The organism is Vibrio sp. SCSIO 43133 (assembly GCF_023716845.1).
GTDB classification, from domain to species: Bacteria; Pseudomonadota; Gammaproteobacteria; order Enterobacterales; family Vibrionaceae; genus Vibrio; species Vibrio mediterranei.
Genome location: NZ_CP068025.1, coordinates 1 through 57,671, shown reverse-complemented (window position 1 = coordinate 57,671; position 57,671 = coordinate 1). Strand labels below are relative to the sequence as shown.

53 protein-coding genes (1 of these 53 running past the window's edge) are annotated in these 57,671 nt (G+C 43.5%); 26 read left to right on the top strand and 27 right to left on the bottom strand.

Translation table 11 applies throughout. The features are described 5' to 3' along the window. The 3 genes from JKJ11_RS17080 to JKJ11_RS17070 form a co-directional block, all read left to right on the top strand. Positions 1–890, top strand: the 3' portion of a protein-coding gene (locus JKJ11_RS17080) for a cytochrome-c peroxidase (RefSeq protein WP_240206421.1). The gene continues 148 nt to the left of window position 1, outside the view; the window shows 890 of its 1,038 coding nt (coding positions 149–1,038); its start codon lies beyond the left edge, outside the window; the stop codon is at positions 888–890. After that, positions 887–3,691 carry an ATP-binding protein gene (locus JKJ11_RS17075; protein ID WP_252039607.1) on the top strand — a complete coding sequence of 935 codons (2,805 nt, stop codon included), beginning with the start codon at positions 887–889 and terminating at the stop codon, positions 3,689–3,691. The genes JKJ11_RS17080 and JKJ11_RS17075 overlap by 4 nt, the downstream gene beginning before the upstream one ends. A 70-nt stretch (positions 3,692–3,761) precedes the next feature. Continuing rightward, positions 3,762–4,346 (top strand): HAD family hydrolase, encoded by a 585-nt coding sequence (locus JKJ11_RS17070; RefSeq protein WP_252039606.1) that lies wholly within the window; start codon positions 3,762–3,764, stop codon positions 4,344–4,346. 12 nt (positions 4,347–4,358) lie between these two features. Here JKJ11_RS17070 and JKJ11_RS17065 read toward each other — a convergent pair whose 3' ends face one another. The 8 genes from JKJ11_RS17065 to JKJ11_RS17030 all read right to left on the bottom strand — a co-directional run bounded on the left by JKJ11_RS17065 (position 4,359) and on the right by JKJ11_RS17030 (position 14,339). Continuing rightward, a complete protein-coding gene (locus JKJ11_RS17065) occupies positions 4,359–5,312 on the bottom strand; it encodes a sensor domain-containing diguanylate cyclase (RefSeq protein ID WP_252039605.1) in 954 nt (317 codons plus the stop codon). A gap of 398 nt (positions 5,313–5,710) precedes the next feature. Beyond that, complete coding sequence (locus tag JKJ11_RS17060; protein ID WP_006069078.1) at positions 5,711–6,133, bottom strand: YMGG-like glycine zipper-containing protein; 423 nt, start codon at positions 6,131–6,133, stop codon at positions 5,711–5,713. Between the two features lie 177 nt (positions 6,134–6,310). Next, positions 6,311–8,761 (bottom strand): family 20 glycosylhydrolase, encoded by a 2,451-nt coding sequence (locus JKJ11_RS17055; RefSeq protein ID WP_252039604.1) that lies wholly within the window; start codon positions 8,759–8,761, stop codon positions 6,311–6,313. A 340-nt stretch (positions 8,762–9,101) separates the two neighbouring features. Continuing rightward, complete coding sequence (locus JKJ11_RS17050) at positions 9,102–9,725, bottom strand: bifunctional 4-hydroxy-2-oxoglutarate aldolase/2-dehydro-3-deoxy-phosphogluconate aldolase (protein WP_006069080.1); 624 nt, start codon at positions 9,723–9,725, stop codon at positions 9,102–9,104. 10 nt (positions 9,726–9,735) lie between these two features. Continuing rightward, positions 9,736–10,656, bottom strand: a complete 921-nt coding sequence (locus JKJ11_RS17045; RefSeq protein WP_252039603.1) for a sugar kinase — start codon at positions 10,654–10,656, stop codon at positions 9,736–9,738. A gap of 66 nt (positions 10,657–10,722) precedes the next feature. Further along, positions 10,723–12,219: a sodium:solute symporter family protein gene (locus JKJ11_RS17040; protein ID WP_006069082.1), complete on the bottom strand. Its 1,497-nt coding sequence runs from the start codon at positions 12,217–12,219 to the stop codon at positions 10,723–10,725. A gap of 184 nt (positions 12,220–12,403) precedes the next feature. Beyond that, positions 12,404–12,796 (bottom strand): RidA family protein, encoded by a 393-nt coding sequence (locus tag JKJ11_RS17035; RefSeq protein ID WP_006069083.1) that lies wholly within the window; start codon positions 12,794–12,796, stop codon positions 12,404–12,406. 70 nt (positions 12,797–12,866) lie between these two features. Then, positions 12,867–14,339: an N-acyl-D-amino-acid deacylase family protein gene (locus JKJ11_RS17030; RefSeq protein ID WP_261359898.1), complete on the bottom strand. Its 1,473-nt coding sequence runs from the start codon at positions 14,337–14,339 to the stop codon at positions 12,867–12,869. Between the two features lie 149 nt (positions 14,340–14,488). On the opposite strand from JKJ11_RS17030, the gene JKJ11_RS17025 reads away from it, so the two are divergent. The 5 genes from JKJ11_RS17025 to JKJ11_RS17005 all read left to right on the top strand — a co-directional run bounded on the left by JKJ11_RS17025 (position 14,489) and on the right by JKJ11_RS17005 (position 20,250). Next, complete coding sequence (locus JKJ11_RS17025) at positions 14,489–15,757, top strand: amino acid deaminase (RefSeq protein ID WP_124941857.1); 1,269 nt, start codon at positions 14,489–14,491, stop codon at positions 15,755–15,757. Positions 15,758–15,767: 10 nt separating this feature from the next. After that, positions 15,768–16,631 carry a MurR/RpiR family transcriptional regulator gene (locus JKJ11_RS17020; RefSeq protein ID WP_124941856.1) on the top strand — a complete coding sequence of 288 codons (864 nt, stop codon included), beginning with the start codon at positions 15,768–15,770 and terminating at the stop codon, positions 16,629–16,631. Between the two features lie 138 nt (positions 16,632–16,769). Further along, complete coding sequence (locus JKJ11_RS17015) at positions 16,770–16,979, top strand: hypothetical protein (protein ID WP_124941855.1); 210 nt, start codon at positions 16,770–16,772, stop codon at positions 16,977–16,979. Continuing rightward, positions 16,957–18,180, top strand: coding sequence for an alpha/beta hydrolase (locus JKJ11_RS17010; RefSeq protein ID WP_252039602.1), 1,224 nt, complete (start codon positions 16,957–16,959; stop codon positions 18,178–18,180). Before JKJ11_RS17015 ends, JKJ11_RS17010 begins: the two co-directional genes overlap by 23 nt. A gap of 144 nt (positions 18,181–18,324) precedes the next feature. Beyond that, entirely contained in the window at positions 18,325–20,250 is a 1,926-nt protein-coding gene (locus JKJ11_RS17005; RefSeq protein WP_124941854.1) for a tetratricopeptide repeat-containing diguanylate cyclase, read from the top strand. A 31-nt stretch (positions 20,251–20,281) separates the two neighbouring features. Here JKJ11_RS17005 and JKJ11_RS17000 read toward each other — a convergent pair whose 3' ends face one another. Then, entirely contained in the window at positions 20,282–21,292 is a 1,011-nt protein-coding gene (locus JKJ11_RS17000) for an AraC family transcriptional regulator (RefSeq protein WP_038221595.1), read from the bottom strand. A gap of 125 nt (positions 21,293–21,417) precedes the next feature. Between JKJ11_RS17000 and JKJ11_RS16995 the strand changes: the two genes are divergently transcribed. The 4 genes from JKJ11_RS16995 to JKJ11_RS16980 all read left to right on the top strand — a co-directional run bounded on the left by JKJ11_RS16995 (position 21,418) and on the right by JKJ11_RS16980 (position 25,797). After that, on the top strand, positions 21,418–21,738 hold the full coding sequence (locus tag JKJ11_RS16995; RefSeq protein ID WP_031493189.1) for a hypothetical protein: 321 nt from the start codon (positions 21,418–21,420) through the stop codon (positions 21,736–21,738). Beyond that, complete coding sequence (locus tag JKJ11_RS16990; protein ID WP_006069092.1) at positions 21,732–22,955, top strand: HlyD family secretion protein; 1,224 nt, start codon at positions 21,732–21,734, stop codon at positions 22,953–22,955. Before JKJ11_RS16995 ends, JKJ11_RS16990 begins: the two co-directional genes overlap by 7 nt. 170 nt (positions 22,956–23,125) lie before the next feature. After that, on the top strand, positions 23,126–23,776 hold the full coding sequence (gene elbB / locus JKJ11_RS16985) for an isoprenoid biosynthesis glyoxalase ElbB (RefSeq protein ID WP_006069093.1): 651 nt from the start codon (positions 23,126–23,128) through the stop codon (positions 23,774–23,776). 179 nt (positions 23,777–23,955) lie between these two features. Beyond that, positions 23,956–25,797, top strand: a complete 1,842-nt coding sequence (locus tag JKJ11_RS16980; protein WP_252039601.1) for a DUF3413 domain-containing protein — start codon at positions 23,956–23,958, stop codon at positions 25,795–25,797. A gap of 39 nt (positions 25,798–25,836) precedes the next feature. Here JKJ11_RS16980 and JKJ11_RS16975 read toward each other — a convergent pair whose 3' ends face one another. From JKJ11_RS16975 to ppiC, 4 genes are all read right to left on the bottom strand, one after another. After that, entirely contained in the window at positions 25,837–27,195 is a 1,359-nt protein-coding gene (locus tag JKJ11_RS16975; protein ID WP_252039600.1) for an alpha-amylase family protein, read from the bottom strand. A gap of 337 nt (positions 27,196–27,532) precedes the next feature. Further along, on the bottom strand, positions 27,533–29,464 hold the full coding sequence (locus JKJ11_RS16970) for an alpha-amylase family protein (protein WP_252039599.1): 1,932 nt from the start codon (positions 29,462–29,464) through the stop codon (positions 27,533–27,535). Between the two features lie 176 nt (positions 29,465–29,640). Beyond that, the gene (locus tag JKJ11_RS16965; RefSeq protein ID WP_006069097.1) at positions 29,641–29,997 is read right to left on the bottom strand and encodes a YibL family ribosome-associated protein; all 357 of its coding nucleotides are present in this window, start codon (positions 29,995–29,997) and stop codon (positions 29,641–29,643) included. 47 nt (positions 29,998–30,044) lie between these two features. Next, positions 30,045–30,323 (bottom strand): peptidylprolyl isomerase PpiC, encoded by a 279-nt coding sequence (gene ppiC, locus JKJ11_RS16960; RefSeq protein ID WP_004737764.1) that lies wholly within the window; start codon positions 30,321–30,323, stop codon positions 30,045–30,047. A gap of 178 nt (positions 30,324–30,501) precedes the next feature. Here ppiC and JKJ11_RS16955 point away from each other — a divergent pair, with 178 nt between their 5' ends. Continuing rightward, on the top strand, positions 30,502–31,407 hold the full coding sequence (locus tag JKJ11_RS16955; RefSeq protein WP_252039598.1) for a chemotaxis protein: 906 nt from the start codon (positions 30,502–30,504) through the stop codon (positions 31,405–31,407). Between the two features lie 43 nt (positions 31,408–31,450). Here the strand turns inward: JKJ11_RS16955 and JKJ11_RS16950 are convergent, their stop codons facing one another. Next, positions 31,451–32,113: a lipid-binding SYLF domain-containing protein gene (locus JKJ11_RS16950; protein WP_252039597.1), complete on the bottom strand. Its 663-nt coding sequence runs from the start codon at positions 32,111–32,113 to the stop codon at positions 31,451–31,453. 162 nt (positions 32,114–32,275) lie between these two features. Here JKJ11_RS16950 and mtgA point away from each other — a divergent pair, with 162 nt between their 5' ends. After that, a complete protein-coding gene (gene mtgA / locus JKJ11_RS16945) occupies positions 32,276–32,956 on the top strand; it encodes a monofunctional biosynthetic peptidoglycan transglycosylase (protein WP_006069100.1) in 681 nt (226 codons plus the stop codon). On the opposite strand, the gene JKJ11_RS16940 is transcribed toward mtgA, so the two are convergent. Continuing rightward, complete coding sequence (locus tag JKJ11_RS16940; protein ID WP_252039596.1) at positions 32,943–34,163, bottom strand: multidrug effflux MFS transporter; 1,221 nt, start codon at positions 34,161–34,163, stop codon at positions 32,943–32,945. The genes mtgA and JKJ11_RS16940 overlap by 14 nt on opposite strands. An 89-nt stretch (positions 34,164–34,252) precedes the next feature. Here JKJ11_RS16940 and JKJ11_RS16935 point away from each other — a divergent pair, with 89 nt between their 5' ends. Next, the gene (locus tag JKJ11_RS16935) at positions 34,253–35,143 is read left to right on the top strand and encodes a LysR family transcriptional regulator (RefSeq protein ID WP_006069102.1); all 891 of its coding nucleotides are present in this window, start codon (positions 34,253–34,255) and stop codon (positions 35,141–35,143) included. A 68-nt stretch (positions 35,144–35,211) separates the two neighbouring features. Here the strand turns inward: JKJ11_RS16935 and JKJ11_RS16930 are convergent, their stop codons facing one another. Beyond that, positions 35,212–35,448, bottom strand: a complete 237-nt coding sequence (locus tag JKJ11_RS16930; RefSeq protein WP_006069103.1) for an HD domain-containing protein — start codon at positions 35,446–35,448, stop codon at positions 35,212–35,214. Positions 35,449–35,652: 204 nt separating this feature from the next. Between JKJ11_RS16930 and JKJ11_RS16925 the strand changes: the two genes are divergently transcribed. Together JKJ11_RS16925 and JKJ11_RS16920 are read left to right on the top strand one after the other, a co-directional pair. Beyond that, a complete protein-coding gene (locus tag JKJ11_RS16925; RefSeq protein WP_252039595.1) occupies positions 35,653–36,234 on the top strand; it encodes an FMN-dependent NADH-azoreductase in 582 nt (193 codons plus the stop codon). Positions 36,235–36,396: 162 nt separating this feature from the next. After that, positions 36,397–36,747, top strand: coding sequence for a hypothetical protein (locus JKJ11_RS16920; protein WP_038221539.1), 351 nt, complete (start codon positions 36,397–36,399; stop codon positions 36,745–36,747). A 373-nt stretch (positions 36,748–37,120) separates the two neighbouring features. Here JKJ11_RS16920 and JKJ11_RS16915 read toward each other — a convergent pair whose 3' ends face one another. The 3 genes from JKJ11_RS16915 to JKJ11_RS16905 all read right to left on the bottom strand — a co-directional run bounded on the left by JKJ11_RS16915 (position 37,121) and on the right by JKJ11_RS16905 (position 40,794). Beyond that, entirely contained in the window at positions 37,121–38,140 is a 1,020-nt protein-coding gene (locus JKJ11_RS16915) for an FAD-binding oxidoreductase (protein WP_252039594.1), read from the bottom strand. A 55-nt stretch (positions 38,141–38,195) separates the two neighbouring features. Next, entirely contained in the window at positions 38,196–39,857 is a 1,662-nt protein-coding gene (gene hcp / locus JKJ11_RS16910; RefSeq protein ID WP_006069107.1) for a hydroxylamine reductase, read from the bottom strand. Between the two features lie 196 nt (positions 39,858–40,053). Next, positions 40,054–40,794: a FadR/GntR family transcriptional regulator gene (locus JKJ11_RS16905; RefSeq protein ID WP_006069108.1), complete on the bottom strand. Its 741-nt coding sequence runs from the start codon at positions 40,792–40,794 to the stop codon at positions 40,054–40,056. Between the two features lie 220 nt (positions 40,795–41,014). On the opposite strand from JKJ11_RS16905, the gene JKJ11_RS16900 reads away from it, so the two are divergent. The 8 genes from JKJ11_RS16900 to JKJ11_RS16865 all read left to right on the top strand — a co-directional run bounded on the left by JKJ11_RS16900 (position 41,015) and on the right by JKJ11_RS16865 (position 49,345). After that, positions 41,015–42,250: a M20 family metallo-hydrolase gene (locus JKJ11_RS16900; RefSeq protein ID WP_096442255.1), complete on the top strand. Its 1,236-nt coding sequence runs from the start codon at positions 41,015–41,017 to the stop codon at positions 42,248–42,250. A gap of 46 nt (positions 42,251–42,296) precedes the next feature. Next, entirely contained in the window at positions 42,297–43,688 is a 1,392-nt protein-coding gene (locus JKJ11_RS16895) for a YfcC family protein (protein ID WP_006069110.1), read from the top strand. Between the two features lie 46 nt (positions 43,689–43,734). Further along, on the top strand, positions 43,735–44,448 hold the full coding sequence (locus JKJ11_RS16890) for a DUF1028 domain-containing protein (protein WP_252039593.1): 714 nt from the start codon (positions 43,735–43,737) through the stop codon (positions 44,446–44,448). 127 nt (positions 44,449–44,575) lie between these two features. Then, complete coding sequence (locus JKJ11_RS16885) at positions 44,576–45,298, top strand: amino acid ABC transporter ATP-binding protein (protein ID WP_124941843.1); 723 nt, start codon at positions 44,576–44,578, stop codon at positions 45,296–45,298. Further along, complete coding sequence (locus tag JKJ11_RS16880) at positions 45,298–46,092, top strand: amino acid ABC transporter permease (RefSeq protein ID WP_006069113.1); 795 nt, start codon at positions 45,298–45,300, stop codon at positions 46,090–46,092. Before JKJ11_RS16885 ends, JKJ11_RS16880 begins: the two co-directional genes overlap by 1 nt. A gap of 81 nt (positions 46,093–46,173) precedes the next feature. Next, the gene (locus tag JKJ11_RS16875) at positions 46,174–46,944 is read left to right on the top strand and encodes a transporter substrate-binding domain-containing protein (protein ID WP_503061272.1); all 771 of its coding nucleotides are present in this window, start codon (positions 46,174–46,176) and stop codon (positions 46,942–46,944) included. 8 nt (positions 46,945–46,952) lie between these two features. Then, entirely contained in the window at positions 46,953–47,855 is a 903-nt protein-coding gene (locus JKJ11_RS16870) for an amino acid ABC transporter permease (RefSeq protein ID WP_252040005.1), read from the top strand. Positions 47,856–48,322: 467 nt separating this feature from the next. Next, complete coding sequence (locus tag JKJ11_RS16865; protein WP_252039591.1) at positions 48,323–49,345, top strand: porin; 1,023 nt, start codon at positions 48,323–48,325, stop codon at positions 49,343–49,345. Positions 49,346–49,472: 127 nt separating this feature from the next. On the opposite strand, the gene cyoE is transcribed toward JKJ11_RS16865, so the two are convergent. From cyoE to JKJ11_RS16845, 4 genes are read right to left on the bottom strand one after another with little or no spacing between them, the layout of a single operon-like run. Beyond that, positions 49,473–50,375 carry a heme o synthase gene (gene cyoE / locus JKJ11_RS16860; protein ID WP_038221602.1) on the bottom strand — a complete coding sequence of 301 codons (903 nt, stop codon included), beginning with the start codon at positions 50,373–50,375 and terminating at the stop codon, positions 49,473–49,475. An 11-nt stretch (positions 50,376–50,386) separates the two neighbouring features. Beyond that, positions 50,387–51,553 carry a COX15/CtaA family protein gene (locus JKJ11_RS16855; protein WP_252039590.1) on the bottom strand — a complete coding sequence of 389 codons (1,167 nt, stop codon included), beginning with the start codon at positions 51,551–51,553 and terminating at the stop codon, positions 50,387–50,389. Between the two features lie 46 nt (positions 51,554–51,599). After that, positions 51,600–52,172: a redox-active disulfide-containing membrane protein gene (locus JKJ11_RS16850; RefSeq protein WP_252039589.1), complete on the bottom strand. Its 573-nt coding sequence runs from the start codon at positions 52,170–52,172 to the stop codon at positions 51,600–51,602. Positions 52,173–52,180: 8 nt separating this feature from the next. After that, positions 52,181–52,942 (bottom strand): SURF1 family protein, encoded by a 762-nt coding sequence (locus JKJ11_RS16845; RefSeq protein WP_252039588.1) that lies wholly within the window; start codon positions 52,940–52,942, stop codon positions 52,181–52,183. A 13-nt stretch (positions 52,943–52,955) separates the two neighbouring features. Between JKJ11_RS16845 and JKJ11_RS16840 the strand changes: the two genes are divergently transcribed. Then, on the top strand, positions 52,956–53,180 hold the full coding sequence (locus JKJ11_RS16840) for a DUF2909 family protein (protein WP_081411502.1): 225 nt from the start codon (positions 52,956–52,958) through the stop codon (positions 53,178–53,180). A gap of 21 nt (positions 53,181–53,201) precedes the next feature. Here JKJ11_RS16840 and JKJ11_RS16835 read toward each other — a convergent pair whose 3' ends face one another. From JKJ11_RS16835 to coxB, 4 genes are read right to left on the bottom strand one after another with little or no spacing between them, the layout of a single operon-like run. Next, the gene (locus JKJ11_RS16835) at positions 53,202–54,083 is read right to left on the bottom strand and encodes a cytochrome c oxidase subunit 3 (protein WP_252039587.1); all 882 of its coding nucleotides are present in this window, start codon (positions 54,081–54,083) and stop codon (positions 53,202–53,204) included. After that, complete coding sequence (locus JKJ11_RS16830) at positions 54,076–54,684, bottom strand: cytochrome c oxidase assembly protein (RefSeq protein WP_006069123.1); 609 nt, start codon at positions 54,682–54,684, stop codon at positions 54,076–54,078. Before JKJ11_RS16830 ends, JKJ11_RS16835 begins: the two co-directional genes overlap by 8 nt. Before the next feature lie 11 nt (positions 54,685–54,695). Then, on the bottom strand, positions 54,696–56,324 hold the full coding sequence (gene ctaD, locus JKJ11_RS16825) for a cytochrome c oxidase subunit I (RefSeq protein WP_373455203.1): 1,629 nt from the start codon (positions 56,322–56,324) through the stop codon (positions 54,696–54,698). Between the two features lie 14 nt (positions 56,325–56,338). Then, entirely contained in the window at positions 56,339–57,511 is a 1,173-nt protein-coding gene (coxB, locus tag JKJ11_RS16820) for a cytochrome c oxidase subunit II (RefSeq protein ID WP_198558716.1), read from the bottom strand. Positions 57,512–57,671 lie beyond the last annotated feature (160 nt).

Here is a 57,671-nt window from a genome sequence, read left to right as displayed (position 1 = left end):
GTGTTGTTCACCTTGTTGCTCCAATTGAACACACCAACCTAGAGGGCAACGACAAAAATAAGGCACAGTTAGGACTACAACTTTTTCTTGACCCTAGGCTGTCATCCAATCAGCAAGTGAGCTGTGAATCTTGCCATCATATTTTCGACAATGGTGCGGAAAATGTCCGTGTCTCAAGAGGCGTAAATGGATCAGGTGTTAGGAATTCTCCTACAGTATTCAACATAGCCTATAACACTCGTTTCTTCTGGGATGGGCGTGCTTCAAGCCTAGAGAAACAAATGGACGGTCCCGTCCACAACCCTCTCGAAATGAATACTAATTGGAGAAACATTGTTGAATACGTGCAATCGGTGCAAGACTACCGCGTGCAATTCAACGAGTACTTTGGCGGAGTCATCACAGAAGAAACGGTCAAAAATGCCTTAGTCATGTTTATGACCGCCCTTAACACACCAGATTCGCCTTTCGACTTATTTCTTAAAGGGCAAACCGATGCAATGGAGCCAATTGCACAAATGGGGTGGGAGAAGTTCCAATCTTTGGGTTGCGTAGTATGTCATCAAGGAACCAACATTGGGGGCAACCTTTTTCAGAGATTTGGCAATGTTAGTACTACGACTAGTCAAGAAAGAGACCTAGGTCGTTACAACGTCACTGGAATTAATTCTGATAAAGGAGTGTTTCGTGTCCCTAGCCTAAGAAATGTCGCAAAGACTGCACCTTATTTTCATGATGGTCGTGCTGCGACATTGGAAGAGGCGATTGTCACCATGGCTAAAGTACAGCTAGGAAGGGAGTTAGATGCCACTACAACTCTTGAAATTACCGCTTTTCTTAATGCACTGTCAGCACCGCCTCCCCCGCTCTTGACGGAGTTAACGCGATGAAAAAGAGATTGTTTAACCGTTCACGGATAGAGTTGTTCTACATGCTTGGTACTTTAATAGCCGCATGTTGGCTTGTGATAAGCGCCGTCAATAGCTATGTTAGTGAAGCTTATCAGAAAGCGTACCTATCGCTGTCTCAGAATGTCACTCACAACCTCGAAGAGATCTACGTTTTTGAATATAGTGACAACAGCACTTATGACCAGTTTTCAAATGAATTGGTATCTATAGAACTGTTATCTGACAAACTGTATGAGAATATTCGACAAAATCATAATGCCTACTTTCCAATTCTAAACCCTGTACCTGAGACAGCAGTAGCCTCCGCAAAAACCGTTCGAGACGCAATGTTGTCGTTTACGCAAAGATTAGAACGTCTGCTCAGCGCAAAAGTGTCTCTAGAGTATTCCAATAAAACTATCCAAGCGTTAAAAGACAAGCTCTGGAGTGATTATTCTCTGGATGAAACTGACAAGCTTTCCATTTATCGCTATCTTGACGCTAAAAACAACTTAAGCGATTTATCAAACACACTTCGCGACAATACTAGTGTCGTCACCCTAGACAACTACGTTCGGCTAAACAAACGTGTAAATCAAGACATTAGTAATGAAAAGAAAGCCCTAATAGACAGTGAAGTTCATAGTTTACTAAATCAAACCAACGATTTCTGGTTGCAACGTTCTTCCGATACCAAACTCCAAATCGCTTTGTCATCGGTAACGCTTTTCTTGTGTTTGGGCGCCTATCTATACTGGCGTCAATGGCTACAGCAACATGTAGAAGCCAAATTGAACAAGGAGTTGCTCGACAACGAAAAAGAGCGTTCTCAGCTAGCAATGGTAGTTGAACACGCTAGCGACGCCATTGTGATTACAAATAGAGATGGCCTAACTACATGGGTTAACAGTGCATTCGAAAAGCTCTCTGGATACCAACTCACAGAGACCATTGGCAAGAAGCCAGGTGATCTTCTACAAGGAATTGACACTTCTAAGGAGGAAATAAAACGAATTTCAGATGAACTCAGCCAAGGGCATACTGTTCAATCAGAGCTTTTGAACTATCACAAAGATGGACGCCCATATTGGATCGACATTGTTATTACACCGATTAGGAATATTCATAATCAAATCGAACAGTTTATCGCAGTAGAACGAGACAGCAGTGATAGAAAGCAGTTGGAGCAGAATCTCCAACAAGCGGTCCAAGTAGCAGATGCCTCCAACCGAGCTAAATCAACATTTCTTGCTACCATGAGCCATGAACTGAGGACGCCACTAAATGGCATTTTGGGCATGGCTCAAATTCTCGAGTCCTCAGTAACACAGGCGCAACATAAAGAGCAACTCAGTGTTTTGCTTGAGTCTGGAAACCACTTGTTGTCTTTGTTAAACGACATCCTCGATATATCAAAAATAGAAGAAGGAAAACTCGAACTTGAAGATATCGACTTTGCGATAGACGAACTTTGTTCTCCAATAATCAGTACGTATTCAGCCATTTGCAATGAAAAAGGTATTCAGTTCAAACTGAACAATCAATTACCATCCGGAAAATCGTTCCGAGGGGATAAATCGCGAATCAGACAATTAATCTTTAATTTGCTCGGAAATGCCGTCAAATTTACAGAGCGTGGATCTGTTGAGCTAGTTTTTTCGAATTCTCAGAGTTCAATGTCGAAAAGTAAAGAGCAATTGAATATTGATGTCATTGATACTGGTGTTGGCATCCCAAGTGACAGACTAGCTACAATCTTCGATCCTTTTACTCAAGCAGAAGCATCTACAACAAGACAATTTGGGGGAACTGGGCTTGGACTGGCAATTGTAAAAAAATTGTCCAACCTCATGGGAGGTGACGCTTATGTGTCCAGCGAACTAGGCAAAGGAAGTAAATTCACTGTCACCGCCAACCTAACACCAATTGAGAACAAAGAAATTCAGCTTAAAGACAAGGTCTCACTCGATGAACAGGCAATTGCTCAGTCTCTTGCTATCCTTCTCGTCGAAGATAACAAAGTTAATGCTCTCGTCGCGAAGACATTTTGTATGAAACAAGGTCACAATGTAGAAGTAGCGGAAAATGGGAAAATAGCGGTAGAGAAAGTCGGTAAAAAACAGTACGACCTTATCATTATGGACAATCATATGCCCGTAATGGATGGCATAGAAGCAACTCGTATTATTAGACAAGAGCTAGGATCAAAAACCGTCATATTTGGCTGTACCGCCGATGTTTTTAAAGAAGCTCATGATAATTTTGTTGACGCTGGTGCAAACCATATTCTGACTAAGCCCCTGCAAAAAGAGAGTTTTATCGATGCTCTCCAAAGGTACCAACACCTATTGGTGAACCCAACGCCACCTGAAAACAGTAATGTTATCCAGTTAGTGCGCCACGACATCATGCAACTCGACTGCACCAATACTGAAGCGGAACTCACGCTGTTGGATTCAACTAGCGAATCGAAACAAGTGCGGTTAGACAATATAGAGCAATTTAAATCCATCGGCGAAGAGACGCTCAATACACTCGTCAAAGTCTATTCTTCACAAGACGTTATCGGGCTCAAAAACGTCATTATAACGCTAAGGAAGGTAGCACAAGAGTCCGAGTTGAATAGACTTATCAACAAAATAGACGTGTTACTAAGTGAGTTAGATAACGATACAGTCCCGAATATTGAAGCGATGCAATCACTGGTTAACCTAGTCGAAGTCAATATCCATGAAGCGATTCGCATACTTGATCATCAGCAAGGGATGCGGCCGCCAATATCAACAATTTCACCAAATTAACTATCGATACTAACACAAGTTCAGGATACATTATCATTACCGGATGTTGTGAAAAAAGAGATGGAATTCAATGCTCAAAGCGGTAGTGTTTGATTTGGATAATACGTTGGTATCTTGCAACCTCGACTTTAAGCTTCTTCGTAAAGAACTAGCCTGTCCTGATGACAAAGATCTGCTAGAACATGTTGCTAGCTCGAGCGAGGACGCTAAACGCAGGGCACTAAACGACATTATTCTTCGCCATGAAATCGAAGATGCTCGATCAAGTACGCTTATGAAGGGAGCACATGAGTTGCTAAAGTGGATGGAAGAAAAGCACCTCTATTCAGGCGTCATTACTCGCAATTGTCGTCAGGCTGCAGAGACGAAGCTAAAATCCAATAACATTGAGGTTCATGAGCTCATTACTCGAGAAGATTTTCCTGCCAAACCCAACCCTGCTTCATTACTCTTTTTAATAGAAAAATGGCAACTAACATCGGAACAAGTTATTTATGTTGGTGACCACGAATACGACATAAAGACCGGAGAAAATGCAGGCTGCTTAAGCTGCTTTATTTCTAATGGTAACGTGACGTCACCTAACATGACTGAAGCGACGTATATTTTTACTTCCCTCGGAGAATTACATCAGTATTTAGTGGAAACCTTATAAATAGAATATCCGTTAGTTAGCCTGTTTACTTGCGTACATCGCTAGATCGGCTTTAGACAACAAATCATTGTGTGTGAGATCTTCTAAAGGTGAGAAGCAAACCACGCCAACGCTGTAAGACAACTCAAATTCGCAGTCACTCGAACCGTTGAACACCGCTATTTGATCTTTGAAACGCATCAATGGAAATTTAGCATCCACTCTTGTGGTTCCAGACATGAGTACAACGAACTCATCACCCCCAATTCTCGCTATCACATCGGAATCTCTAAAGTTCTCAACAAGCAATCGAGCAAAGGTCGCTAACGCTGCATCTCCCTGACCATGCCCGTAAGTATCGTTGATCAGTTTAAAGTGATTGAGATCGAACGATGCCAGTGTGTATGGCTCCATAGCGAAACGACATCGATTGATAACCTTGTCAGCCAATTTATTGAAGCCTCGACGGTTTGAAATTTGAGTCAATTCATCAATCGTACTGTCCAGGCACGCTATTAACTCATCTTCTGCGAGTTTTGCCAAATCAATAAGATCTTGGACTTCTTGGTCACTAAAATGTCGAGGCTTGCTATCAATGATACAAAGCGTTCCCACTTTAACATTGTCAGCTAACTTAATTGGAACACCGGCATAAAATCGGATATTGGGTTTAGATACAACAAGTGGGTTGTCACTAAAACGTTCGTCAGACAGAGCATCCGAGATAATGAACGGCTCATCACCAAGAATGGCATGCCCACAGAATGAGATATCTCTCGCCGTTTCAGTAGTATCGAGGCCTACACAAGATTTGAACCATTGCCGATCTTGCTCAACGATGCTTACAATAGAAATGTCCACGCTAAACATACGTTTAGCTAGGCGAGTCACTCGATCGAACCTCTCTTCAGGTGTGGCCAATAGCCTCAGAGTTTGGAGAACACTAAGTCGGTAGTCATCATTTATAGGTATCGGTGCTGGTTGCATATGTCTCTGAACCGTTCTCAATCGATAGCTATAAAATTAGACAAAATACGCGAGTTCTGCCATATCTATGTAACTAAAGCAGCACAAAATGATATGAACTCAGAGGAATTAGTGACAAAGCAGTTAATTGCATATTGCAAAATCAACGCATATTGCAATTGCATAATGGAAAAAACGACATTGACTATGCATTAATATTGCCTTAAACCTTAGCATTAACCAAAAGAAATATTGGCACGCGAAATGCATTATGGAAAGTGACTTCAAAATTTGAGGTCACCTAGCCAACTGACGTTGTTAGTGAACCGATTTGTTCACACTGTTTTCGGCCGATTGAGTTCTCAATCGGCCTTTTCTTTATCTGATGCTTTAAAACTGGAGTAATACTCGGCTTTTAACTAGCTCGCATCGATTACTTGATCGTCTTGCTGAGCTTCCATCTCTGCCAATTTCTGCTCTAGCTCTTTAATGCGAATTTGAGCTTCAAGCTCATCAGCACGCATCTCCGCTTCACTACGATTATCTTGTTTTATCCCATCAGCTAAAATTTCGGTACGGTTGGTTTCGCGTGAATCCTCAAGATCTTTCATTGAACCAGCGACTCCACCAGCAACACCACCAGCGACTGCTCCTTTAACCGCGAGTTCAGGCTCACCGGTTAAAACCCCCATTGTAGCGCCTAACAACGCACCTCCAGCAGCTCCGCGGTTTCTCGCAGAGTTTTCGTTTTCTGCATCAAACGCGGGCGAAGAGCATCCTGCTAGCAGAGCGAGGGTAGAAATGGCGAAAAGTGATTTAAGTTGAGATTTTGAAAATGTCATAGGGTGCTCTCGACGTTATGTGTTTGCGTATGGTTAGACTAACGCCTTGAGTGCTATTACTGAATTCACTTGTTGTTATCAAGCTGATAAGCAGTGGTTATCAGCCCATGTAACATAAAACGCCCCAAGTTAAGTAGGGGCGTTTATTCTAATGCGGCACCTAGTAGGCCGATGGAATTACTTTGATAGTGACCAAAGTAACATTTCCGTCGGCTTCACTGTAGCGACAATACTTTCATCAATGATCTTCGCTGAGTCATTAATCATAGACTGATATTCTCTTGCATCGGCTGAAGACACTTTCTCGCCAGCTTCGGCTTTTGTTACCAGTGTCAAACCTAACTGAGCTATCTTCTGTGATGCCTTAGCTAACGGTACCGTATCTACTGACGCTACGTTGTTAGCAAAGACTGTAGCTGCCTCAGAAGAAGCATTGAGTAATTGCTCGTAGTGATTTTTAAGCGACGTTAAAGCAGACTTGTCTCCCTTAACGTATTGTGTCACCAAATAACGCATTTCGTACACAGTGTAACTCTCCACTGGGAGCGCATCAGCAAAACGATTCAGGCGTTCGTGTTGATTATATAAATCTCCTGGGTTCTCTGTCTGAATCCATTTTTCCCAGTTACGCGCATAGTATTGTGCAGGTTCAGTGTACTTCGCCAACACCAATAAAGGTGTTATATCGCTGCCATTCGCCAACCTTTGCATCATGACTCTTGCGTCAGCATGGTGGCGCATACCCAAAGAAATTTCAGACCAATTATCAACTGCACGCATACGCTTATACATGCTTGCTTCATCAGTCAGCTCTTCACTTGACCAGAATCGCTCTGCAATCGCATAACTGCGCGGCCAAATTCTGTTTTCCATCGTCATCGAATTGATATTTTCACCCCAAACGGTGATTTCTCCACCCAATATCAGCTTTTGTTCTTGTTCGTTCAGTTCAGCAGGATAGCCACCAGTTGGCTCAGGAATTGACGCTCCCTCTTGTGCTGAAGAAGCAACCAGTTTCCCCGTCGTTGGCCACCTTACATTACCAATAAGCTGATAGCTCCCTTCGGCAAACTGCTCTCCCGCTAGCTTAAGATTGAACTCTGTGTATGACATGAAGTTATCAAAGTGGCCGCGGAATATCTTGCCAGGTTCATATTCTAAGATCTCAACTTCAGCTCGAGATTTACCGTTATAATCCGTAAATGCACGAACTTTACCGTCTTTTGCTTGAATAATAGTGAGTAAGCCTTTGCGTGGGCCACCTTTAGTACGCGGTTTTTCCCACTGGTAACTAACAAAGCGCTCCCCTTCGTGAAGCTTATCGTCAACGGTGATGCCACTCGGCATCGGATCATTTCTATAGTGATAACTTGTAGGCTGTGGTTGGTCTAAGTAATAGCCTGTTGATAGCAACCCTTGGTAACCCTCTTGTGCCGCACGGCCAATACTGTCATGGCCTCGCCAGCTCTGAATCACGATCGATTTAGGAAGATCTTTGTGCCAGATTTCGTCCCAGCCGCTCATCTTCTTACCACGCTCCTCAAGCATTTTTTCCACTTTCGCGTTGAGGTACGACTGAAGACCTCGTTCACCATCAAGCTCTTTATCTTTGATAAAAGTTTGAATTTCTGGATTTTCTTGCCATTGTTTGTAGTTAGGCTCATCACCTCCGATATGGAAGTATTCATCCGGGAACAATTCAACCACTTCGTCGAATACACTTTCCAACATGACATACAATTCGGGGTTCGTCGGGTCCATCAGAGGCTCAAATACCCCCCACTCTCTCTGCTGCGGATAACTTTGTTCCCCTAACCCAGACATCAATTCTGGATAAGCATGAGCAACGGCTGACGCATGGCCCGGTAACGAAATTTCAGGAACCACACGAATACCTAGTTTACGTGCATACTCTACGACATAACGAATTTGGTCTTTGGTGTAATAATTACCGTCCGTGGTTTTCTCCCACAGTTTAGTGTAGTTATCTAATTGAATTCGGATTCCTTGGTCATCCCAAATATGCCAATGGAACACGTTCATTTTCGCCGATGCCATCGCATCAAGTTGACGCAAAATCACTTCCATCTCAATGAAGTGACGAGATGTATCATAAGAAACACCACGCCATCTAAAACGCGGCTCATCGACAATACTGATTGCCGGAACAGAATAACCATTAGCATCGGTCTGGACCAGTTGGAGAATGGTTTCAATACCACGAATAGCGCCATATGGCCGGCTCGACTCTAAAACAATTTTGCCATCATTGCTCGTTAGCTTGTACGACTCATCGGCATCAATATCTTGCACCTCACTCTTAGCTGGGGATTGAATATCGATAATAAACGTCGCTTCATCCTCTGAATCAGCTCGCCAGTTAAGCGTCGGTAGACCTGTTTGACGCTCTAAGCGTTCTACAAAGCGCTTTGCCGTATATTCGACTCGGTCAGAATTAAATCCTTTAATATAAATACTAAAATCTTTGTCTAACGTTACGCTTCCTTGACCTAATTCCACCGATTGTGGATAAGGCATTAAATTTAAATCAGTATTTGGTGCCATAGCCCATGCTGCCGTTGTTGTTAGTGAACCGGCTACCAGTAAAGTTAAGATACTCTTTTTCATTATTATTTCCTTAGAATACAAAGTTCAGACCAATACGATAGCGTCACTCAGTTTCGCCTTTATTTGGTCCTGGGATATAAATGTTTTTGTCCGCATCGACAATTTCTGCGTATGGCCTCATATAATCTGAGTACTTGTCGAGAAATTTAACGGTATGCTCACGCGCGGTAAATTCAGCATTAAACCAGCGCTAAAACACTTATTGATATGATTTTTTTCATTAATAATTATCTATTTTAGGGTTGTCAAAGGGCTACCCAAATCAATGGGCATTAAAACAAAATAACTGGACTAGAAAGCGGCCAGCTTAATTACTGGCCAAATAACAACATAAGACTAGTTATCGTGTCGTGGCTACCGCTGCTCGCACAAGCTCACCAATGTGGTCCCACTGCTCGTTTTCAATCAACGATGTTGCGACCATCCAAGTACCACCGCAGCAGTGAACTCTGTCGAGAGATAGGTAGTCATTGACATTCACTTTGCTGATGCCTCCCGTCGGCATAAATGCAACATCACCGTAAGGCGCCAATAGCGACTTAACCATGTTTACACCGCCAGATGCTTCTGCAGGAAAAAACTTAAGGAAAGACAATCCTAACTCTAGGGCTTGCTCAACTTGGCTTGGGTTATTCACTCCAGGGATAATGGTTATATTGTTTTCTTGACAGTATTTAACCGTGTTGGGATTAAGGCCAGGAGCAACAATAAACTCAGCCCCTGCTTCAATAGCAAGATCTACTTGTTGTGAGTTCAAAATTGTACCCGCACCAATACACAACTCAGGGTAGGCATCTCTCATAGCCTTGATAGAAGCAGCTGCCGCCTCTGTTCTGAATGTGACTTCAGCGACTGGAAGACCGTTTTCGACTAATGCCTTAGCTAAAGGAATCGCATGGTCTACATTATTAATTTGAATAACAGGAATAACTTTAAATTGTTTTAATTTATTAATTAACGACATGTTGATCTCTTCACAGTAAATGATCCATAGCACCGAGTGGGACAATAGCGCCAGGGTGTTGAATAACGATAGCAGCAACAGAATGAGCAAACTCGGCAGATAACTCGCATGACTGACCACTCAATCTCGCAGACAAATATCCCGCAGCAAAAGAGTCACCGGCAGCGCAGGTATCAATCACATTCGCAACTTTCGATGCTGCGACAATGTGGGTATTAATCTGATTGTTTTCTCGTGTTATCACCTTACATGGTTCACAACCGCGTTTAATCACCACTTCTGCAATTTCAAATCGCTCACAACGTGACTCAATAGACTCTTCAGTCCCCCATATTTCTCTATCATCATCTTCTGTGAGTAACGCTATATCCACATAAGGCAACAGCTTTTCATACCACTGTCGAGCGTCGGAGCTACTCCAAAGCTGAGGACGGAAGTTATTATCAAATATGACTTTTTTACTACTTTCATGATGGTGTTTAGCCATAGTTAGCATTCGTTTCCTAGCACTATTGTTCAATATGGCTAAGCTGATTCCGCTGAGATAAAGCGCATCATGTTGGTTAGCGGCTAAAGCAACTTCTAGTTTACTTACCACATTGTCAAAGTAGTATTTTGCGGCACTGTCATTACGCCAGTACAGAAAGGTTCGCTCTCCATTTACATCAGTTTCGACTAAATACAAACCAGGCTGTTTGTCTGACACGGTTTCAATCAAACTCGTGTCGATATATTCATCGTTCCAAGCTCGTTTCATCTCAACCGACAATTTATCTTCACCCAGCCCCGTCGCGTAGGAAACATCAATACCTCGATTACGTCCAAGCCTTGCTAGATAAAGCGCAGTGTTAAGAGTATCGCCTCCGAATGTTCTTCGAAGTGGCTCCCCACTCAGTTCCACCATACATTCACCGAAGAAAGCTACTTTCATCAGAGCCTCTTAAAATATTAGGATTAGAAGAAGGAGTGCCGCATGCACTCCTAGATAAGACCAAAATTACTCAGTAACTGGTGTCGGTTTTGCTGAAGTTTCTTGAGGAGCTGAACCCAACTCCATTTGAGCGCGTTCAGCATCAAGAATCGCTTGAGCTTGCTCAGGAGAGACCTTATTTTCAGGCGTCACTAGGCTAACCACAACACCAGCAATTGTTGCTACCGTCACTGATGGGATAACTGGATTGCCCCAGAAAGCCGTTAGGTCTGTGCTGAACATTACCGCGAAGGACGCTGCCGATGCACCAACAAGTGTCGCAATCGCTCCCTGCCAAGTGTAACGTTTCCAAAAACGACCCAACATACCGCATACAAACATGCCTGACATGACCGTTGAGATCATCTTCGTGATATAGCCAATGATGTCATTCGAAGTGAGTGCGAACAGCAGTGCAAAGCCGATAACAACAACCAATGCTAGACGGGAGTAGTTCAGCATTGACTCTTTATTTGGCACTCGGCCAGTGAACATTACATATACATCGCGAAGAAGGATTGAAACGCCCGCTATAGCATCTGAGCTTGCGCTAGACATTGTTGCCGACAAACCCGCAATCAGAACGATCATACCAACCCCTACCGGTAGCACAGTTGCTGCAATATAAGGGAATGCAAAGTTGGCATTGTCCAGACCTGGTTCAATCGCGTGAGCAGCCATACCGATGATTGCTGGGATAATCGAGAAGAACAGATACAAAACACCAGACAATACAAATGAACGGCGAATAGTTGAAACATTCTTACCGGAGTATATTCTTTGACGGAAAGATGGCGTTGCTAACACACCAACACCAATGACCACGGCTAGAGAGACAGCAGGAATAAGTCCAAGCTTTTCAATTGCAAGGAAACTTGTTGCCGCCGGGTCCATCGCTTCGTAAAGATTGTCCATGCCACCGATGTGTTGAACAGATAGAACCGCCATTAAAATAAAGCCAACAAATAGGATAATTGCTTGGATAGTGTCGGTCCAAACAACCGCTGTATATCCGCCAATGACAACATAAATTGTGAATGCTGCTGCGATGATGACTTTTGCTACGTTGAGATCAATATCGGCAATCCACGCCAAATACATACCGCCACCAAGAATATGAGCACCAAGCCAACCAATAGAGGCAATAAAGATAAGCACGCCAACAACATTTTTAACGACACGGTTGGCACCGACGTAATACGCAAGCTCTTCACTCATCGTCATGAAATTAAGCTTTCGAACTGGTGCAAACCAAAGGGCTAATAGTAGGATGCCTAGCGCACCGCCGATACCATAAAGCGCTCCAGCCCAACCATTAGCGTAACCAAAGCCAACCGCTCCCATACTTGATCCAGTACCAACCATGGTTGCGACTGTTGTACCTAGCACAAGAAACAGAGGTAAACCACGTCCACCTAACAAAAAGTCTTCACCAGACTTTTGGTTTCGTGACACAAACCATCCTAGCCAAATAAGAAAACACACATATATTCCGAAGCCGGATAAAAATAGTGTACTGTTCATTGAACACCTCCAGAGATATAAGTGACTCATTTAAGCCACTTACCGTTTTACGTTATTTTAAACTCAGAAGTAAGAGGTACTTCTGAATTAAGTCCATTTAGATTGTAAATATTTATATTTTTGTGAAGAGCATTCAGTAGAATGCCCTTAATATTAATTTAAGTAATATATAACAAGTATTTAATTAACGACGGTCTTCGCGGTAACACGTGACATCAACTTCAACTTTTACGTCGACAACAAGATCGCATACCATGCAGATACGAGCAGGTGGGTTTGCGCCAAAAAACTCTTTAAACACTTTATTAAATGATTGGAAGTAACGTGAGTCCGTCAGTACAACTTTGACATGTACCACATCTTCAAGGCCGTAACCTGCTTCTTCCATAATGTCTACGCAGTTCTGGATTGCTAGACGAGATTGATCAACAATCCCTCCTTCAACGACTTCGCCGTCAGTCATTGGCGTTTGACCTGAAACGTAAAGAAAGCCTCCCGCTTCAGTTGCGCGAGCGAACGGTAAATGTTGACCACCTGTACCTACACCACCTTCTACACCATAGCGCTTAATCGTCATTTTAATTCTCCAATTATCTATTTTTTAACTAAATTTATATTTCCAAGAGCAAATAATGCTCATTTAAATATTACTTCTCTTGACGATATATAAATCGCCCAAATCTATTTTCAGCAACGGTTTTATTTGAGTAACTAATATTTCCGTTAACCAATACACACTCAATCCCATCAGCGACTGAAATGGGGTTTTCAAATGTTGCGGTATCTTTTATTTTCTGTTTGTCGAATATCACGATATCAGCGAACGCACCTTCGCGAATGACACCTCGATTCGATAAGTTGTATCGTGTCGCAGACATACCCGTCATCTTGTGTACCGCTTCTTCCAAAGGAAATAATTCGCGACCTTGACAGTAATGGCTCAACACTTTGGGGAATGTTCCCCATAGACGTGGATGAGGATGAGGATCATTGGGTAAACCATCTGAACCCACCATCGTCAAACGGTATTTCAAGACTCTTTCAACGTCTGCTTCATCCATGCAGTGATAAACAGCGCCAGCAGGTTGCAAGGCTTTTGCCGCTTCAATAAGAGGCAATTCCATTTGCTTTGCGATGTCAGCGAGCATTTGTCCTGCGCATTCTGGCTTTGTTTCAGACCACGTAATGAAAATATCAAAATCTTCAGTGACTTGTTTTAAATCTAATGTTGACGAGCTAGCAGAATATGGGTAGCAGTCGCAAGAGACATCTTGATGAGCTGATGTCTTCTCCATCAAATCAAGAACTTCAACTGTACGCCCCCAATTACCAGCACCTGCACATTTTAGATGTGAGATGACAACAGGCACTTTTGCATGCTTTCCAGTCTCAAAAGCCTCTTCCATCGCATGCAAGATTTCTTCAAACTCAGTACGCATGTGTGTGGTATAAATACCATCATGCTCAGCAAGAACCTCAGCTAACCGCATAACTTCACTGGCTGTCGCCTGTTTGGCACTGGCATAGGCCAAGCCGGAACTTAAACCAAGTGCTCCTTGTTGCATTGCTAAATCAAGCGTTGTCCTCATCGAAGCTAACTCTTGCTCGCTGGCTTCTCTGAATAGGTCATTCATCACGTTATTACGTAACGTGGTGTGGCCGACTAGAGCGGCGACGTTCACGGCTGGTTCTGCTGAAGACACCGCCTCGGCATATTGAGCAAACGTCGGATACTTAAAATCTTCCTGTTTGCCTAACAAGTTCATTGGATCCGGCGGTGCGCACTCCAATACGGCAGGCGATGCACTGATACCACAGTTACCGACGATCACCGTAGTAACACCCTGACTGATTTTTGGTAAGCAATCGGGATAGCGAATAACATTAGTGTCGTCATGAGTATGTACATCAATAAAACCAGGGCTGACTATCAAACCTTCAGCATCAATAACAGACGTCGCTTTCTCGTTTGTTAATTCACCAATTTTGACTATTCGATCTTCTACTAACCCCACATCCGCTTTGTACGCTGGAGTATTGGTACCATCGACGATTTCTGCATTTCTAATAATTATGTCGAACAACATGACCTTCTCTCTCAGTTCGTGCATTTCACACAAACAATCATAGATAGTTACCCACACAAACACAGTGACTAATTACACAATTTAACTCATTAAGTTTGATAGTTTCTAACATATTAATTATCATTGTTACCATCAAACATTAAATATCAACAAGTTAAATCATGTTAGAAAGAGAATTACCAATGATAGATTTAAAAGAAAATGATAGAAACAAACAGAAAAATACAACGGTACCATTTGGCAGAGGAATGAAAGGAGTGCCAGTGACGGCTGAGCTTAAGACAAAATACAGCCTGATTAATGAAGAAATTAGCCTACCCGTAGCAGTTATTAACAAACAAGCATTGCTGAATAACATGGACTGGATGCAAGCTTTTGCTAACTATCATGGCGTTTTGCTTTGTCCACATGGAAAAACCACCATGACACCAGACTTTTTCGCCATGCAAAAGCAAAAAGGTGCATGGGGGATAACAGTAGCAACGGCACCACAAGCAGAAACAGCGGCTAGCGCTGGGTTAAAAAATATCATGATCGCTAACCAACTGGTTGGTAGAGCAAATATGGCAATGGTGGCTCGTATTAAGAAAGAGACTCAAGCTAGAGTCATCGTGTGCGTAGACTCAGCCGTTAACGCTGATCAATTGGAACAATTCTATTCAAGTATAGATGCGAACATTGAAGTGTTAATTGAATACGGTGTTGCTGGAGGTCGCTGCGGTTGCAGAACGAAACAAGAGGTAGTCGAACTTGCTAAACATATTAGTACTTTGCCTCATGTCTCATTGGTCGGAATCGAGGTCTACGAGGGAGTCATTCATGGTGGAGATGAAGAGTCTCTCGTTAGGGCTTTCTTAACAGAGACTATTGAAATTGGACGTGACCTCATCAGTCAGGAGTTGCTGCCTAACAAGCCTATTCTCACCGGAGCTGGATCCGCATGGTATGACGTCGTGGCAGAAACTTTTGCTCATTTGAATGACTTTCAGGCTGTTATTCGACCAGGTTGCTATGTTATTCATGACACAGGGATCTATCTTGACGCCCAAGAAAAAGTCATGGCCAGAGCAGTTAAAAATGGTGGTTATGCGTGTGAGTTGGGTGGTGACCTATCCTCTTCGCTCGAAGTGTGGGCGTATGTAATTTCTAGACCAGAGCCGACCAAAGCGATCGTAGGACTCGGTAAGAGGGATGTAGCCTTCGATGCGGGACTGCCGATCCCAGAACGTATCTATCGAGCAGGTGCTGAAATCAAAGAAAACAAGATCATCGCTACTGATGTTATGGACCAACACACATTTTTGGCCATTCCAGCAGAGTCGTCACTTCAGGTTGGTGATATGATTGCGTTCTCAACGTCACACCCATGCCTTACGTTTGATAAATGGCGTCTTCTCGCGATCAGCGACAATGAGCATAATGTTGAGCAATGGGTAGAAACGGCTTTTTAGAGGGAAAGTTTTGACCGTAGAAGTAGACATCATATCTCAGATCACGGAGCGCTACAGCGCGCTTCGTGATGCTGAAAAGAAAGTAGCAGACTTAATTACCGACGATATACATTCTGCCGCCAATGCGAGTATTACCGAACTAGCACAGCAAGCAAGCGTTAGTGAAGCGACTATTACTCGATTTGCTAAGGCTGTAGGTTGTCTTAATGTTAGAGATCTTAAGATCAAACTGGCGCAATCACTCGCCGTTGGGCAGCGCTTCATCATTGAGCCGCCTGACCAAACAAGCCACCAAGGCATTTACGAATCGATCAAACAGGCGTTGGATATCAACCGTGCCCTTATCAATGAAGCCGATATTAGCCAAGCCGTTACCATGCTTCACTCTGCTAGACAAATAATCGCAGTGGGTGTGGGCGGCGGTTCAACTATTACCTCGCAAGAGCTTCAACATCGTTTGTTTAGGCTAGGTTACCCTGTGGTCTCATACAACGATGGTCTTCTTACTAGAATGGTCGCTGCTACTGCAGACGCCAACGATGTCATGGTGGTCATTTCCGCGACGGGACATACCCCTGTTATCGTCGAAACCGCAGAAATTGCTCAGCAATACGGGATTAGAGTGATAGCCATAACTCCTGCCGACTCACCTTTAGCAAAGCTCAGTGATATTGTTCTTCCCATTATTCACAAAGAAACCGACTTCATCTACAAACCGTCGGCATCTCGTTACGCTATGCTAGCTCTGGTTGATGTATTGTCGATGGAGCTTGCCGTCAATCACAAGCGTCGCTCTCGTGACCGCTTACGTCGCCTCAAACTCGCTCTAGATAGTCACCGCACAGGCAGCGATCGCCAACCTTTAGGTGATTAAAAGTATTCAAACATGAACGCAATTGTGAACTAGCGTTCATGTTTGGTTCATATTGATTGCTCTATTATCTAACCATCAAGGAGCGATGCACATAAAGACTCATCCATTTTCCGACGCTGTTTATCAAGAGAGGTCATTATGAAAAAAGCACTCCTAACCGTTAGCGCCCTATTTATCGGCTTTGTTGCGATGATGTTCAGTTTAATCATGGCAATTCCACTTACCATTGCTGCATATGTCACGGGTAATCGTATTAAGAAAGAGCTCGACAAAGAGTTAGCTCAACAGCGCCAAAATATGCAAGGCAATACAATAGAAGGTGAATATGAAGAAGTCTCGTCCAAGTAGGTCTGCTATTCGCGAAATACGTTCGCGACATAAAAGAAAACTGGTCGCGCTCGTCTTCTATATTTCTGTATTCATCACTGCAGGTATATTTGGTTGTTCTGCCAAGAACAACGACCCTGCCTACCAAAAAGCAAAGGCACTCCCTGCCTATCAGCAAGCTTCATTTGAGCGATACATCCAAGATACTCAACGATGGCTTGCTGAAAACCGTGCATTCAAATCTGACGATCATCAACAAGAAATTGCGCTCAATAGTCCCTTTGAGCTAGTGCCTGACTCCCCTAATGGTCAATCCATATTGTTAGTGCACGGACTTGGTGACTCACCCTACTCGTTTCACGACATTGCGGAACATTTGGTTAAGCAAGGCTATTTAGTTAGAGCAATTTTACTTCCTGGGCATGGCAGTAAGGCCGGTGATTTGCTGCTGCCTAGCTACTCTGACTGGGAAAATATCGTTTCACACCATACTCAGCTACTGCTTGAAGATTATCCTAATGTTTGGCTAGGCGGATACTCTACCGGCGCTAATCTTGTGACTGCCTATGCACTGAATGATGACCGTATTTCTGGGCTGTTGCTTTTCTCTCCAGCATTCCAACCCAAATCGGAAGCAGTCAAATACGCGCGCTTTGCAAGTTACTTCATGGACTGGGCTGACCAAGACCCAGAGAACAATGTACTACGTTACAATTCGCTGCCTATGAATGGCGCAGCCGTATACTACCAAACGGCAAAAGTCGTACAAGACAACCTCGCTACTCATCTTTTCGTCAAACCAACATTAATGGTGTTGAGTGAAACCGATAGCGTTGTCGATACCACCGCAGCCTCTCAAGCGTTCCAAAACCAGTTTATCCATGCTGAAAGCAGACTTATTTGGCAAGGAGAGCACCCCCCTGAAGGTCAGAGAATCATCAGTCAGACGATGGTTTTACCTGAATATCGTGTTTCCAACGGCTCTCATATGGGTATGCTATTCAGCCCTAACAACCCGTATTATGGGCAGACTGGCATGATCACCATTTGTGATAACGGTCAACGTGACATTGACTATGCAAACTGCCAATCGGGCCATCAGGTTTGGTATTCCGCTTACGGTTATCAAGAACCAAACAAAATCCATGCACGGTTAACCTTCAACCCGTATTTTCAAGAGCTTATGCAATCTATTGATTTAGTAATGAAACCTAACTCTTAGCGACAAGTCAATTGGCTCTTTTATAACCATACAACTCTCTAGAATAGACATTTTTGTTGATATCAGTTCCAAAAATGATAATTTGACGATGACAATTTAAACATTTACAATACGACGTACTAATTATTTCTTATTAACCTATCAGTGCTAATAGCTATCCGACTGTGTTTCTTGTTCACCATCATTCTGTTTGCGTTAAGCTCTAGGGTCGTTTATGCCCAATTTTCCCCCCTCACGCTCATAGAAGACAAACCCTACAAAGAAACGGTACTTGCCTTGAATGCAGTACGTTACTCAAGTTTTAATCATGGAATCGAGTTATTAACGCAACTTCAACGAAGTGCGAAGATTGGACACGATCCAGTTGCAAGCTACTACTATTATCTTGGAAAATTCAAACATCATCGAGCACACAAACGTCCTTTGGAAGCACGTAAAGCATTAGATGCCATGCAACAAATCGGCATCCAAAAAAGCGTGCCTTGGATAGTAGCAGAGAGTGATATGTGGTTAGCGACCTTTGATATTACCGATGGTCACTATGATGTCGCCTTACAACGAGCAAACCGCGCACTGCTGGCTGCCAAAAAGCTGCGTTACTTGCACCTTGAAGCAAGGACACACAACCTCATCGCTGTCATCCACTCCAGTCAAAATAGACAGTTACAAGCAAAAAAAAGCTATACAGCAGCATTGGAGATTTTCCGTAGTATTGGTGACGCCGCGTATGTGGTCAAAGTTATTTCCAATATCTCTTTAATCTATGCCGACTTAGAAGAATGGGATAAAGCGCTTGAATACAACCAAGAGGGCTATTTTTGGCTCCAGAAGAGTCATCAACCGCAATTAGAACAAGAGGCGATACTCGCCCTCAATCGATCTATCATCGCTGGTAATATTGGTAGCCTGAGTGAACAGTCAGAGTATCTTGACTTAGCAGAACTAAAGGCAGATCAGCTCGGTGATGTTAGCCTTATCGCCAATGTTAAAAGCAATAAGGCATATAACTCACTTGAAAAAGGACACTACCGACAAGCTGAATGGCTCGCTCAAGAGTGCCTATCTTTAGCAGAAAAATATCAGATTAAAACCCAGGTCCCTCATTGCATTACACACCTTGGACGAGCATTGAGTTTTCTTGGTAACAGCAGTACAGCAGAGTCGTTATTGATTAGTGCCAAAGATCAATTCATTGCTCTAAAAGATCCTCTTAATACGGCAAAAGCATACAACCACCTTGCTAATTTTTATGCCGGACAGCAGCACTTTGATACTGCATATAGGTATGCTCGGCTTTATCAAAAAGAAAACGAGATCCTACTTTTCGATAGACGCCAAAAAGCCCTATTTGAACTAGAGCAAGTACATGCTGATACCGAACAGCAGCATAAAATCACCCAACTTCATACGGAGAACAAACTCAAGCAAACTCGCATCGATTACCAAGAGTCTAAGGAAAAAATGTGGGCGGCCATTTTTGTGGCAGGTATGTTTGGCTTTTTGCTGCTGTTTAAAAGCAAGAATACGCTCCAACAGCAAAACATTTCCTTGTTGTCGACTAATCATTCGTTGCGTGAGCAGAGCATGCTGGACTCACTCACGCGCATACCAAATCGTCGGTTTGCAGAACATTATCTTAGTGGTGATAGAGCTCTACCGGGCAAAGGGCATATTGCTATCGGTTTAATTGATATTGACCACTTTAAAGATATAAACGACAAATTGGGTCACGCGGCTGGGGATATTGTCCTACAAGAAGTTGCTCAAACGCTCAACAGCGTCTTGTTAAATGACGACCTACTAGCACGTTGGGGTGGTGAAGAGTTTCTTATCATTGTCCGTGCAGACACGCTTGCTCAATTGCAAGATCGTCTAACTAGGCTTCGAACCACCGTTGAAACGACCAGCCTATATTTTGACGAAGGTCGATTAACGGTGACTGCATCTATTGGCGCAACCTTATTAAGTCCTGCAAACTACCAAAGGCATTGGCGTAACAAGCTCGATATTGCTGATAAGCACCTTTATCAAGCCAAATCTGAAGGGCGCAATAAAGTCGTTTTCGCCTAACAATCAACCAGATGTAGCTTAAAAACTCAGATTAGTAAGCGGAAAGGTAGTTGTTTAGGTACTGCTTTGGAGTAATACCTCGGTATTTCTTAAACATACGGCTAAAGCTGGTCATATTGGTATAACCTAGGCTCTCGGCAATTTGTTCCATAGGTGTGCCTAGCACAATTTGCTTCACCGCTTCCCCGGATAGAACGAATCCTACCACTGAGGTAAAGTTTAACCCAGACGCTTGTAACCGTCTTTGTAATTGCTGCTCCGACAGGCCCAACAATTCCGACACCTTTGCTAATGTTGGAATCCCAAAATGTCGCGAATAATTCACCACTTCATACAACACTTTCATATGATCTTGAGAGTCTGGCATGTTCAAATAGTTATCGAGATCTGCAAAACTCATAGAAAGCTTTTCTGCGGCTAATGACGGTATCTTGTTGCCTTGTAATCGCAGCTTGTTGGGTAACCAAACCTCTGTTTGATTGTGCCCCCATTCAATTGGACAGCCAAAATAGGCCTCGTATTTACTTCTATTTGACTTGGTACCTGATATACAAACACGATCAGGAACAAACTCTTCCCCCAGATAGCGCTTCAATACATTACACATGAAGTTTGCAACTCTGACACCATCATCGGCTTTTGCGGCTGCAGAAATTGAGCTGTTGTAATACGTCCACTTAACAATTGGACCCACTACTTCGCCACTGAGAAAAGCCCCAGATTGAATACAAGTAATACCAAAATTAATTCGACGAATGGTCGAGGCAAGATCATGACCTGAGAAAAACCAGCGACTCATAGAACCTAGTCTATCAATCGACATTTGGCTGACAAGATTAAGTACGGCATCCTGATCTCCTGTTATCAACTCAATGTTCTCGTAGAACTGATTGAGAACTGAAACTGGGATCAGTGTCATTGGAAACTCGAGGGCTTTAGCTGGGATCCCCAACTCTTCTGGTCTTACACCATAGGTTTTGTGCAGGTTTCCGACCAGCCCCGCAATACCCATAGCTCTTACAAAGTGTACATTCTCAAACATATCGTCACCAGATGATACTAATTGCCTCAAAACATGTTGATTCTTGATGAAATCTATCATTTTGTAAATGATTATTTCTATGTCGAATAGACTCTTGATTCTTCTAAATCTTATAAGGTAAATCAATGAGCCTACTGAGTGTCCCATTTGTCGGAACGAGCGCAGACACCGCATTACACGTCGTATCAGGAATCGTATTAGTCGCAAGTGTCGTTGCCGCGGTATATGGGTTTTGGCGTATTCACGAGCTTCCTATTAATAAAGCACACAGCAAAGATCACCATCAGCTAGGACTAATCACCGCTCTCACATGGATAGGCTTTATCTGGCATTGGGTTTGGGTATTGGCCGTCATCATTGCATTTGTAGACATGGAAAAAGCGATTGTTCGACTTAGAGATATTTGGCACGGAAAAGAAGATAATACGGAGAACACAACATGTTAGAGGGTTTAGCAGTTTGGGCTCTGTTTATATACCTACTGCGGTTAATAGGTATGCCATGGAACAAGTTTTCTAAAGGCTTCGCGTATATTGGTGGCGTTGGCTGGCTAATGTTCGTTTGGGTGGGGTTGATTAACTATACCCCGATGGATCTCTCCGGTGGCTCTCTAGTTCAGGCTCCGCATATTCAGCTTCGTCCAGATTCCTCTAATGTAACGGGGAAAGTCGTTAAGTTGCACATCAAGCCCAACCAACAGATTGAGAAAGGTCAACTCATCTATGAGATTGACCCAAAACCTTATCAAATCGCACTAGATCAAGCGGTAATACAACACGACGCAGCACAAGTAGCGTTAGATAGCGCGATCCAAGATGTCGAAATATCAAAATCTAGCTATCTTTCTGCACAAAAGAGTGTTGAAACATCGGCAAGTCAGCTTCGCTCTGCGCAGGTCGATTACACCTTACAACGAAAAATGCTGAAACGCTTCCAAGAGCAGAACGCCGTGGTTAGTAACACAATCACCGAAAGTGATATAGACAAGCAAATTAGCATTGTTGAAGTGGCAAAACACAAAGTAAAGACTACCGAAGCACAACTTGATAAACGCCGTGTAGATGCAAATAAAGCACTACTTTCTATCAGTAAATATGAATTTGCTGTAGACAGCAGAAGGAATGATTTGCGAAACGCTACGGAATCTGTCGAACGCGCACAGTGGGACCTCGACAGCACCAAAGTTTATGCACCGACTGATGGCTTTGTTACCAACTTCATTCTTCGTGAAGGGCAACTGTTATCGCGAGTACCACGATTGCAAATGTACACCAACGAAAAGTATGTACTGATGCGTGTTAATCACCAAGCTATTCGAAACATTAAAGCTGGACAACCCGCTGAATTCTCTACATCCGTTTATCCGGGACATGTTTTTGCCGCAGAAGTGGAAGGTATTGTTGAAGCGACGGGTGAATCGCAAGGCACATTGCTTGCTATTGACCAGTCAGTACGCACCACTACTGGTAAGAACCTGAATAACAAGCATCACTTTGTGCGCTTGAAAATACAAGAGACTGAAGGTTATGACATCCCGGTCGGTGCCGTTGGACTAGCATGGGTAAGTGGAGAAAAACCGATAGGTTTTCTTGCTTTCTTAGACGTCATTCGAGGCATCATCTTGAGAATGAAGTCGCAACTCTACTTCTTCTACTCAATTTAAACAGGTCCACTTACGATAGCAAATTTTAGTTATCGGTTCCCTTTGCCACCCTTAACGGGTGGCTTTTTTGTAGTTTGAAGCAACTAGCATTCTGTGGCATAGCAAGCAGACAAAGTGCCCTATTTTGTCCTAAAGTCTTAATGCCCTAATAACAAGGAGAAATGATCAGTATGAAAAAAATAGCCGTCATTCTTAGTGGGTCAGGCGTATTCGATGGCGCTGAAATTCATGAGTCTGTGCTTTCCCTGCACGCTATAGAGAAAGCTAATGCAACGTGGTACTGTTTCGCTCCTAACGTTGAACAATTGCACGTCATTAACCATCTAACAGGGGAAGTAACGGAAGAAAGTCGTAATGTACTCGTTGAATCTGCCCGTATTGCGCGAGGGAATATTGAAGACGTCGAAAAGCTGGATGTGAATGATTTTGATGCACTACTGCTTCCAGGTGGATTTGGCGCAGCCAAGAACCTTACTGACTTTGCCATTAAAGGTGCAGAATGCTCCATTAACACACACGTAGCGAGTGCGTGCCGTGCCTTTGCTGAAGCTGGGAAACCTGCAGGTTATTTATGTATTGCCCCGACTATCATTCCATTGATTTATCCAAATGACGTCAGAGGAACAATAGGTAACGACTCAGACACTGCAGCCGGATTTGCAGCGTTAGGAGGTCAACACGTTATATGCGCTGTGGATGATATTGTTTACGACGAGCAACACAACGTGGTGTCTACACCAGCCTATATGCTGGCAACAACCATTTCAGAAGCCAACAACGGCATAGAAAAATTGGTTAATAAGCTGATTTCTCTCGCTTAAACGACCTCAAATAAGGCCCCATTCATCGAAATACATGGGGCTTTGTAACAATGTGCAAGCCTTGTATCGTTTTTATTTCAAATTTGTTTTCACTCGCATACAATACGCGCTTCTTTGACAACGCACGATATAGCGTTATCACGATTTTAAATGCCATCTATCATATTGGTTTATTGAACATGTTTACTTACTTAAAAACTAAGCTAAGTCCTTACTATGAGTTTTGGATTCTTAATGCGCTGTTGGCAACCCTTATAGGCGCTCGCTACTTCCTGTACTTTCCTGAGGTCCCTTTTGATGGGGTTCAATTCTCATTTGCTGTAACAAGCTTGTTCAGTCACATGAGCCTACTCGCTCTTGTGTTTTGGCTGGTTGGTCTCGTTTTATGCTTCCTGCCATTGAAAGCTAAACGCCCGTTGTTAGCGCTTATTGCTACCATTGCCTTAGTATTTTTGTTTGTAGACACCATGGTATTTGGATTTTATCGATTCCATTTGAACTACCCAGTACTGTCATTGGTCATGTCGGGGCAGATAGTGGAATTCCCACTATCTGCATGGGCAATGCTTGTTGTCGGAATTGCCGCTTTGTTTTGCTTCCAATGGTGGGCGTTAGGCAAAATGGAAGTTGGCCAATTCAGCATCACAAAGAAACTTCGTAAGCTGTTTCTTCCTCTATTTTTTGTAACCACATTAGCAAGCCATGGCATTCATATTTGGGCAGCTGCTACTGCATACCAACCTGTTTCTTTTGTTAACCAATACTTACCACTCTTCTATCCAACCATCGCTAACTCGTTCTTGATGAAGCACGGTTACATTGATAGAGAAGAGCTCGAAAAGAAACAAGCGAAAGCCCCTAAGATGCAAGGGGGACTAAATTATCCTCTTCATTCAATCACTGGTGATAGACCTGAAAAACCAAAGAACATCATGCTAATTCTGATTGATTCTTGGCGTCCAGATACTGTTACTCCGAAATATATGCCTACTGTCTATGGTATGTCTCAAGAGGGACTTTCATTCGACAAGCACTACTCTTCTGGTAATGCGACGCGTATGGGTACGTTTGGACTGTTTTACGGTTTGCCTGGTCCTTATTGGCATCCGATGCTTGCCAACCAACGACCAACGGTGCTGATGGACCGACTGCAAGAGCTCAACTATGAGATCGGGGTGTTTACTTCGGCACACATTGAATCGCCAGAATTCAACAGAACCATATTTGCTCATATTCCAAATTTGCGAATTAGGGGCAAGAGTAAAGGCACGGCGGCAGATCGTGACATCGAGCTGGTCGACGATTGGATGAAGTGGTATGACGTTAACAGTAATAAACCAACTTTCTCATTCCTGTTCTTTGATGCGCCGCATGGTTTCATTTTCCCTGACGATTATGAGCCAAAATTTGAGCCAATGTCGGGACCAAACAATCCGTTTGTTCGCAGTAACGACTCCGACCCAGAGCCAATCTTTAACCGTTACCGAACTAGCACACACTTTGTAGATAGTAAAATCAAAGACGTGGTTGAGAAACTTAAGCAGGCTGGTACTTATGACGACACACTAATTATCGTTACAGGTGATCACGGTGAAGAGCTAAACGACAATGGCCAGAACTTCTGGGGACACAACGGTAACTTCACTGAAGCTCAGGTTAAAGTACCGTTCATCATGTTAGGTTCCGGAGTAGACAAAGCGGCAAATCAGTGGCCAAAGGGCAAACTGACTACGCATTTCGACCTTGTTCCAACGCTAATGAAGAACTACCTAGGTGTCACCAATGATCTTGAAGATTACACTGTGGGCGAAGATCTTTATGGTCAGTTTGTTGATCGACCATACACAATTATCGCAGACTATGGTGATTATGCCGTGGTCTCCGAAGATAAGATCTTCTCACTAAAAGGTAATGGTCTTTACGAAGTGAAAGATGGCAGAAATAGATTGCTGCCGAAACAAGAAATTGATCAAGAGAGAATGCAATACGCCATCGAATTGCTGACTCGATACACCAAATAAAACAGCCACATCAAAGCCCTCTGCACAGAGGGCTTTGTTTTATTCACCGCATATCAATAACTCCGCCGATCCAGCCGCTACGTGGATATTTCCTGTTATTCCATCAACCGATTGTCGGGTTAGAACTGAGTTATACAGTCCATTAAGGTCGACGTTGATTGATTTCGGGCGCGTCGATTTATTGATTAGTACAATCCCCTTCCTACCTCGCTTAAATGCTAAAAGATCGTCATTCGCTTCCAGCAACTCAAACGGTTCACCATGAACTGCGTGGCAAAAGCGTATCACATGAGACAACTTCTGGTCCCTCCAACCTTCGACCCATCTCGGCTCCTCGTTGGTATTTTTGATACCACTAGGGTCGAGATCAGAATAGATAAGAGGTACCCCTCCATCACGAGTTAAGATGTATACCGTCGCAAGCCATTCGTTGGTTTCACTCATTACAAGGTTGCTAAATACTTCATTGTTAGGAATGTCGTGTGTCACGGCAAAGGTTATTGAGCGCTCGTTAGTAAGCGCTTGCCCGAAACAGTATGGGTCAATTAATGCCGTCAAACTTCCGCTTTTAGATTCTAGAGCCTCGTACACCGTTTTGAACAAAGGGAAATCATAAGCTGCTAAGCGAGTTTCTTTCAAATAAGGTTGCAAGAAAAGTTCATACTCTTCTTCCGTCGCTCCGCCATCGGTAATTATCTCACCAAAGACGTGCATGTCTTGAGTTATCTCCTTAGTAAATACCTGCTTTATATGCTCGATGGTCAAGTGTTTAGCAGCATCTATACGAAAACCACGAACTCCGAGATTTTTCATCGCTAAGAGATAAGCTTGTTGCTGCTTGATAACATGAGAACTGGTTCGCAGAGTAGGTAAACCAGGATCTTGCGGGCCGCCTGTTAGTCGACCATTTTGCACTTCCCAACGGTCTTTCCAATTTTCTATCCCAAACGCCTCAACAAAATCATGCTCATCAAACAGTGCTTCATCCAAATCGCCAAATAGCTTTTGCTGTTCGAAATAGGCACGATGCTCGGTATAACTTTGCATGTCACTATTGCTTGGATACTGCAAGTCCAGTCTAGCCGCCGATTCGTTGGCCATATGGTTGAAAACCACATCGATATAGACCCATACGCCCATGTCATTCAATGCCAACATCATTGCTTTGAAGTCTTCCGTATTTCCTAGCTTGTTATCAATAACTCGATAATCCTGAGGTTGATATAGTTGCCACCACTTCACTTCTTTACTACTGCGAAATGACTTCATTGGAGGTGAAACTAATACGGTCTGATACCCAAGCTCCTTTATTTCTTTTGCTCGCTGAGCCACCAGCGCATAAGGCCAATCAAACGCATGTAAAATCACATTGCTTTGGTTATTCGTTGTCTTTGTCATTGGTCCAACCCCTAACCGGGTTCACTACTAATGAACAAAATTATAAGGTTCATACCAGTTAGCAACTCATCCTCAAGGCACTTTCTATTGGTTGAGAGGTTGGGCGTAGCTAAAATAGGCAACGGAATCTTGGGGAAAGCCGACACACTCCCTCAACAGAAATTACATATAACTTACTGAAAAGTATAATATAAAAATCGGATTAGTTCTCTTGTCCGTATTATTAGAAGCTGGAGTCGGTATTTGTAACGAAATGATAGCGTGTGTATAAGCCACCTATGAAGCTGTGAGCTTGCTCACAGCTTGTAGTCATTTTGATTAATGAGCATAGTACGAGTTAGTTTTCTACTACTTTCAACCACTTAATATCATACGCATCAAAAATGATGTTTTGGTGATAGGGCTTTCGCTCTTGGTTAAGCACGTCTTGCACCTCTCTTGAACCCAAAATATCACATATGGATGTTGGAATGGTTTGCCGATGTTCACTGAAGTTACATATAGCCAATAGTCGGTCACCATTAGCTGCCTTTCTGACATAAGCAAAAAGATGAGGCCGATACGTCTCTAGAATTTCCGTTTCCGCCACACCTAACACTGGCAGAGATTGACGAAGCTGAATCATATCTATTAGCTGTTGATGAATGCGACCTCGCGGATCACATTGGTCTTGAGCAATCGCAATGTCTTTTTCCGAAATAGCTGGACGATTAACCCAACGAGTATCATCAACTTTGTGTGGATCGTTAACGTATTGATAGTCATTGAACATCCCGAGTTCATCACCTTGATAAATCAACGGTACACCGCCAATGCTCAAATTGACACTATTTAGCAATCTGACTCGTTTCACAGCAAACTCAATATCTTGCTGATGTCCAGATTGCATCGCTGCTTCCAAACCACATAGCGATGCTAAAGATCCACACACTCGACAATCCCCAGTCTCTGGATTTTCTTGGAATGGGATACCATTGGCAAACGCCCCTTCAAACTTACCTGTATAGAACTGATTGAGAAACTGACGATGGTCATGCCCCTTGATACCCAGCTGATCTGCTACAGCATCATCGAAAGTCCAGCCAATGTCGTCATGACAACGTATATAGTTCACCCAACTGCAATCCGGCGAGATAGCAAAACTTTTCTTTAAAGACGCTGTGAGTAACTTGGTTTCTCTGGTTGCCAAGCTTTCCCACATCAAAGCCATCATCAATGGGTTATAGGATAATTGGCATTCATCTTTATCTATGTATTGAGCGACCTCATCCGGATGAACGATGGCTTCACTCTTAAATAAAACTGATGGAGCTGTGATCTGTAAGCAGAGGTTGAATGCTTGAATCAAAGTATGCGCTTTTGGCAAACTTTCACATTGAGTCCCCTTCTCCTTCCAGATAAACGCTAATGCATCGAGACGTAAGCCATCACAACCTAAGTTGGCCAAAAATAGCATTTCATCAGTGATTGCGTTAAATACTGCTGGGTTACTGTAGTTTAAATCCCATTGAAAGCTATTAAAGGTCGTCCATACCCATTTTTCTACGTCTTCCAACCACGTAAAACTGCCGCGCCTAACTGAAGGGAATATCTCTCGACACGTAGCGTTGTATTCATCAACGTCCCGTTTGTCGTCAAAAAAATAGTAAAACTCTTGATATTGCTCGTCACCAGAACGAGCACGCTTTGCCCATACATGTTCATCTGAGGTGTGGTTAAAGACAAAGTCTAAAACTAGGGCAATTCCAGCTTCGTTAAAGGCATTGGCTAAGGACTTCAGATCCTTCTCTGTACCTAGCTTGGGGTCCACTTTACGGTAATCCGACACAGCATAACCACCGTCGCTATTCCCTTCTGGAGCTAAATACAAAGGCATTAAGTGAACATAATTAATGCCAAGTTGCTCAAAATACGGGATCTTCTCTTTCAGCTTTCTAAAATCACCCGCAAACAAATCAACATAAACTGCCATGCCTAGAACGTTTTCATCTCGAAACCAATTAGGTGTTTTAAGTCGAATCGCATCTTTGTTTTTTAGCTTACGAGAACGCGATGCGAATCCTGCGCAGAGCATTTCTACCAGTTTCTGTAGATAAAGGAAGAAATCATAACGACTGCCATACAAAGCGTAATAGTGCTCAAATAAGGCCGGAAAGTGCTGCTCTAATCTTCCATAAAGATCTTTCTCATCTTTTTTAGTCAATTTAGGTAAGGTGATGGAGTCCATTACCTGCTTGAGTGCCCTCTGGCTTGTCGTGATTCCTTGCATTACCTCACCTTAATCGATTAAGCCTGTACTTAACCAATTATAGAATAAGTTAATTTTCGATATTCGAGTTTTTGTGTGACCAACTTCTTAATCGATTAAGTTCATTGAATAGAAACCAAAAAAAGCGCATCAAAAGATGCGCTTTCCATTAGTGTTAGTTAATTCTAGATCGAGACTTAGAATTTTTTTGGAGCAAAACCTGTCATCACTTTCAGTTTTAGCTCTTTACCAATCTTCGTCATTGGATGCACTACGACCAAGCCTTTTACCGACTTTTTCAGTTTACCCATATCCGCCTGTTCTGCTTTGGTGATCTCACGAGAAAACGGCATATCAAGCAAGCTTTTGCGCTCTTTGTTCATATCGTAGCTCTGCTTGTGCTTAAGCTGAGCAATCTTCTTTGTCAGTTTGTCGATTTCATCGGTAAAGCGAGAGATCAGCTCGTTGTCGCCACGCGATTTGGCACCAGCCAATTTATGATTACACTTATCGAGGCGGTTATTCAGTTTTTGTAGTTCTTGTTTCATGCTCATGGCCGGAACGTTTCCTGTTAATTATTAGCGAATAGCGGTGTTGCGAACTAAGTGCGGTACAAGACCTTGACGACATGCCAACCAAACTTAGTCTTCACTAAATGGGGAACAAGCGTTTCACCACTAAAACAAACTTTGTCAAATTGAGGCACCATCTGTCCCTTACGAAATTCACCTAAGTCGCCGCCTTTTTTACCAGAAGGGCAAGTGGAGTACTTTTTAGCAAGAGTCTGAAACTTAGCGCCTTTTTTCAGCTGTTTGATGATATCTTCAGCTTGTTCTTTATGTTTCACTAAAATGTGAAGTGCTGCCGCAGTTCTTGCCATTAGTTGTCTACCCTTTTTAGCGTCTATGGGATGATGGAATGCGCAGAGTGTAATAGAAAATGAGATACAAATCACGTTTACTTTTCAAGCGACTAAACTTTTTTCTTTCCCGGCCGCATTAACTTTTGATAATAAAGTTTATAAAATCAATCTATTGGCTTATAGAGTAAGAACTCAAATGAATACTAGCATCAGTAAAGCGAACCAATCACAGGGCATGTTACTGTTTACCCTCAACTTGCAAAAGCAACGTTTTGCCATTGGCACGCTAAAAGTGCGAGAAATCGTTCCTTTCTTACCCACTACGCAAATTCCCTATTCTCATCAACATGTCGTTGGCACTGTCAGCATTCGAGGCCTTACCGTCCCCGTTATTGATATGGCAGCTGCAATTGGTTTTAGACCTATCGCACCAGAGGAACACGCCAACACCTACTTAGTGGTTACCGATTGCCTGAGAACCGTTGTAGCGTTTATGGTTCGAGATATTGATAAAATAATCGAGTGCGACTGGAAGTCCATTGAGCCAGCCCCCGATAGTGCAGGTAGAAATGTATTTGTTACTGGGGTCACTCGATTTGAAGATCATATAGTTCAACTACTAGACGTAGAACTATTACTATCCAAAATCTATCCACAGTACGCCGATACCAAGATCCCAATGTTGACAGACGTCCAGCGCGAAAGAATCAAGTCGCTGAACATTCTGCTGGTTGACGACTCTTCCATCGCGCGCAAACAGTTAGGTGATGCGCTTAACAACATCAATATCCCTTTCGATATCTGCCGAGATGGCAATAGCGCCCTTGAGTTTATGCGCGTTAAAGCAAAGCAAAATGATGCTATCGATATATTAGTCAGTGACATTGAAATGCCCGGTCTTGATGGTTACGAACTGGCTTTCGAAGTTCAAAATGACCAAACACTCAGTCACGCCTACCGCATTTTACACACCTCGCTTTCAAGCGAAATGTGCACGGAGCGTGCTCATCAAGTTGGTGCCCACGAAGCGCTAGTTAAGTTCAATGCAGGTGAATTGATTGAAGCTATGTTGAGAGGGGCGGAGAACCTAACTGCGAATTGAAGTTCCCCTTCAACCAGTAGTTAAGCTGAAAGGGATAATGGACTTATTTACCGTCGTAGTTATTGTTTGGCGCAAATGAAAACCCTTGACCACCGATAGAAGCTTCATACATTAAGCCGCCCTTAGTCATGGTAAATACTGCCATGCCATTAATGTAATTCGCTTTAGTCTGCTTGTCTCCAGCCTGTGCCCCTACACCTGTTGAACCAGCTTGCGCACTAGCGCCCACCGTTAAAGCAACAGCAGATGCCTGAGCACCAAATTCAAAACTGCCGCTTGTAAATGAGTAGTAGTCTGCTTTGCTTTCGAAGAAAACGATTTCGCTATAAGCCTGTGCGCCTAATTGAAGTCCAATGCTAAGCTGCGCTAACGTTGAATCACCAACGTGAACGCCTTGGCGATACACTTGCCCTTCACCGTAGGACCCACCAATTCCAAAACCACCCTTACCAACGGTTGGAAATATTGCATAACCATACGCATCTTTGAAAAATGGGTGCGTTGCATCTGCTTGCTTGAATTTATTTAACGTAGCTTCATATTTACTACTATTATCGCTAGCAGAAACTGCTTGGTCTTTTTCTTTAACCACTTCAGTTCCTTCTGTGACACTTTGACCATCTTTCTGAGGTGCTTCTGAAGCATAGGCTTGGGGGATGATGGTAATAAACGCAGCCAGTAGATAAGGCCTAATTCTAACTAACATACTCTTTCCTTTCTCGAGTAAGATTTTGTATTTTGACGACAATTTTCATCATTAGTTCACCCTATAACGCACTCATCAATAGATCAATTCCTTCACAGCATGTTTTGCACCTAAAGCAAATAGAATCTACACTGTTGCCATATCGAGTCGAGTAATAACTTAATGAATCCTATGATAAAGAAGCTGCTCATCAATCTAATTTTGATATTAGTCGGCGTTCCGATTCTGTTAGTCGTATTCCTTAAGTTTCTTAATCCGCCAATTTGGGGATGGAAAGTAGCTCGTACCCTATTTCCACCGGAAGGTTATCCAACACAAACCCACCACACATGGGTCCCTCTATCTCAGATAAACCCTAACATGCCGCTCGCAGTAATTGCGTCAGAAGATCAGAATTTCCCTAATCATATTGGTGTGGATTTTGGAGCCCTTATAAGTGTTTTGGCAGAGAGTGGTAGCCCGTCTCGCGGCGCGAGTACCATTACTCAACAAACCGCAAAAAACGTGTTGTTATTTCCAAGCCAAACTTACATTCGAAAAGCTTATGAACTCTATATTGCATTACTGCTCGAGCTCATTTGGGGTAAAGAGCGCATTATGGAAGTGTATTTGAACGTTATCGAATTTGGCCCGGGTATTTATGGTGTAGAAGCAGCCAGTCAATATTACTTTGGTATCAGTGCCAACAGATTAAGTAAAGTCCAAGCAGCTCAACTCGCAGTAGTGCTGCCCAACCCTTATCGAATTAAGCCGACACCTATGTCAGATTACGTTAACAAGCGGACACTCTGGGTAGTAAGTCAGATGAATAACCTAGGATATAATTCAATTAACTATCAATAGTGTCCATTTGTTTCGTTCCACTAGCGTAGCGTCTGATTTGGCTCATTAGAAGAACGGCTGCCATCAGCAACGCAGATGCAATATAGAAACTTCCCAGAGTCATTTGGCTAGTTACCCAGCGTTCAACCAAATACCCACCAAATACACCAGCTATCACCATTTGAATTGAGCCGGATAACGCCGACACTGCACCCGCGTTTTCTTTATGAGGACCAAGTAACAAAGCAATGGAAATCGGAAACGACAACCCTTGAGCAACAGTGAGCCAAGTAAAAGCGAACACAAGGTTAAATACCGTCATCTCAGTCATTAACAACCACAAACCCGATAACGACATAATGGTAATGGCGAGGAACAAAATCCAGTTGTTAGAAAAATACCGATTGAGGATATTGAGCGATACGCTTCCCATCATAAGACCTGCTGATGGGATAATCATTACCGTTCCATATTCTGCCGCAGTTAAACCAAGCTGATGCTGCATTAAGAATGGGAATAAACTTAAAGAGACAACTGCACCTAGGTAACTGATCCAGTTGTAACTTGCGCTGCCAATCACTTGAGGGTTAACAATTAACTTTGAATAGCCATGGATCACTTCTGTCACTTTGAATTTACGAGGCTTATAAGGCAAGGTTTCCGGCAAGATGAACCAGCCAAGCGTGAAGATAGCGACCAAATATACCAAGACGAAAACAAACACTGCTTCCCAGCTTAAGTGAAATGCAATCCAGCCACCAAAGACAGGGGCCATAATAGGCATAACCGAAGCCGTCACCGAAATATAAGACAGCGCCTTGGTAAGTTGTTTTCCGTCATAGCTATCACGAAGTACACTTCGTCCCAACACGGAAGCACTACCGGCTCCGAGTCCTTGAAGCAATCGACCTACTTCTAACGCGGTAAAGTGTTCATTTAAAGCAATACACAGCAGTGTTCCGACTAGGTAAACTCCTTGACCAAGGATAAACACGGGACGTCGGCCAATAGCATCGGACAAAGGACCATAAAAGAGTTGAGAAAGTCCAAAACCAACCAAAAACAGTGTCACGAGCATCTGAACATCCGCATGTCCAATCGATAGGGCTTCGCTAATAAGTGGAAGTGAAGGTAAGTAAATGCTCACGCCTACTTGACCCGTTGCGATGATCATCATCGCGAGCAACATAGGTGTTTTATTAAAAGATTTATTGTGTTTTCTATTCATACACACATTCTATATTGCGTATGAATCATTGATAATACACTATAAAGGAAACAGAATACGTCCTAACAGGAAACAATCTCGGAGCGCATATGGATTGGATATCGTGTATTAATACTTACATTCGTGTCGTCGAAGAAGGCAGTTTCAATGGTGCAGCCAGAAGACTTAATACTACTAGTTCAGCCATCAGCAAACGCGTCCACTGGCTTGAAGAACGTATCGGTGTCCAACTTCTAAAAAGAACCACTCGCTCTGTCACCCAAACAGAAGCAGGTGCGCTTTTCTATCAACGCTCAAAAGATTCTCTTGATAGGTTTCAGTCCATCATTGACGAGACTCGCTCGGTCAATGAAACACCGGCAGGATTGTTAAAAATAGGCGCAACCATCGCCGTCGGCTCCAAATTTCTGGTTCAGTATTTAAACGACTTTCTGACGCAATATCCTGACATTCGAATTCAGCTGACCACTACAATTCCCGGTCAGCTTCCAGATACCAACCTAGATGTATTTATTAGTCGCGAGCTCGAAACACTCAATAGTCTTAGTATGAGACAAACTTCATTATTTGAGCAGCGAATCGGCTTTTATGCTGCGCCTTCCTACATCAGAGAGTTTGGCGCTCCTCAATCTATTGACGAGCTCAAGCAACATAACATCCTTATTTGGGGTGAGCGTCCACAACGAGAATACAAGATATCCAAAACACAACGTGTCATGCTGTCAGGAAACTTTGCGACCACTAACCCAGAAGCATTGTTTTATGCCGCTAAAAATGGGATGGGGGTATTAATCAGTAACGACGTTATGATCAAAGAAGACGTCAAGTCTGGCGCTTTAGTTAGAGTTCTGCCCGAGATCCAAGCTTTGGATTCTACCGTCTACGCCTATTACCCTAAACTGGATTATGAGCATACGAGAACCAAACTATTTTTGGACTATATCAAAATGCGTTTGGCTCAGTCGAACGAGGAAGGGTAAAGCAATGGAAAAATCGTAAGCACTACCCTGCTCTATATCAATAAAAAGAAAGCAAGCTCCATTTTGGTTCAAGATGCGCGAGTAAAGTGCATCTTTGTTTTTTTCAGAGTCCTATCTAGTACGCCGATGGCCAAAGACAAACAGAAGAAGAACCAAACGAGTTGACCAGCAATAACTAACCAACTGTTTTTCCATTCAGATGCTGTGTAAACAATGAGTTGCATCCCGAAAAAATAAGCCATGATGCTCAAGAAAACCAAGGCAATAAACCCGAACACCATCAACAATGTTATCCATTTAGGCATAATTAAACTCCAATAAGTAATGAAAAATCCAAATATTCCTTATTGTCCTGCATAAATAGATCCACTTTAATTGTGGTTAATTTCTTGTTCAGTTATTTCGAACTTCTCTCTCAAATTTAGTGACTTTTCAGACACGCTTCGTCTGATTAAACTGGACGCATTGTTTAGGAAGCGAAGGTGACTTCCCCATAAAAGGATAACGATATGTCGAAAACTCTTGTTCTAAAGTCCAGCATTCTAGGTGATTACTCTCAATCAAATCAGATCATTGATCAAGTTATTGAAGGTAAATCCGAAGTGATCATTCGTGACCTAGCCACTAATCCAGTACCAGTATTGAACATGGAAGTGGCAACAGCTCTTCGCAGCAATGGCGAAGACTTAACGCCAGAACTTCAGGAGGTTGTCAAACTTTCAGACCACCTCATTGAGGAACTCAAGAGCGCAGACAAAGTGATTATTGCGGCACCGATGTACAACTTCATGATTCCAACCCAGCTTAAGAACTATTTTGATCTTATCGCCCGTGCTGGCGTAACGTTCACCTACACTGACACCGGACCTGTTGGTCTTATCCAAGGGAAAGAAGTGGTGGTATTGACTACTCGTGGTGGCATTCACAAAGATACACCTCGCAACAGTATGAATGATTATCTTGCTACGATTTTAGGCTTCCTTGGTATGACGGATGTGGAATTCATTTATGCCGAAGCGCTAAACATGGGTGATGAACCTGCCGCAGAAAGCCATGCATCTGCACTAGAATCTCTGAGCGCATTAGTCTAACCGTTCTTGGTGAGTCAATAGAGCAAATACAACGCGAATTGTACTCACCGCTTTTGTTTCTCGCACTCCTTCCCCTTGCTTCCATACAAACCTATGACACTTCTCCACAGATATAACTATACGCCTGTGCAATAATTTATTTATCAATGAATTGGAGGAGCCGTGTTGGTCGTTTTTTTCTGCTTTTGTCTAAGCGCGTACTACTTAGTCGCCTTTCCGGGGGGTGTTCACGCCTACCGCAAAGGGGCGTTGAGTTGGGGAGATGCGTTTTTGCCTCTAATGGTCTTCGCTGCTTGGTCTGTACTGGCAGTGTTTGGCGTAGGTGCACAGAGCTTGGGAAACTTGATAGAGGTTATCTTGCTGCTCATTGCAGCCGTTTGTATTTTCTATATTCGACTGATTTACGTTCACAGATATCCGAGTAACCGCCTGCATTCGCTCTATATGATGTATCTGATTATCACTGTGGTAGTTATTCTAACCCGTATTTTCTTTCCGCATATGATGGAATAGCACTGAGGATAGTATTAATCATTATTAATACTCTTAGAAACGACGTTCTAACAGCCATTCGTTATGGTAACTCATCACTTATTTCATATTGATTTACCATGAAACGTCTTTTCGCTCTTGCTATCGCCATACTCGCTGCCTATGCCTTATTGAGTCCCAGTCATTATGTGACCAACCCTTGTCCTCAATCTCACTTTGAGCCCACTTCAAAGTCATTTGATGATGTTCACTTCCAGCAGTTGATCAAGCAAGCACAATCTTGTTCGTCTTGCTCAAAAAGTCACACCTAGAATTGATATAAAACCCCGTAAAAAAAGGGCGCTCGAACTAGTCGATACGCCCTCCCAAAACAGTGCAAATTATCAACAATCCGTCAGTTCAAGCTCACTTCTACATCCGATTTAATGGTACTGGAACAAGCCAGCACAAATCCATTAGCTTTCTCTTCTTCAGTCAACGTTTCATAGCTGGTAGAGTCTACTTGGCCAACTTTCACCTTACATTTGCATGAACCACAAATACCACTGCGGCAAGCTGCAATAACCGGCACGCCTCCCTTCTCTAAGGCATCAATTAACAAGGTTCCCTTATCAGCATCAAGCTCAACGCCAAAGTCAGGCACCGCTACTTTTACAACGCCCTCTTCCATGTCTACCGTAACATCAGTCGGCGTAAAACTTTCTTGATGGAACTCAGACATATCAAAATTGGCTTGCTCTAGGGAAGATTTGACTACCTCCATAAAGCCCGTTGGACCACACAAATAAACGGTGCGTTCATGAAAGTCAGGAATTAACGACGTTAGCCATTCAAGATTTATCAAACCTTGCGGAAAGTCTGTGCCAGAATTGTCTTCAAGCAACATTTTTAGTGCGAAGTTATCGACCGTTTGGTTAAGCTCAACCAACCTATCAAAGTAAATTGCATCTTGTTTGCTCTTCGCAAGATGGAGAAATTCGATATTGACATCTGCACCGTCCACAAGCCATTGATCGACCATGGACATGACAGGTGTGATACCACATCCCGCGCTGATCATTAGGACTTTGTTTTTGGGCTGACAGTCAATATTATTGAAATGACCAAGCGGTGCTAACGCTTCTACCTGAGCACCAACTTCAAGCTGCTCAACAATATGGTTTGATACCAAACCGCCTGCGACGCGCTTCACTGTGAATTTAAGCGTTTTACTCCCCGGTACTGAACTAATTGAATAAGCTCGATACGCCCTACTGCCGTTAATATCAAAGCCAAGCGATGAGAATTGACCCGGTTTGAATTGAAATTCAGTCTCGCCGGACTTTGAAGCAAGTTCAAACGATACCGAATCTGGTGTTTCAAACCACTTATTAGTACATGTCAGCTCTATCGTATCTGATTGGGACCATGCCATTACATCATTCCTCTGAGTAAGAAATGGCGTCTTAAACGCCATTTCTAGTACTTTTTTACGCTGCCAAAATCGTCTTTAAGTCGTTTTCTACGGTAGAAATACCGCGCATATCAAACTTCTCTTGTAGGATGCTAAGCAGGTTATCTGTAAGGAATGCAGGAGCCGTTGGGCCGGTATAGATGCCTTTAACGCCTAAAGCAAAGAGTGTCAGCAAAATGACAATCGCTTTTTGCTCAAACCAAGATAGGACGAGAGTCAGTGGCAATTCGTTAATGCCACAATCAAACTCATCAGCAAGCGCTAATGCCAATTGGATAGCAGAGTAAGCGTCATTGCACTGACCCACATCCAATAGGCGAGGAATACCATTGATGTCACCAAACTGGTTTTTGTTGAAGCGGAACTTGCCACACGCCAGCGTCAGAATAACACTATCTTCCGGAGCTTGAGCTGTAAAATCGCTGTAGTAACTACGCTCTGCCTTGTCGCCATCACAACCACCAACCAAGAAGAAATGCTTGATTGCGCCCGCTTTCACCTGTTCGACGACTGCTGGTGCTGCTTGCATTAGCGCATTGCGACCAAACCCAACCGTGATCATGTGTTCAATTTCGTCGTGCTGGAAGCCGTCTTGTGCAAGTGCACATTCAATCACTTGACTGAAATCGTCCCCTTCAATGTGCGCCACACCTGGCCAACCTACAATGCTGCGCGTGAACAGACGGTCCGCGTATTGACCGACATTAGGATTCAACAGGCAGTTAGACGTCATTACAATCGCACCAGGGAAGTTGGCAAACTCTTTTTGCTGGTTCTGCCATGCGCTGCCATAGTTACCAACTAAATGAGGGTACTTCTTAAGCTCTGGATAAGCGTGAGCTGGGAGCATCTCACCATTAGTGTAGACGTTAATGCCTTTTCCTTCTGTTTGTTGAAGGATTTTCTCTAAGTCATGAAGGTCGTGACCAGACACTAGAATGCAGTGGCCTTTTACCGTTTTAACGTTAACTTGAGTCGGCTCAGGGTGACCGAAGGTTTCCGTTTCACCTTTATCTAGCATTTCCATGATCTTGTAATTCATAAGACCAATTTGCATCGAGGTATTCAGTAATGGCTCCAAATCGACAGGATCAGTACCTAACCAAGCCATAATTTGGTGATACTCACCATAGACCGCTTCATCTTTTTGAGAGAGTACACGAGCATGCTCAAGGTAGGCGGCTGCACCTTTAAGACCATAAAGACAGAGTAAACGAAGGCCAATCACGTCTTCATGTAGACTATCGTGACCACGGTTTACCGCTGCAGTTGGAGCAAATTCTAATAGCGCTTGTTTTGTAGTTGGTAAGTCAAACTGAGCTGCAGGAGAAAGTTCATCAATCGCGATACCTTGTACTAGAGAGGCAGCTTGAACTTGTTCTTGAAGACGCGCTTTATATGTTGCAGCCAGATTGGCGAGCTCGATGATGCGTTCAGGGTCGAAGTTAACGTTAGTTAGCGTAGAAAAGAATGCTCTAGGCGCCCATTGGTCGATTTCTTGGTCTACGATACCAAATTTACGACCCTGATCGGCCCAGAATGAAACCCCTTGAAGGGTATACACTAATACGTCTTGTAGGTCAGAAACTTCAGACGTTTTGCCACACATACCTTGAGTATAAGAACACCCTTTAGCAACAGGGGTTTGAATAGTTTGTTCGCATTGAATACAGAACATAATGAGGACTCCAGTATTTTAATTCGTGCCTTGGTACTTTGCCAAAGCTGATTATTCCTGAAGTCTCTATAGCATAACGTGTGCCAATTTTTATCTTATTGTAATTAAAGACTTTTAACACAAAAATCACAATTAAAACAGTCATTTAGACCTAGACCACGATCACAACATTAAAACACACCTGAGTCATTATGACCTAAATTACATCAAGAAAACGATTCTCCATTTCAACTTCTTGAAGTTTCATTAGTTTCAACGCGGTTTTCATATGTTTCTGCATGACTTTATACGCCATTTCAGAATCACCAACTCTCAATGCCTCAATTAATGAAAGTTGGCTATCTATACCTGTGCGCCAGAGATCGTAATTTTCTGGCTCATATAGCTTCTTGTAGATTGTCATATCTGACAACATTTGAGCAGTAAAACGGATAACCAGTTTTAGTAACTCATTGGAGGAAAAACTTGCCAAAATACGATGGAATTCAATCGACGCTAAGTGATGCTCTCGCTCTTCATAAATATCACGAGGAGGCTCAGCATACAATTTGGTTTGGTCCTTTAGCTCTTTGAGCTGATTCGACGTTAGTTTACCCGCTAAACTGGCGGCAAGTTGGGGCTCTAATGCGAGACGTAGCTGATACAAATCTTCAATTGAAGTCTCCTTGAAGAATAGATAATTACTCAGCAACATTTGCGCTTTTTCTTCAGAGACTTCGGAAACGAAGACACCACCTTTGGGACCCGTTTTTGTCTGCAATAGCCCCTGAGCGTCTAATAGTCGCATCGATTCGCGCACTGTGCTTTTTGAGGCGTCAAACATTTCCATCACTTCCACTTCATTAGGAAGTCTATCTCCTGGCTGAAGCTTCTGTTCCACAATCCATTTTTTAATCGCTGACGCTACGTTTTCGGTTCGTCGTTTTTTGACGGTCAAAAGACACCTCTATTTTTACTCGATTTCAATGTCTACGGTAACTGAAACTCCCTGTCGGGTGAAGCAGTTACCTTAAAACACAAGGTTATCAGCTCTCAATATCGTTACAAATCATACTCACAAAAGCGACGACATCGATTGCATTTATCATGATAAATAGTGTATTTTGCCAATTTATCATGATAAATAAGTAAACGCAGCATCAAAAACGAGAATAAATATGACCATTGCATCCACTTCATCACTAGCTTGGGATTGGCTTGAGCAACTAGCAAAATGTTCTGAGACAACCAACCCTGATGTAGAAGGCGTAACCCGTCTTTGTGCCACAAAAGAACATAAAGAGGCCATCAATCTACTTAAGCAATACATGATGGAGTCAGGCATGTCAGTGAGAATGGACAATGCCGCCAACCTAATTGGCCGATACGCCAGCGCGGAATCAAACGCAAAGACTCTCATCTTTGGTTCACATCAAGACACCGTTCCTAATGGTGGTAAGTACGATGGAATTTTGGGAGTCGTTGCCCCACTCGCTCTCGTTCACCACCTGAACCAGCAAGATATTCAACTTCCGTACAACATTGATGTCATCGCCTTTAGTGATGAAGAAGGCACTCGCTTTCAATCAACACTACTCGGCTCGAAAGCCATTTCCGGTATTTTCGACCCTGCAATGCTCGACGCTAAGGATCCACAAGGGGTATCGCTGCAAGACGCACTTCACGACTTTGGTTGTGAGACACAGCAAATAGAAAATGATGCCTACGACGCAGAAGAAGTCATTGGTTTTGTTGAGCTGCACATAGAACAAGGCCCACAGCTTGAAGCCGAACAACTGCCAGTCGGTGTTGTATCCGCTATCACTGGGATAGAAAGACATACCATAACCATTCATGGCAAAGCGGGACATGCTGGTACTGTTCCAATGCACAACCGCCAAGACTCTCTTGTCGGCGCTGCAAGTGTAATCAGCACTTTTGATGCCCTGTGTAAAAGTGATAGAGATCTCGTTGGCGTGATAGGAAAAATAGAAAACTACCCTAACGGCGTGAACGTCATCCCACAGAAAACGCATATTACCGTTGAACTTCGCTCTCCTATTGATGAGAAGCGCCGTAAAGCAAGAGCGACATTTTTAGCGTCTATTCAGCAACAACTTAACGCACTCAATCTCAGTTACGACCATACTCAGACCTATGAGCAACAAGCCGTTCAATGTTCAAAGGCCCTGTCAGATAAGCTAACTCAAGCTATCGAAACCTGTGGTATTAAACCGAAAACCTTATTCAGTGGAGCTGGTCACGATGGCCTCGCGGTCAGCTCTCTAACCGACATCGCAATGCTGTTCATGCGATGCACTGATGGCGTAAGTCATCATCCTGACGAAGCGATTACTCAGGAAGACTTACAAGCATCTTTACAAGTACTAAAAGAATTCTGCCTAGCGATATAAAAACGTAAAGAATCAACCTAGAATCAAACTATGGAGAATATTGGACATGGAAATGACCAATCAGATTGACACAACATCGAAACGCCCCTGGTACAAGTCAATGCCAGACCCTATGGTCTTAATTTTTGGCATTTTGGTGGCAACTTACTTGCTCACATTTATCGTTCCAGCAGGCGTATTTGAAAGGGCCGTTGTTGATGGAAAAACAACGGTAGTTCCTGAGTCGTTTACGTATCTTCAAGATGCACCATCGGTGCATTTCTTTGATATTTTCGTCGCCATTCCGAAAGGTTTGATTAGTGCAGCACCTTACCTGTTCATTGTGTTTATCGCTGGTGGGTTGTTCCATATTCTGCAACGTTCCGGAGCATTAGAAAATGCTATTGGTGTCGCAGTAAATCGCGTAGGAGTAGAAAACCGTAACCTAATAATCACTATTGGTACGTTTATTTATGGTTTCTTCGGTGTTGCGGTTGGTTTTGAAAATAACATTGCGTTGGTCCCAGTCGCTGTTTTGATTTCCGCGGCGGTCGGTTATTCAAGCCTAGTAGGTACCGTAATGGCAGTGGGTGGTATCGGTGTCGGTTTTGCTTTGTCACCTATTAACCCATATACCGTAGGTGTTGCTCAAGGTATTGCAGAACTGCCTACTTTCTCTGGCGCTGGCCTGCGTACCGCTCTTGTTATCGCCTCGCTGGCTCTTCTTTCACTCTTTATCTGCAAGAAAGTCACCAAAATGGACTTTGTAGAACAAGATGACTCCGCCGGGCTTAAGAAAGATCTTAGCGAATACTCGATGAATCGAGAGAACAAGCTCACGCTTGCTGCTTTTGTTGCAGGCCTTGGTGTGATGCTTTATGGTGTTTTCGCCAATGGTTGGTACATCAATGAGATTGCAGGTTTATTCCTGCTCATGGCGATTGTTATCGGTATCATCAACAAAATGAATGCTAACCAAATCGTCAAGGAAATGATGGTTGGTGCATCAGGTGTAACCGCAGGTGCCTTGGTAATCGGTGTCGCGGCATCCATTCAGGTGATTCTGGATCAAGCACAGATCATCGACACTATCGTTAATGCACTTAGCTCTCTAATCCAAGATATGCCAATTGCGATCTCTGCGATCGTAGCCAGTGTCGTGCAAGGTATTATCAACTTGTTTGTTCCATCAGGTTCAGGACAAGCAATGGTAACTATGCCGATTCTAATTCCTGTTGCTGATTTGGTAGGAATGAGTCGTCAGCTGATGATTACTGCATTCCAAGTTGGCGATGGTTTAACCAACCTAATTGTTCCAACATCGGGCGGTACTTTAGCTATGCTGGCATTGGGACGAGTTTCTTACGAGCAATGGCTTAAAGCCATTATGCCATTCATGCTTATGGTATACGGACTAAGCTGGGTCGCACTATTCATTGGCCAATTAATCGGCTACTAACTTCAATTATAAGTGGAGGCACTGCGCCTCCCATTTCCAGAAGACTATGACAATATCTCTATTACATTTTAATCCATTAACCGGAACCTCAGCGTCCATTACTGCGACAGGAGGTCCTTGCGTTGGCGGATATGTCAATCATTCTTGGCGCTCCGTTGGTGCATGTGCTACCCAAGGGTTATTTACCAATCCTTGGTATGCAGACTTTGCCAAAAACAAATTACAGCAAGGTACTTCCGCCAGAGATATTATCAACGAACTGACTGCGTTAGACTCAAGACATAGTCAACGACAATGTCTTGTTATGGACCAAAACGGAGCATCCGCTGCGTTAAATGGCAGCGACAATATTGCCTACATTGGCCACCTTAGCTATCCAACTATTGCAGTGGCAGGCAATATGTTAGAGGGACATCAAGTCTTAGAGCAGTTCAGTCGAGTATTTATTGAACAAACGGCCATAAACTCCCAAGCGGTATTGGAGCACATTGAGGCCCCTCAATATAAACCAGACTATGAAGCAACTTTGCCCGATGCGCTTATTAGCGCTTTAGAAGCGGCCTTATCAGCGGGTGGAGACAAACGAGGTACAGTTTCTGCTTCATTGCGTATTGAATTTGCGCATTTCGCACCGATCGACATCCGCATAGATTGGGCAAAGGCCGACCTTATCGAAGAGCTTCGCTTTGTTCTGGCTAAAGTACGAGAAAGCAGCTTTCAAGCGTTTTTATCTGAGCTCCCTCGACAAGTAGACCATTAAATCTTCTGGTGTCAGAAGTGTGACATCACTTCTGACACACTTATTATTCAACTAACTTCTCAAGCGCTTGTTATAGCTTAACGATATTGCTAATGTAGACGCATATAACAAAAACAATGGGTTCCAAGTGAACGCTGTCAGCTTTAACAACGTCGATAAATGGTTTGGGGAATTCCAAGCTCTCTCAGCAATTAACCTCGAAGTCCTCCAAGGTGAAATTGTCGTAATCTGCGGCCCTTCAGGCTCAGGAAAGTCCACATTAATCCGCTGCATTAACGGATTAGAGCAATACAATAATGGTGACATCCAAGTATTGGGACAAGCTATCAACTCTAGTGGAATAAAGCCCGGACAAGTTGGTATGGTATTCCAGCACTTCAATTTATTTCCACACCTTACTGTGTTAGAAAATCTCACCCTGTCGCCTATTCGCACACTCAAGCTATCTAAAAAAGAGGCCACATCTCGTGCACTCGAAATGCTTGAGCGCGTGAAAATCGCCGAGCAAGCGAACAAGTACCCTTCTCAACTGTCTGGTGGTCAGCAGCAAAGGGTAGCAATAGCGCGCTCTCTTTGTATGAAGCCTGACATATTGCTGTTCGATGAACCGACTTCAGCGCTCGATCCTGAGATGATCAGTGAAGTGCTCAATGTGATGGTTGAGTTGGCAGAAGAAGGGATGACCATGCTTTGTGTTACTCATGAAATGGGCTTCGCCAAACGTGTGGCAGACAGAGTAATCTTTATGGATGAAGGACAAATTCTAGAATCCGCTCCGCCGAGCCAGATTTTTGATAATCCGCAACACCCTCGAACAAAAGCCTTCTTAGATAAGATCTTAAATCACTGATGATATTAAAGATTATTAAGCCAGTTCTATCGGCATTGATACAGATCGCATTAGTCACTGTCGCGCTTGTTTGGCTGCTCGATAGCGGAGCCCAAGCGATGGGCTATCGCTGGCAATGGGAACGCGTACCCGATTACCTCGCCTTTTATGAAGATGGACAGTGGTGGCCCGCTGAGCTGCTTGAAGGACTTGTCGTAACACTCAAAATCAGTGGACTAGCGCTCGTTTTCACCTTGTTGTTTGGACTCATTACTGCCTTACTTAAAACATCAAACTCAGTCGTTGGTCGTGGCATAGCTCATTGTTATGTCGAAGGGATTCGAAATACACCACTACTTGTTCAAATCTACCTGCTTTACTTTGTGTTTGGTCCAATTATAGGTCTTGATCGTTTTTCTACTGCCGTGTTCGCGCTGGCTTTATTTCAAGGTGCTTATACAGCTGAGATATTGCGAGCAGGCTTAAACAGCATCCCTAAAGGGCAATTCGAAGCCTGCCGCTCAGTAGGCTTGTCGCGATTCTACACCTATTACGATGTGATACTGCCTCAAGTCGTGAGACGCACTGTCCCTCCACTCACCAATGAAATCGTATCGCTAATAAAAAACTCATCCATCGTCAGCGTTATGGCTATTTTCGATTTAACCACAGAGGGTCGCAACATCGTTTCAGAAACGGCCATGCCTTTTGAAATTTGGTTTACCGTGGCTGCTATTTATTTAGTACTAACACTTACGTTATCCGCTTTATCCGCTTGGTTGGAGCATCGCTTAAACCAATCGCAATCAATTTAACTTAAATCGCAATCAAGGAGTCAGACTATGCAAGGAAAACTCAAAAACATAATTAGAGCCATCACTACCGTTGCTATCGGTATGGCGGTGTCTCTAGGTGTCGCTGCCAGTGACACTCCAAACCTCGACAAGATCAATGAACGAGGCACGCTACGCGTTGGTATGTCCACCTTTGTTCCATGGGCTATGCGTGACAAACAAGGTGATTTAATTGGTTTTGAAATCGATGTTGCTAAACGCCTCGCAGAGGACTCAGGCTGGAAAGTAGAATTTGTACCCACTGCCTGGGACGGTATTATTCCAGCTCTATTGGCGCAAAAATTTGATGTGATCATCGGAGGTATGTCGATCACACCAGAGCGTTCTATGAGTGTTCTCTTCACTACACCTTACTCTCATTCAGGGGTTCAAATTGCCGCGAGTAAGAAACTTGCAGAAGGCTTCTCGACCATTGAAGACTTCGATTCTCGTCGAGTTAAGATCGCAGCAAGACGAGGCGCCTATACGGTTCAAGTTGCTCGTGAAACCTTCCCTAAAGCCAAAGTCTTACAATTTGACGATGACGCCCAAGCGTTTCAAGAAGTACTTAACGGTAACGCGCATGCAGTGATCGCATCTAGCCCTAAGCCAGAGCATGAAGCAATTAAACACGCCAATGCCCTGTTTATTCCGTTTAGTGAGCGTTTATCAAAAGGTAACGAAGCATTTGCAGTGCGCTTGGGTGAAGAGGACAAAAAAGCATTCTTTGATCAGTGGATTCAGGCTCGTACCGATGATGGTTGGCTAAAAGACCGCTATGAGTACTGGTTCTCTACTCTTGATTGGCAAGATCAAATCGCTGGCGGACAGTAAATATTATGATGAACACCGACTCAACAAGCCGTAAATATCGCGATAGTGCAATGAAAAAGAAGTGGCGCTTATCCACTTTGGATCTTGTTCTTATTGCCGTGCTGGTTGTACTACTAGCATGGCTCGGCTATCGCTCTTCCATCGGTATTAATTACCATTGGCGATGGTCTCAGGCTTTTGAGTTGGTGTTTACTCCCACTAGTAATGGTGGACTGCCCTACTTCGTTCAAGGCGCTATCTCGACATTGCGCCTTAGTATTTGGGGTATGCTCTTGGCGCTTTCCCTAGGCACTCTACTTGGACTAGCGAAGCACTCAAATATGGTGTTTTTGCGGGTTCCGGCAAATATCTTTATTCAGCTAGTAAGGAATATTCCACCACTCGTATTCATATTTATTTTCTATTTCTTCATTTCCAATCAGCTAATTCCATTACTGGGGTTATCTGAATTACTTCGTGGTAGCAGTAGTGAAATCAGTGGCTGGCAATCCTTCTTATTCGGGCCCCAATCACTGTGGGAGAACTTGCTATCCGGCGTAATATGCATAGGTCTGCTTTCCTCAGCCTATGTCGCTGAAATTGTCAGAGCAGGGCTTAACGCTATACCAAAAGGTCAGTGGGAAGCTGGCCAATCATTAGGTTTGTCTACATGGCATCAATATCGTGATGTTATTGCCCCTCAAGTGCTTACTACTATAAGCCCCGCTTTAGCCGGTCAAGCTATATCCTTAGTCAAAGACACCTCGATTGTTTCACTGATCTCGATACAAGAGATGACATTTGTTGGCACTGAAATCGCTAATTCATCTGGATTGATATTTGAGATCTGGTTAATCGTGGGTCTGTGCTACTTTTTGCTCTGCTTTTCATTATCGCTATTGTTTAAAAAGCTAGAAGTAACCCAGCGCTAACACTGCGCAAACCTAAGCACTACTTTCTGACAGAACATTCAAATTATGGCCGTAATAGTATGTTATGGTCATTTCTTATCCATACTCACATTATTAGTAACCGCCAATTATTTTAACCACGTCATACTTTTAGGTATAAACATTATTATCTAACCATACAGTTTTATATAAACCTAGCGCCTTTATAATACGACATAATATTACATTTAATACATAACATTACCCGAACTTACATAACACCCTCACAAGTACCGACATACCGTAACTCATAGCCTATTTTTAAATATAAATTAATTTATCCATAAAGATCATCATCGGAAATATATTCTATTAGCCATTTACTGAAACTTTAATTCCATTTGTCTGCACTTATAGCTTTGTTAATAATCATTTAGCCTATTTATAGATACGACGAGCCAAGAGCGTATTAATAATAAAACTTATTAGAGACTAAATAGGGATTTAACATGAAGAAAGTTTCTCTTTTAACAGCGGCTATTATTGCAGGTTTATCAGCAACGGCAGCGAATGCAGCTGACGTATATAAAGGTGATAATCTGAACCTAGCAGTGGGCGGTCGAGCTGAAGCGCGTGCTGATTTTGACAACAGTAGCAATGGTAGAGCGGTTACTGACACTAGCCGTGCGCGTGTGAATGTTCTAGCAACAACAGAAATTGCCGACGGCGTTCAAGCTAAAGGTTTCTTTGAAGAAGAGTTTAACCGAGGAAGTATGACCGACGGTAAGGCAAGCGGCGACGGATATGATAACCGCTACCTATATGTTGGCATTGCTGGCGAGAACAACGAACTCCAATATGGTAAAACGGATGGTTCTTTAGGTATCATTACTGATTACACTGATATTCTTGATGCGTTCGGCGGCGAAGCGGGTAACAAAACAGCTACTGCTGACCGTACGACAAACCAATTGTTGTATATCGGTACATTCGGGGATCTTAAAGTTAAAGCTAACGCTAGTGGCGGCGGCAGCGCTGATTCATTCAAGAAATACGGCAATGAACTATCAGGTACAGTAGACCAAGGTTATGGCATCGCAGCACAGTACCAGTTAGGAGACTTGAGCTTTGGTGCTGGTTACGCTTACCAAAAAGACGAAAACGTCAGCGTGACGAAGAATACTAGTAATTTACAAATTTCACCAGATGCAACAAGCCAAAACGTTCTAGTTGGTGCGGGTTATCAGCTAAATGACCTATATCTTGGTGGTTTATATACTCAAGGTAAACTGCTAGACCAAGACTATAAAGGTTTTGAAGTAGCATCTAAATACGACCTAACAGACCGTATTCGTCTTGCAGCTGCGTTCCAACAAGTTAAGTTCGATATCGCTGACGAAACAGACCAAAACATCGCGGCAAGCGTACACTACAAATTTACTAATTACTTCACGACTTACGCAGGTATCTCACAAGACCTTAAAGGCGACAAAGATACAGCAGGACGTGTTGGCGCTATCGTCACGTTCTAATTCTAAACTGCACTTTTGTTAGATGGGATGGATTAACATGACCGAAGATCTTTCCTGGCAGCTAGTTTAAATCCAAACGCCCTATCAGCCATCACCTTGTGATGGCTGTTTTTTTATTATTGAAGAATTAAATTGGTAGGTAGTGGTCCACCAGCAACACTACAAATAAAATCATCAAATGCATAATGGAGAATTTAAAAGTATCCATTGCTGTCTTTTCTGTTGCAGCATACTTTAATTTCCAAGCATAGTAGATAAAACCTGCACTCAAGAAGGTCGAACCGGCCAAATACACCAATCCTGTCATTCCGACTAAGGCGGGTAATAAGCACACTAATGCCAACAAAATGGTATAAAGCAAAATAGAAGTCTTGGTGTATTCAATCCCGTGAGTCACCGGAAGCATAGGAATATCGGCTTTCGCGTAATCATCTTTTCTATGAATCGCCAATGCCCAAAAATGAGGTGGCGTCCATATGAAGATAATCATTACCAGTAACCAAGCATTAGCGTGCAGCTCTCCTGTGACCGCGGTCCAACCTAACAACGGCGGCATCGCACCAGCAATACCTGCGATAACAATATTTTGTGGCGTCGCTCGCTTTAAATACAAGGTGTACACAACAGCGTAGCCAAGCAAGCTAGCGAATGTAAGCCAAGCGGTTAACCAGTTCACCCCCAAAGCTAATATTGCAAAACCTAATACGCCAATACTCAGTGCAAAAGTAAAGACTTTACCAACACTCAAGTCTCCTGATGGCAACGGACGTTTATGGGTTCTAGCCATGACAGCATCAATTCGACGGTCAATTAAATGGTTGAAAGCTGCTGCAGAACCAGCCATTAAAGCTATACCCAACAATCCCAGCACGGTAGCCTGAACAGGCAAGGCTCCCGGTATCGCCAAACACATCCCAACCAAAGCTGTTAAGATCATTAATGCGACCACTTTCGGTTTGGTCAATGTTAAATACACACGCCAGTTGAGTCTTGGTTTAACGACGGAATCCACACGACTTGTCGCCGCCATTGTCAGTTTATTCATAGAGAACTCTCCTTGTCTCCAGATGCTTTCAGTCTCTCAACTTTATTCTCCGACTCAATAACTGTCAGTGTCGGCTTTTCTGATTGAGCGTACCGTATATTCCACATAATATAGTTAGCTTGAATTAGGCTTAATAGAAGTAGCGCAGCGCCCAGATTATGCATAACAGCTATTGGCAAAGGTAAATGGAACACCACATTGCTCACCCCAAGTGCAAGTTGAATCGCTAACAGTCCTAATAACAGTACTGCGACGTTGCGTACCACGCGTTGCTTATGTTTTAGCAAGCTCAGGCCTAATATCCCAACGAGTAAAGTCACCACAATCGCACCAAAACGATGACTCACATGGATGGTCATTCGTGCAGCATAGTCAAGTACGCCAAATTCGTAATTATCAAAGCCAGAATGAACCGGAGTGAAAGCGGTTTTAAAGTCGAGATAGCGCACCCATTCGCCTTCACAAATCGGCAAAGCGGTACACACCACAGCAGCGTAATTTGAAGATACCCAACCGCCGAGTATTATTTGTAAGATGGTTGCGGTAAGAGCCAAGCCAGCCAATATTTTGAGTCGACGACCAATTATCTTTGGCTCACCAGTCACGATATTAGCTTCAACCACTGTTGGCTGAAAGGTCGCACTTACCGCAGATTTAGATTTCGCTTTATTATCCTGCCGCGTTGCTGTCACGTTCGGACGTAGTTTCAAATATGTGAAAAATAGTAAAGAAAACATCGTAAAGCCGCCTATCAGGTGACCCATGACTACAATTGGCATCAACTTAAGCGTCACCGTCCACATTCCCAATGCAGCCTGGAAGACAATCACTAAAGATAACGACAACGGCAAAGCCACCCCTAGTCGTGTACGCTCATATCTTAATGCTAGGTAGGTCATCGCGAACACAACCAGACCCAGAGACCCAGCCAAATAACGGTGTATCATTTCTAGCCAAGCTTTATGAGGCTCCACCGCTCGCTCGGGAAAAAGAGTATTAGCAACGGCAACATCAACGTTATTGCTCGGAACCGTAAGATGGCCATAACAACCTGGCCAGTCCGGACAACCTAAACCAGCATCAGCAAGGCGTGTATAGGCCCCCATTGCGATGACAACAACGGTCAGAACTAACGCCCCTTTCACCAAATCTATCAGTCTCATTGCAACTCCTTATGCCTTCAAAACTGGTGTGCTCAACCTTTCGCTTCTACCCTACTCGCGATAACTTGAGTAACTTTCTTAGATCGGATAACAACCCCTTGCTATGGGCGATTTGTTGCTCCTTGGTTGTGGGTTCAAAAAACATCACGACTTGACCTAACGTGTCGGTAATGACATACCCTTGTGATGGCACTAAAGCCGAGAAAGCATCGTTAACGGTCAACACGGTCACCGAATTCGGTAGTTCAGGCAATACTTGTCCGGTCTGTACATAAACAACAGGTGTCACGCGCTCTTTATACTTTCCAAGCGCTAAGTACGTTTGCCCCATGACGTATAAGCGATTTAAGCATGCATCATCACATGTAGCAGGAAGCATAAAACCAAGCTGCCAACTCTCTCCTTGAAGAGGGTTCACCATTCCTAGTGACTCAAACGTCACACGAGGCTCCAACAGCTGACCATGATTGGTCACGCCAGATTGATACCAATGGTTACTCAGAATTGCCTTCGCGACGATAAACGGCAACGCAAAAAACAGAACCAACGCCAATAGCGTAAGTCGTCCTTTTAACACGGTTTTGGGCTTAAGCGAATGTGTCGTCATCCCTGTGCTCATAAAAGCTCCTAATGTCTTGTTGAATGAGTTTTTCTGGCCCATCGATACACGGCAATACCTACTACGAAGGCAAATACCAACGCCATGGAGAACCACTGAAAAGCGTACCCATAGTGTTTGCTCGAGTTCATAGACAATGGTTTCCAAGGGTGAGCATAAGGCGTTGTTGAATCGATAGGCTGCAACGCCCATGCTTGTAAGGGCTTACCAGTAAGCTCTGCCAATGAACCTATATTTAAGTTCTGAATTCGAAATCTGGTAGAAATCGAAGAGGTAAAATCTTCAGGGTACAGCTCATTACCTAAAGGGCTGTCCATCTTTTGATATAAACGCCCGGTTATCATCAGAGGTTGGGTTAAAGGCTCAACAACAGGCAATGACTGTCTTTGCTCCATTCCTTTAACGAAACCCAGTTCAAGAAGCAAAAATCGTGACTGGTCATCGATAATAAGCTGAAACACCAAATAACCAACTTGTCCTTCAAAGGTCTGATTATCCAAATAAAAAAGCTCTGGCAGAGGTGTGACCTCAGCAAAGACGGTGACACCTATCCAATCAAGATAATCACTGTTCGATTGAGGCGTGTTTGAAAAATGGACAGAACTTAAAGAAACCGGAGGCAGCTTACTTCGCTGAGCCAACATCGACTCCATATGTGATTTGTCGTTACCTCGCTGTTGCTGCCACAAACCTAATTTGACCAAAGTAGAAAACACAACCACAGTTAATACAATGCCGACCCAGAATTTCACCGATTTGAACCAAGCCACGTGAGGAACCTCAATGTCACCGACACTATTGTTTAAGATTGTTTTAGTACTGCTGTTACTTTTCATCATCTTTAACTTAGCGCTTGCCTTAATTCGAATGGTGCGAGACGACCCTAATTCTGATAAACCCATGAGTCACTATCTGGGTCGCCGTGTCTTATTTTCTGCGATCGTTATTATTCTTTTGATCATCGCCCTTCAAAGTGGATTGCTTGCTCCTAACCCCCGTCCTTATTAAATCGGTTCTCTAAAACCTGAGTTAAAGTACATAAACAAAAACAAAGAGGCACAACCAAACCACATCAACAAAGTGCCAGTACCAACTGCCAGCCTGAAACGCGAAATGGTCTTTGGGAGTAAAATGATCTTTAGCGATTCGGAACAAGAGTACAATCAAGAAGATCGTACCTAAACACACATGTAGGCCATGGAATCCAGTCAGCATAAAGAAGGTATTGCCGTATATCCCAGATTGTAAGGTCAGCCCCATATCTTGATATGCATGCGCATATTCAACCGCTTGGTAATAGAGGAAAAACACCGCTAGTACGATAGTAATCTCAAGCCAGACGATAAGCGCCGTTCGTTTGTTTTTCTCCAAACTGACATGCGCCATATGCAGCGTAATCGAAGAAAGCAGCAATATGATCGTGTTCTTCAATGGCAATCCTTGCCATGGCATCGCCTCAGTCGTGTCACCTGCTGGCGTTGTCGTCAAAGGCCAAATTGCTTCAAAACCAGGCCACAGAACTTCGTGAGTCATCACATTGTTGTCTGCCCCGCCAAGCCAAGGGACGGAGATCATTCGTGCATAAAACAACGCCCCAAAAAAAGCGCCGAAGAACATCACTTCAGAAAAAATGAACCAGCTCATCCCTTGACGAAATGAACGCGTAATCTGATCTGAATACAAGCCTGACAATGATTCACTGACAACGTTGCTAAACCAACCTGACAGCATGTACAACAACACGACAAAGCCAAGCGCTAGAGTAACGTTACCAATGACACTACCCGCCCCACCAGTTTCTAAATGTTGAACCGTAAGTCCAGCACCAACCGCCACTAAAAACAGCGCGATTGCCCCCACGATTGGCCAACTACTCTGAGCTGGAACGTAATAAGATTGAGGTTTACTCATAGCTTAACTCCCTGTTAAGTGCGCTTTTGCTACCCTTACTGCGTTCAACGGCATCCTGCACGCTTGCATTGCTTGTGATGTTGTAGAGTGTGTACGACAAAGTCAGTGTGTGAATTGACTCGGGGATATCAGGTTCGATATAGAAAATTAGAGGCATCTCCGCTTCTCCATTAGCATCAAGAGGTTGATGGTTGAAGCAAAAGCACTCAATTTTATTAAAATAAGCAGCGCCAGTGCCCGGAGATACAGATGGCACTGCTTGCCCGATTAAAGATTGCGACGCATTGTTCTTTGCCAAATAAGCAGTTTGAATCACCTCACCGGGATGAACATCAAGGTAGATGGTTTCGGGCTTAAAGGTCCACGGCATATCAGGATTGATGTGCGCCATAAACTCAACACGAATCGTACGCGAGATGTCCGCCCTCATTCCGACGGGTTGCACCGCAGACACCGTATTGGTTTTACCATTGATACCCAATGCTTCACACATAATGTCGTACAACGGAACCAAAGCAAAACCGAACCCAAACATGCCGATAACAGCAACACTAAGCCACGTTACTAACTTTTTATTTGACTTACGGTTTTGCTCGCTCATAAGTCACCTCTCTAATCCACTTTGGGTGGAGTACTAAAGGTGTGATGCGGTGCTGGACTTGGGACTGTCCATTCTAGCCCTTCCGCTCTGTCCCAAGGTTTGGCTTCGGCCTTTTCTCCACCTTTAATGCACTTGATTACTAACCATAAGAAAATCAACTGCGACAAACCAAAGGCAAAACCGCCGATTGAGACGATCTGGTTTACATCCGCAAATTGAATTGCATAGTCAGGAATACGCCTTGGCATGCCCGCTAATCCTAAGAAGTGCATCGGGAAAAACAGCACATTAACCGAAATAACCGAGCACCAAAAATGCCACAAGCTAAGTTTGTGATCGTACATATGTCCTGTCCATTTGGGCAGCCAGTAATAAGCGGCCGCCATAATTGAGAACACAGCACCAGAGACCAATACATAGTGGAAGTGAGCCACGACAAAATAGGTATCGTGATACTGGAAGTCCGCCGGCACGATAGCTAGCATCAACCCAGAAAAACCACCGATGGTAAACAAGACAATGAAGGCGATGGCGAACAGCATGGGCGTTTCGAACGTTAACGCACCGCGCCACATAGTTGCTACCCAATTAAATACTTTCACACCCGTTGGCACAGCAATCAGCATAGTGCAGTACATGAAGAACAACTCTGCGAATACCGGCATCCCTGTAGTAAACATATGGTGCGCCCAAACCAAGAAAGACAACAGTGCGATACTGCACGTCGCATAAACCATAGAGTGGTAGCCAAACAGTTTCTTACCACTAAACGCTGGTACGATTGCAGAGACGATACCGAAAGAAGGTAAAATCATGATGTACACTTCTGGATGGCCAAAGAACCAGAAGATATGTTGGAACATCACAGGGTCGCCGCCACCCGCTGCATCAAAGAAACTGGTTCCAAAATACTTGTCTGTTAACACCATTGTCACAGCACCCGCTAACACTGGCATCACCGCGATAAGCAGGAAGGCTGTAATCAACCAAGTCCAAACAAAGAGTGGCATTTTCATCAACGTCATCCCAGGGGCGCGCATATTGAAAATGGTAACAATGACATTTATTGCCCCCATGATGGAGCTAATCCCCATGATATGTACCGAGAAAACAAACAATGCCGTACTATCGGGACCATAGGTTGTAGAAAGTGGTGCATAGAATGTCCAACCAAAATCAGGTCCACCACCGGGCATGAAGAGAGATGACAATAGAATAAGGAAGGCGAACGGCAGAATCCAAAAGCTTAAGTTATTCATCCGCGGTAATGCCATATCTGGCGCACCGATCATCATAGGGATCATCCAGTTAGCCAACCCAGTAAATGCAGGCATTACTGCACCAAATACCATCACTAAGCCGTGAACTGTGGTCATCTGGTTAAAGAAATTTGGCTCTACAAGCTGTAAGCCCGGTTGGAATAGCTCTGCACGAATGACCATTGCCATTGCGCCGCCAGTAAGAAACATGGCGAAACTAAACCACAGGTACAATGTCCCGATATCTTTATGGTTAGTGGAGTATACCCATCTTGCCCAACCTGAAGGGGCGTGATCATGATGATCGTCTTCAATAACGGCCGTGCTTTCCGCACGACTCATCTCTGCATCCGTCGCTGTTGACGATTTAACTGTTTCCATCGGATCCGTTTTCATCATAACTCCTTGGAGCTGGTTTGCTCCCCATCTTGCGCTTTGAACGCATTGATATCAGAGGCTTGTACTGCATCTCCCGTATCATTACCCCAAGCATTTCGCTGGTACGTCACTACTGCTGCTATTTCTTTGTCTGTCAATTGGTTAGCAAACGACTGCATGGCTGTTCCATTTACCCCATCAACAATTTTGCTGATGTGAATCGACACATCTCCGGTCGTCGCAACTGCACTCCCCGCAATGGCTGGAAAAGCCCCCGTGATACCTTCACCGTTTGCTTGATGGCAGACAGCACAACGACCCGCATACACTTCTTCACCAATTGTCATCAGTTCATCAAGTGGAAGTGTGGCATCAAGAGATTTTGCTGCTTCCGCTGCTGCCAATGCCATTTCTTGTTTCTTTCCTGCTAACCATGCATCGTAATCACTCTGCTCCATGGCTTGAACGACGATCGGCATAAACCCATGAGCTTTACCACACAGTTCGGCACATTGACCACGATAAACACCTGGCTCGTCAATCTTGGTCCATGCCTCATTAATAAAGCCTGGGATTGTGTCTTTCTTGACGGCAAAATCCGGCACCCACCAAGAGTGAATTACGTCATCGGATGTCATTAAGAAGCGGATTTTTTGATTGATGGGTACGACGAGTGGATTGTCTACTTCTAGTAGGTAATGAGCACCTTTTTCTTCAATACCATCTATTTGCTTTTGAGATGTAGCCAACAACGAGAAGAAATTAACATCTTCACCAAAGTACTCGTAGTGCCATTTCCACTGCGAGCCTGTAATTTTGATGGTGATATCGGATTGAGACGTATCTTCCATTGCCACCAAAGTTTTGGTCGCGGGAATCGCCATCGCAATCAATATGATAATCGGAATAACCGTCCAGACAATTTCAACTTTGGTGCTTTCGTGGAAATTAGCGGCGACGGCGCCGCGAGATTTTCTGTGTTTGAAAATGGAGTAGAACATCACTCCGAATACAACAAATGCAATGGCACAACAGATGTAGAAAATCAGCATATGCAAGTCATAAACTTGGTTACTGATATCAGTAACGCCTTTAGTCAAGTTATAGCCGCTCGACTCGGCGATGAGAGGTTGGCTGATTAGCGCAGCAGCCACACCAATCCATAAGCGAATGGTCAGCAATCTCTTCAAAAGATTTCTCCTTTGCCTAGCCACGTTTGTCCTAACGTGGTTCCCCTATGACTTATACCAAGCACGTCTGAAGAGTGATCAAACAATTCAGGATGGTAAAGCCCGCAATCAAAACCCAACTAACTGTGATTCGACGACGTCTAACGAAGACCAACTAGGT

What these genes read in the sequence shown, in the direction of transcription:
- JKJ11_RS17075 (WP_252039607.1), top strand. Translation starts at nt 887, where the DNA reads ATGAAAAAGAGATTGTTTAACCGTTCACGGATAGAGTTGTTCTACATG.
- JKJ11_RS17070 (WP_252039606.1), top strand. Translation starts at nt 3,762, where the DNA reads ATGCTCAAAGCGGTAGTGTTTGATTTGGATAATACGTTGGTATCTTGC.
- JKJ11_RS17065 (WP_252039605.1), bottom strand. Translation starts at nt 5,312, where the DNA reads ATGCAACCAGCACCGATACCTATAAATGATGACTACCGACTTAGTGTT.
- JKJ11_RS17060 (WP_006069078.1), bottom strand. Translation starts at nt 6,133, where the DNA reads ATGACATTTTCAAAATCTCAACTTAAATCACTTTTCGCCATTTCTACC.
- JKJ11_RS17055 (WP_252039604.1), bottom strand. Translation starts at nt 8,761, where the DNA reads ATGAAAAAGAGTATCTTAACTTTACTGGTAGCCGGTTCACTAACAACA.
- JKJ11_RS17050 (WP_006069080.1), bottom strand. Translation starts at nt 9,725, where the DNA reads ATGTCGTTAATTAATAAATTAAAACAATTTAAAGTTATTCCTGTTATT.
- JKJ11_RS17045 (WP_252039603.1), bottom strand. Translation starts at nt 10,656, where the DNA reads ATGAAAGTAGCTTTCTTCGGTGAATGTATGGTGGAACTGAGTGGGGAG.
- JKJ11_RS17040 (WP_006069082.1), bottom strand. Translation starts at nt 12,219, where the DNA reads ATGAACAGTACACTATTTTTATCCGGCTTCGGAATATATGTGTGTTTT.
- JKJ11_RS17035 (WP_006069083.1), bottom strand. Translation starts at nt 12,796, where the DNA reads ATGACGATTAAGCGCTATGGTGTAGAAGGTGGTGTAGGTACAGGTGGT.
- JKJ11_RS17025 (WP_124941857.1), top strand. Translation starts at nt 14,489, where the DNA reads ATGATAGATTTAAAAGAAAATGATAGAAACAAACAGAAAAATACAACG.
- JKJ11_RS17015 (WP_124941855.1), top strand. Translation starts at nt 16,770, where the DNA reads ATGAAAAAAGCACTCCTAACCGTTAGCGCCCTATTTATCGGCTTTGTT.
- JKJ11_RS17010 (WP_252039602.1), top strand. Translation starts at nt 16,957, where the DNA reads ATGAAGAAGTCTCGTCCAAGTAGGTCTGCTATTCGCGAAATACGTTCG.
- JKJ11_RS17000 (WP_038221595.1), bottom strand. Translation starts at nt 21,292, where the DNA reads ATGTTTGAGAATGTACACTTTGTAAGAGCTATGGGTATTGCGGGGCTG.
- JKJ11_RS16995 (WP_031493189.1), top strand. Translation starts at nt 21,418, where the DNA reads ATGAGCCTACTGAGTGTCCCATTTGTCGGAACGAGCGCAGACACCGCA.
- JKJ11_RS16990 (WP_006069092.1), top strand. Translation starts at nt 21,732, where the DNA reads ATGTTAGAGGGTTTAGCAGTTTGGGCTCTGTTTATATACCTACTGCGG.
- elbB (WP_006069093.1), top strand. Translation starts at nt 23,126, where the DNA reads ATGAAAAAAATAGCCGTCATTCTTAGTGGGTCAGGCGTATTCGATGGC.
- JKJ11_RS16980 (WP_252039601.1), top strand. Translation starts at nt 23,956, where the DNA reads ATGTTTACTTACTTAAAAACTAAGCTAAGTCCTTACTATGAGTTTTGG.
- JKJ11_RS16975 (WP_252039600.1), bottom strand. Translation starts at nt 27,195, where the DNA reads ATGACAAAGACAACGAATAACCAAAGCAATGTGATTTTACATGCGTTT.
- JKJ11_RS16970 (WP_252039599.1), bottom strand. Translation starts at nt 29,464, where the DNA reads ATGCAAGGAATCACGACAAGCCAGAGGGCACTCAAGCAGGTAATGGAC.
- JKJ11_RS16965 (WP_006069097.1), bottom strand. Translation starts at nt 29,997, where the DNA reads ATGAGCATGAAACAAGAACTACAAAAACTGAATAACCGCCTCGATAAG.
- ppiC (WP_004737764.1), bottom strand. Translation starts at nt 30,323, where the DNA reads ATGGCAAGAACTGCGGCAGCACTTCACATTTTAGTGAAACATAAAGAA.
- JKJ11_RS16955 (WP_252039598.1), top strand. Translation starts at nt 30,502, where the DNA reads ATGAATACTAGCATCAGTAAAGCGAACCAATCACAGGGCATGTTACTG.
- JKJ11_RS16950 (WP_252039597.1), bottom strand. Translation starts at nt 32,113, where the DNA reads ATGTTAGTTAGAATTAGGCCTTATCTACTGGCTGCGTTTATTACCATC.
- mtgA (WP_006069100.1), top strand. Translation starts at nt 32,276, where the DNA reads ATGAATCCTATGATAAAGAAGCTGCTCATCAATCTAATTTTGATATTA.
- JKJ11_RS16940 (WP_252039596.1), bottom strand. Translation starts at nt 34,163, where the DNA reads ATGAATAGAAAACACAATAAATCTTTTAATAAAACACCTATGTTGCTC.
- JKJ11_RS16935 (WP_006069102.1), top strand. Translation starts at nt 34,253, where the DNA reads ATGGATTGGATATCGTGTATTAATACTTACATTCGTGTCGTCGAAGAA.
- JKJ11_RS16930 (WP_006069103.1), bottom strand. Translation starts at nt 35,448, where the DNA reads ATGCCTAAATGGATAACATTGTTGATGGTGTTCGGGTTTATTGCCTTG.
- JKJ11_RS16925 (WP_252039595.1), top strand. Translation starts at nt 35,653, where the DNA reads ATGTCGAAAACTCTTGTTCTAAAGTCCAGCATTCTAGGTGATTACTCT.
- JKJ11_RS16915 (WP_252039594.1), bottom strand. Translation starts at nt 38,140, where the DNA reads ATGGCATGGTCCCAATCAGATACGATAGAGCTGACATGTACTAATAAG.
- hcp (WP_006069107.1), bottom strand. Translation starts at nt 39,857, where the DNA reads ATGTTCTGTATTCAATGCGAACAAACTATTCAAACCCCTGTTGCTAAA.
- JKJ11_RS16900 (WP_096442255.1), top strand. Translation starts at nt 41,015, where the DNA reads ATGACCATTGCATCCACTTCATCACTAGCTTGGGATTGGCTTGAGCAA.
- JKJ11_RS16895 (WP_006069110.1), top strand. Translation starts at nt 42,297, where the DNA reads ATGGAAATGACCAATCAGATTGACACAACATCGAAACGCCCCTGGTAC.
- JKJ11_RS16890 (WP_252039593.1), top strand. Translation starts at nt 43,735, where the DNA reads ATGACAATATCTCTATTACATTTTAATCCATTAACCGGAACCTCAGCG.
- JKJ11_RS16880 (WP_006069113.1), top strand. Translation starts at nt 45,298, where the DNA reads ATGATATTAAAGATTATTAAGCCAGTTCTATCGGCATTGATACAGATC.
- JKJ11_RS16875 (WP_503061272.1), top strand. Translation starts at nt 46,174, where the DNA reads ATGGCGGTGTCTCTAGGTGTCGCTGCCAGTGACACTCCAAACCTCGAC.
- JKJ11_RS16870 (WP_252040005.1), top strand. Translation starts at nt 46,953, where the DNA reads ATGAACACCGACTCAACAAGCCGTAAATATCGCGATAGTGCAATGAAA.
- JKJ11_RS16865 (WP_252039591.1), top strand. Translation starts at nt 48,323, where the DNA reads ATGAAGAAAGTTTCTCTTTTAACAGCGGCTATTATTGCAGGTTTATCA.
- cyoE (WP_038221602.1), bottom strand. Translation starts at nt 50,375, where the DNA reads ATGGCGGCGACAAGTCGTGTGGATTCCGTCGTTAAACCAAGACTCAAC.
- JKJ11_RS16855 (WP_252039590.1), bottom strand. Translation starts at nt 51,553, where the DNA reads ATGAGACTGATAGATTTGGTGAAAGGGGCGTTAGTTCTGACCGTTGTT.
- JKJ11_RS16850 (WP_252039589.1), bottom strand. Translation starts at nt 52,172, where the DNA reads ATGAGCACAGGGATGACGACACATTCGCTTAAGCCCAAAACCGTGTTA.
- JKJ11_RS16840 (WP_081411502.1), top strand. Translation starts at nt 52,956, where the DNA reads ATGTCACCGACACTATTGTTTAAGATTGTTTTAGTACTGCTGTTACTT.
- JKJ11_RS16835 (WP_252039587.1), bottom strand. Translation starts at nt 54,083, where the DNA reads ATGAGTAAACCTCAATCTTATTACGTTCCAGCTCAGAGTAGTTGGCCA.
- JKJ11_RS16830 (WP_006069123.1), bottom strand. Translation starts at nt 54,684, where the DNA reads ATGAGCGAGCAAAACCGTAAGTCAAATAAAAAGTTAGTAACGTGGCTT.
- ctaD (WP_373455203.1), bottom strand. Translation starts at nt 56,324, where the DNA reads ATGGAAACAGTTAAATCGTCAACAGCGACGGATGCAGAGATGAGTCGT.